The 42,907-nt window shown below is 43.5% G+C and carries 33 protein-coding genes; 14 read left to right on the top strand and 19 right to left on the bottom strand.

Going from position 1 to position 42,907, the window contains the following annotated elements:
* Positions 1-248: 248 nt before the first annotated feature.
* From MA_RS24305 to MA_RS24295, 3 genes are all read left to right on the top strand, one after another.
* Positions 249-809 carry a dephospho-CoA kinase gene (locus tag MA_RS24305; RefSeq protein WP_011024528.1) on the top strand — a complete coding sequence of 187 codons (561 nt, stop codon included), beginning with the start codon at positions 249-251 and terminating at the stop codon, positions 807-809.
* 178 nt (positions 810-987) lie between these two features.
* Complete coding sequence (locus MA_RS24300; protein WP_048066042.1) at positions 988-1,467, top strand: RNA-binding domain-containing protein; 480 nt, start codon at positions 988-990, stop codon at positions 1,465-1,467.
* A 261-nt stretch (positions 1,468-1,728) separates the two neighbouring features.
* A complete protein-coding gene (locus MA_RS24295; RefSeq protein WP_011024526.1) occupies positions 1,729-2,502 on the top strand; it encodes a sugar phosphate isomerase/epimerase family protein in 774 nt (257 codons plus the stop codon).
* Between the two features lie 4 nt (positions 2,503-2,506).
* Here the strand turns inward: MA_RS24295 and MA_RS27830 are convergent, their stop codons facing one another.
* The 5 genes from MA_RS27830 to MA_RS24270 all read right to left on the bottom strand — a co-directional run bounded on the left by MA_RS27830 (position 2,507) and on the right by MA_RS24270 (position 7,274).
* Complete coding sequence (locus MA_RS27830) at positions 2,507-2,770, bottom strand: hypothetical protein (protein WP_048066041.1); 264 nt, start codon at positions 2,768-2,770, stop codon at positions 2,507-2,509.
* Between the two features lie 32 nt (positions 2,771-2,802).
* Positions 2,803-3,642 (bottom strand): class I SAM-dependent methyltransferase, encoded by an 840-nt coding sequence (locus MA_RS24285; protein ID WP_052279230.1) that lies wholly within the window; start codon positions 3,640-3,642, stop codon positions 2,803-2,805.
* Positions 3,643-4,043: 401 nt separating this feature from the next.
* Positions 4,044-4,526 (bottom strand): gamma-glutamylcyclotransferase family protein, encoded by a 483-nt coding sequence (locus tag MA_RS24280; protein ID WP_048066618.1) that lies wholly within the window; start codon positions 4,524-4,526, stop codon positions 4,044-4,046.
* Positions 4,527-4,644: 118 nt separating this feature from the next.
* Positions 4,645-5,697, bottom strand: a complete 1,053-nt coding sequence (locus tag MA_RS24275; RefSeq protein WP_011024522.1) for a selenocysteine-specific translation elongation factor — start codon at positions 5,695-5,697, stop codon at positions 4,645-4,647.
* A gap of 404 nt (positions 5,698-6,101) precedes the next feature.
* Entirely contained in the window at positions 6,102-7,274 is a 1,173-nt protein-coding gene (locus MA_RS24270; protein ID WP_011024521.1) for an RNA ligase, read from the bottom strand.
* A 196-nt stretch (positions 7,275-7,470) separates the two neighbouring features.
* On the opposite strand from MA_RS24270, the gene MA_RS24265 reads away from it, so the two are divergent.
* Positions 7,471-8,262 (top strand): TIGR00266 family protein, encoded by a 792-nt coding sequence (locus MA_RS24265; protein WP_011024520.1) that lies wholly within the window; start codon positions 7,471-7,473, stop codon positions 8,260-8,262.
* Positions 8,263-8,475: 213 nt separating this feature from the next.
* Here MA_RS24265 and MA_RS24260 read toward each other — a convergent pair whose 3' ends face one another.
* The 6 genes from MA_RS24260 to MA_RS24230 form a co-directional block, all read right to left on the bottom strand.
* A complete protein-coding gene (locus MA_RS24260) occupies positions 8,476-9,252 on the bottom strand; it encodes a CBS domain-containing protein (RefSeq protein ID WP_193589511.1) in 777 nt (258 codons plus the stop codon).
* A 310-nt stretch (positions 9,253-9,562) separates the two neighbouring features.
* Complete coding sequence (locus tag MA_RS24255; protein ID WP_011024518.1) at positions 9,563-10,408, bottom strand: CBS domain-containing protein; 846 nt, start codon at positions 10,406-10,408, stop codon at positions 9,563-9,565.
* A 428-nt stretch (positions 10,409-10,836) separates the two neighbouring features.
* Positions 10,837-11,838, bottom strand: a complete 1,002-nt coding sequence (locus tag MA_RS24250) for a CBS domain-containing protein (RefSeq protein WP_011024517.1) — start codon at positions 11,836-11,838, stop codon at positions 10,837-10,839.
* 370 nt (positions 11,839-12,208) lie between these two features.
* Positions 12,209-13,003, bottom strand: coding sequence for a CBS domain-containing protein (locus tag MA_RS24245; RefSeq protein WP_011024516.1), 795 nt, complete (start codon positions 13,001-13,003; stop codon positions 12,209-12,211).
* A gap of 354 nt (positions 13,004-13,357) precedes the next feature.
* The gene (locus MA_RS24240) at positions 13,358-13,987 is read right to left on the bottom strand and encodes a CBS domain-containing protein (protein WP_011024515.1); all 630 of its coding nucleotides are present in this window, start codon (positions 13,985-13,987) and stop codon (positions 13,358-13,360) included.
* Between the two features lie 1,030 nt (positions 13,988-15,017).
* On the bottom strand, positions 15,018-16,472 hold the full coding sequence (locus tag MA_RS24230; RefSeq protein ID WP_011024513.1) for an OB-fold nucleic acid binding domain-containing protein: 1,455 nt from the start codon (positions 16,470-16,472) through the stop codon (positions 15,018-15,020).
* A 740-nt stretch (positions 16,473-17,212) separates the two neighbouring features.
* Between MA_RS24230 and MA_RS24225 the strand changes: the two genes are divergently transcribed.
* Positions 17,213-18,277: an MFS transporter gene (locus MA_RS24225; protein ID WP_048066039.1), complete on the top strand. Its 1,065-nt coding sequence runs from the start codon at positions 17,213-17,215 to the stop codon at positions 18,275-18,277.
* A 437-nt stretch (positions 18,278-18,714) separates the two neighbouring features.
* Here MA_RS24225 and MA_RS24220 read toward each other — a convergent pair whose 3' ends face one another.
* From MA_RS24220 to MA_RS24205, 4 genes are all read right to left on the bottom strand, one after another.
* Positions 18,715-22,959, bottom strand: coding sequence for a cobaltochelatase subunit CobN (locus tag MA_RS24220; protein WP_011024511.1), 4,245 nt, complete (start codon positions 22,957-22,959; stop codon positions 18,715-18,717).
* Between the two features lie 128 nt (positions 22,960-23,087).
* The gene (locus tag MA_RS24215) at positions 23,088-23,471 is read right to left on the bottom strand and encodes a DUF2149 domain-containing protein (RefSeq protein ID WP_011024510.1); all 384 of its coding nucleotides are present in this window, start codon (positions 23,469-23,471) and stop codon (positions 23,088-23,090) included.
* A gap of 25 nt (positions 23,472-23,496) precedes the next feature.
* On the bottom strand, positions 23,497-24,126 hold the full coding sequence (locus MA_RS24210) for a MotA/TolQ/ExbB proton channel family protein (RefSeq protein ID WP_011024509.1): 630 nt from the start codon (positions 24,124-24,126) through the stop codon (positions 23,497-23,499).
* Positions 24,123-24,812, bottom strand: coding sequence for a DUF2162 domain-containing protein (locus tag MA_RS24205; RefSeq protein ID WP_048066038.1), 690 nt, complete (start codon positions 24,810-24,812; stop codon positions 24,123-24,125). The genes MA_RS24210 and MA_RS24205 overlap by 4 nt, the downstream gene beginning before the upstream one ends.
* Positions 24,813-26,082: 1,270 nt before the next feature.
* Here MA_RS24205 and MA_RS24200 point away from each other — a divergent pair.
* Positions 26,083-26,706, top strand: coding sequence for an RNA 2'-phosphotransferase (locus tag MA_RS24200; protein WP_011024506.1), 624 nt, complete (start codon positions 26,083-26,085; stop codon positions 26,704-26,706).
* 151 nt (positions 26,707-26,857) lie between these two features.
* Here the strand turns inward: MA_RS24200 and rtcA are convergent, their stop codons facing one another.
* Both rtcA and MA_RS24190 read right to left on the bottom strand, forming a co-directional pair.
* A complete protein-coding gene (gene rtcA / locus MA_RS24195) occupies positions 26,858-27,925 on the bottom strand; it encodes an RNA 3'-terminal phosphate cyclase (protein WP_011024505.1) in 1,068 nt (355 codons plus the stop codon).
* Positions 27,926-28,019: 94 nt separating this feature from the next.
* On the bottom strand, positions 28,020-29,486 hold the full coding sequence (locus tag MA_RS24190; protein ID WP_011024504.1) for an FAD-dependent oxidoreductase: 1,467 nt from the start codon (positions 29,484-29,486) through the stop codon (positions 28,020-28,022).
* Between the two features lie 1,521 nt (positions 29,487-31,007).
* On the opposite strand from MA_RS24190, the gene dnaG reads away from it, so the two are divergent.
* Entirely contained in the window at positions 31,008-32,567 is a 1,560-nt protein-coding gene (dnaG, locus tag MA_RS24185) for a DNA primase DnaG (protein WP_011024503.1), read from the top strand.
* 413 nt (positions 32,568-32,980) lie between these two features.
* Positions 32,981-33,259 carry a UPF0058 family protein gene (locus MA_RS24180; protein ID WP_011024502.1) on the top strand — a complete coding sequence of 93 codons (279 nt, stop codon included), beginning with the start codon at positions 32,981-32,983 and terminating at the stop codon, positions 33,257-33,259.
* On the opposite strand, the gene rimI is transcribed toward MA_RS24180, so the two are convergent.
* Together rimI and arcS are read right to left on the bottom strand one after the other, a co-directional pair.
* On the bottom strand, positions 33,243-33,773 hold the full coding sequence (gene rimI / locus MA_RS24175) for a ribosomal protein S18-alanine N-acetyltransferase (RefSeq protein ID WP_048066037.1): 531 nt from the start codon (positions 33,771-33,773) through the stop codon (positions 33,243-33,245). The genes MA_RS24180 and rimI overlap by 17 nt on opposite strands.
* A 203-nt stretch (positions 33,774-33,976) precedes the next feature.
* The gene (gene arcS, locus MA_RS24170) at positions 33,977-35,854 is read right to left on the bottom strand and encodes an archaeosine synthase subunit alpha (RefSeq protein WP_011024500.1); all 1,878 of its coding nucleotides are present in this window, start codon (positions 35,852-35,854) and stop codon (positions 33,977-33,979) included.
* A 243-nt stretch (positions 35,855-36,097) separates the two neighbouring features.
* On the opposite strand from arcS, the gene MA_RS24165 reads away from it, so the two are divergent.
* The 6 genes from MA_RS24165 (at position 36,098) to MA_RS29605 (ending at position 42,708) form a co-directional block, all read left to right on the top strand.
* The gene (locus tag MA_RS24165) at positions 36,098-37,468 is read left to right on the top strand and encodes an FAD-binding oxidoreductase (protein ID WP_048066616.1); all 1,371 of its coding nucleotides are present in this window, start codon (positions 36,098-36,100) and stop codon (positions 37,466-37,468) included.
* A 5-nt stretch (positions 37,469-37,473) separates the two neighbouring features.
* Positions 37,474-38,625 (top strand): (Fe-S)-binding protein, encoded by a 1,152-nt coding sequence (locus MA_RS24160; protein ID WP_048066036.1) that lies wholly within the window; start codon positions 37,474-37,476, stop codon positions 38,623-38,625.
* Positions 38,626-39,043: 418 nt separating this feature from the next.
* Positions 39,044-39,601 (top strand): hypothetical protein, encoded by a 558-nt coding sequence (locus tag MA_RS24155; protein ID WP_011024497.1) that lies wholly within the window; start codon positions 39,044-39,046, stop codon positions 39,599-39,601.
* Between the two features lie 891 nt (positions 39,602-40,492).
* Positions 40,493-41,368 (top strand): reverse transcriptase N-terminal domain-containing protein, encoded by an 876-nt coding sequence (locus tag MA_RS24150; RefSeq protein ID WP_083755974.1) that lies wholly within the window; start codon positions 40,493-40,495, stop codon positions 41,366-41,368.
* A 429-nt stretch (positions 41,369-41,797) separates the two neighbouring features.
* Entirely contained in the window at positions 41,798-42,427 is a 630-nt protein-coding gene (locus MA_RS24145) for a reverse transcriptase N-terminal domain-containing protein (RefSeq protein ID WP_281085378.1), read from the top strand.
* Positions 42,424-42,708, top strand: coding sequence for a reverse transcriptase domain-containing protein (locus MA_RS29605; protein WP_282679333.1), 285 nt, complete (start codon positions 42,424-42,426; stop codon positions 42,706-42,708). Before MA_RS24145 ends, MA_RS29605 begins: the two co-directional genes overlap by 4 nt.
* Positions 42,709-42,907: the final 199 nt, after the last annotated feature.

Below are 42,907 nucleotides of genomic sequence, written 5' to 3'. Positions count from 1 at the left end.
ATTCAAGTTTCTACCAGAATTAATAATTCAAATTTACAATATTACAATATCGGGTTTCTACTGAGGTATTACCGAGATTTCTTGAGTTTTCTACTCAAATTTATATCTCAGATTTGTAATTCAAATAAACTCAGATTTGTAATTCAAATAAACTCAGATTTGTAATTCAAATAAACTCAGATTTGTAATTCAAATTAGTTCAGGTTATAATTCAAATCCAAGGACTCAGGTTTAAAAGGTAATTTTTGATGAAGATAATAGCTTTTGTAGGCATGCCAGCTTCGGGAAAATCCGAAGCTTCCAGGATTGCTGCTGAGATGGACATTCCTGTTATTATTATGGGTGATGTGATCCGGAAGGAAGTACTGAAGCGTGGGCTTGAGCCCAATGATTCCAATACCGGAATGGTTGCAACGGACCTTCGCAAATGTGAGGGCATGGATGCCGTTGCCAGACGCTGCGTCTCTCAGATCAGGGAAACAGGCTCGGAACTTGTAGTTGTTGACGGTGTGCGCGGGATTGCCGAAGTGGAGTGCTTCAGGCAGGAATTCGGAAAAGGCTTTATCCTGATTTCCATTTACGCTCCCCTTGAGGTTCGTTTTTCCAGGGTCCAAAAAAGAGGCAGAAGCGATGATATGAACAGTATAGACGGCCTCCGCCAGAGAGACGAACGAGAACTCAGCTGGGGCATGGGAGAAGCTATCGAAGCCTCTAACGTGGAAATTGAAAACAGCTTCACTCTTGAGACCTTCAGAAAAGATGTTAATGATGTTTTGAATAACTATTTGAAATCAAACTCGGAAAAATAACATCCCAGGATGAAATCTGATGGGTTAATTCTCAAAACAAATCTGATGGGTTAATTCTCAAAACAAATATGGCAGTATAATATTCAAACAAGTCTGACAGTTTAATGTTCAAAAGCAAACCCGAAAAAAAGCGACTTTCCGGAACAATCCCATTTGAGATTAATTGTGGAGTAGATTTATGATAAATGTAAAAGTTTCAGCAGCTGTTTATCCTACGGAAGACCCTGAAAAAGTCACCAAAGCAATTTCGGTTCTCTTCACGGGAATAGAACTCCAAAAAGAGCCTCTTGATGCGGCGGAATCTGAAAAAAGAGTTTCTCCTGCTTTTCGCCTTACAGGCGAGGGAGGACTGGATCTCCTGTTTACTCTGCATGGACTTATTCGCAGGGAAGCGATTATAGACAGTATTCGCAACAAGGTTTTCAGTAAAGGGTTATCCAGTGAAGGGCTTTTAGTTCGTTTTTTACTGAACAAGCAGGCAGCTTTTGTAGGAATTCCCAGCGTTCCCGCTGAAGAAGAACCCCTGGGCTCCATCGAAGTCGTAATCAGAACAGACTCTCCTGAGGAGATGGAAAAGCTCTTTGAGTGGCTTTTGCCTCTTACCGAAGAAGGGGTACCGGTTGTTGAAGTGGAAATGGACTATGTGGAAAGGGGCTGAACCCTTAAAGTCCAGTTAATTACGAAGTTTAGTTAAGTATAATTCAGTTCCCGTCCCAAATTTATGTCAATCAGGGATGGCTGAAAGGGACATCAAAATGGATGACTTAAACTGGATTAATAGAAATGGACGAGTTAAAAGGGACTAATTAACAGGGATGACTACGGGCTAATTAGCAAAGAAGAATTAACAAAAACGGATTCAAAGACGGATAGGAAAGAAAAATTAGCAAAGAAAAATTAACAGGGATGAATTGTCACCATGCAGCTGCATAGAATCAGTTTTTCGTCGCGTGCGGTCGTTGAAGATCCTTTTAAGTGGGCGTACAACCTCGAAGACCACGGGTATACGGGCTGGGAGATCGTACAGGAAGGGTCCCAGTGCCTGAGCAGCAAGACCGTTCAGAACCTGAAGAATATTTATGAAACCACCAATCTGGAACTGACTCTGCACTTGCCTTTTTCTGATATGAACCTCGCAGGCCTGAATGACTCAATCCGTGCAGAAGTCCTCAGGCAGATGAAGAATTATCTCACCCTTGCCTCGAATTATGTCAACCTTGCTGTGGTACATCCCGGATATCTCTCTCCTTATGGGGTGCAGGTGCCAGATCAAGCCTACATGACAAACCTTGCTTCCATCCGGGAATTATGCGACTTTGCTGCAGATTTCGGGATCATTGTAGCTGTTGAGAATATGCCCGATTTCCCGAAGATCTTTGGCAAATACCCTGACGAAATGCAGGAAATGCTCGATGCCGTCGGGAGCCACAACGTGGGTTTCACCTTCGATGTAGGGCATGCCAACACTGTTAGGCTTATAGACGAGTTTCTGGACCAGCTGAAAGACAGAATTTCCCATGTGCATATTCATGATAACATGGGCAAAAAAGATGAACATCTCCCCCTCGGGGAGGGTAATATAGATTGGAAGCACGTTATGGAGAAGCTCTCAAACTATAAGGGAATCTTTGTTACCGAAATGGCTTCCGTTGAAGGAGGGATCAAAAGCCTTGAATTCTTAAGAAAACTGTGAGTTTTCAAGGCTCTATTTTCCTTTTTGTTTCTGTTTTCCTTTTTGTTTCTGTTTTCCTTTTTGTTTCTGTTTTCCATTTTGTTTCTGTTTCCATTTTGTTTCTGTTTCCATTTTGTTTCTGTTTCCATTTTGTTTCTGTTTCCATTTTGTTTCTGTTTTCCATTTTGTTTCTGTTTTCGGTTTTTTCATTTTTTTCAAACCGTTCTTTTCCCGGCGTTTCCAAAATAATTGTATTTCCAAAATTATATTTCCAAAGTTGTATTTCCAAAATAATTGATTCACTCGGAGAACCTGTTGAAATTACTTTTTAGTTGTTTTGCAAAAGATAACGTTATTTCCATTCCAGATATCGATATCCGGTAAGACATTATCATAGCACTCGATTTTTTCAAAGCCTTCCTGTTTCAGCAGTTTCTTCAGGTCTTCAGACTTAAAAAAGTGAGTCCAAAAACGATATACATTGAAATTGTCAGAATTATCGATTACGATGTGCTGGTACAATATCACTTTGTGTTTCGGATAGTAAAAGGAGTCTGAAAGAATCAGGTGTGGTCTGTCTTTCCAGAAGCCATGGTCTACCACTTCCCAGGATTTCTCAGTAACTTTCATTTCAATGTCTTTATCGCTCAAAACATCAAAAATGAAAGTTCCGCCAGGTTTTAAAGCCCGGTAAACGTTATGCAACAACTTCTTTCTTGCCTCTGGTACTAGGACGCCAAAGTCAGTAAAAACCATCATTACGAGATCATATTTATTTTCTTCACGCAATTCGAGGTAATTCAGGTTTACGTATTTTATATCCAGATTTTTCTTTATGGCTTCGCTTCTGGCATATTCGATTGAATTCTTAGAGAAATCGACACCTGTTACTTTATGTCCCCTTTCTGCCAGGAGTTCAGCATACAATCCGGGTCCGCATCCCAGATCAAGAATGTTCATTCTTTCCAGATTGACTGAATTTAAAATCCAGTCCGCAGTGCTCTTTATACTCGTTCTTCTCCGGCTTGCAAGGTCGATATCCGGGTTCAGGTGAACATCCAACAATTTCTTTGAAATGTGGTCATCCGTCCACATAACAGCATTCCCTTCCGCATAGATTTGCGGTTTTTCTGCAAACTCAATAATATCTGTAAAATTCATTAACGAGCCCTCCTTTCCAACTTCACGGACTCTCATATCTGCGATTAACCGTTAGACCCGATATCTATGATTAACCGCCAAACTCTATATCTACAATCAGCCTTCAGACGCTATATTTGCGATTAACCGTGGCTCTATATCTGTGATTAACCGTGGCTCTATATCTATGATTAACCGTGGCTCTATATCTGTGATTAACCGTGGCTCTATATCTATGATTAACCGTGGCTCTATATCTGTGATTAACCGTTAACGTCTTTCAACAAAACAGAATGGTTTAGTTGTTGTTCATTACCGAACATTTTCAGGACTCTCTATTAATAAAGTTTCGGTATATTGGGAACTCCTTACGCGGACGGTATTTATCTACAGACATATTTATCTATTTATTTTTTCAGCTTTTACTCAGGCAGCTCTTTTTCTTTGAGGTATCTGGCCCAGTCCCCATGATCAATTACCTCAGTTTCAGGCTTTTCGTCATACACGTAGATGATACCCCTGAGTTTTTTCTCCGGGAGTTCCAGGTCCACATATTCCCTGTGGTACCCGCCAAAAAGTTCCATATAATCGATGGATTTTGCAACTTCAAGCTGTCTTTTTCCCGAAAATCTGCGCACTTCTGCAACCACGGAACCTTTTTCCGAAGGATAAACAGCAGGGTAGGGGCCAAGAGAATAGAGGGAGTATCCATCGATTTTTATAGTCCCAAGGAATTCGGACCGGTTTTGAAGATCGAAACGCCGGTTATTGTAAAGCCCGTTTCTTAAGCTGCCGTAAAGTGCCATTAAGAGTTCTTCCCCTTCCGCTCTTTCGTATGAACGCTGCCAGCAGACATTCCTGTGAAAGACTCTGCCATAGAGAGTCCTGTCTGTTTCCTGAGACATGTTTTTCCCTTCTTCACCCACCCTTTTTTGTCCGATCTTTTAATCCGGCTTTCAATCCGACTTTAGTTCGATCTCAATCTGTTTTTAATTCGATTTTTTAAACCGAGCTCTTTTTATCTTATTTCGAAAAACCGTAACCTGCAAAGCGCTGGGTCAGGTCAAGGTTTGCAAGCAGGAAACGGTCTTCTTTGCTGTAGGCGACCTTTTTGTTCCCTGAAAGTTCCAGCACGCAGGTGGTTCCCGGCTTTGCTTCTTTTACTTCGTTTCCGTCAACTAGGATTTTTTCAACACGCACAGGTTCGGACTGCAAACCGACAAAAAGATGAAGGACACTTGCAGGTTCTATTTTTTTCGTGAATTTTGAAATGGTACATTCCAGGGTATAGTCGGTTGTCACGATTTCCTTATCGGAAATGATGAAGCCTCTCTCTATGTCTTTTGCCTGGACATTTTTAAGGCGCATGCCTACTCTTGTACCTGTCGGGGCGCTGTCGATGTCCACATCATGGCTCTGGATAGAGCGGATTTCGATATCCCTGTCCAGCGGGAAAATTTTGGTCTTATCCTTGTCCTTTGAGATCCCCTGCTTGACAACTCCGAGCACGACACAACCTTTGCCTGTCACATTGAAAGCGTGGTCTATGAAGATCCTTGCAGGCAGGCTGTTAAGTTCTGCCTGTTCGGCTTCTATCTGCTCTGCCATCTCATTTATTCTGGCTTTAAGGTCATCCACGCCTTCAAAGGGGTTCTTTGCGCTTTTGTTTGTATTGAGGGAGATACATTCCCAGTCCTGGAGTGCGGTTCCTGCAGTGATTACCTTTATTTTTGCCTTCAGCTCATCAATTGCATACATATGGGTACTGTCCGACCTTGTCAGGGCAATAATTCCATGTTTAAACCCGAGCAAGTCCAGGGCAATGATGCATTCTCCTGTATGGGCGTCCAGACCCTGGGGAGGGATGCACAGGACTGCCAGGTCCGAAATATTAAGGGCCGTAATCAGGGATTTCAGGGTTTTCGGATAACTGTGAGCATCCACAAAAACCATTTTACGGCTTTCCTTATCGTTATTGTACATGGTTATGTCGGAAGACGTTCCTTTTCTCCCGAGGTTTGCGGCAAGGGAGGTCCTCCCGCTTTTTTCAGTTCCGATGATTGCAACGTTTGCCATTGTGAGTCCCCTTTTCTGAATTATGTTTTTGAATCAGTATTTTCTGAATCAATGATATGTATGGGAGTATTTCCAGATTTGTTGAAGTAGTTTTGAATTTAAGGGTTAATTTACAGGATTAATTTAAACCCTGTATTTCCAGGATAAGCCAGTTTTTTGAAATTTACAAATCATTTTAAACTGCATTTTTAGACTATGGCTTCAGTTAACTTTGTATCTGCCACTGGTATTAATATACTGTAATATATTTCTTTTCGCAATGCTCTCAAAATACAATCAAGAACAAAAAGTGATATAAGAAAGAAAAACAAGCAGAAAAAGAAAAGCGATTAAGAAAGAAAAAAGCAGAAAAAGAAGTAAATCAAAAATAGCCGGAAAAAAGTTCTATTGCCGGATAAACCTTGTCACCAGAGCTCTCCTTCCCAGATCGCCTGAGTTTTATCATTGGTGCTTTTATTGACTTTCTTGATGTTTACCAGGTACTCGTTTCCTGCAAGTTGAGGGGTTTCAAAGATTGTATCCACCCCAAGCCTTTTTAGGTAATTCTCAAATTCTGTCACGGTTTTCAGGTCTCTGACTCTGATTCTTACCTCTTCGTAGAGCCTTTCCCCGTCCTTTACGTTTCTGATGGATTCTCTCAGGGGGGTCAGGATGCTTTCTCCAAGCTGTATGCAGCGCTCCTTGAACTCGGTTTCGTCTTCGTTCCATTCCACGGTCTGAAAACCCTCCCTGACTATTCGGGAGAGCATGTAATCCCTTCCGGCTTCGTTGTAAAACTTGAAAGCGTGCCTGAGGTCGGAGCAGTTGCTCTGGGAGGAGGTGTACTTCAGAGAGGGAAGGACCATTTCCGGGTCTTTGATGACCACGCCTTCATGCTCGTTTTTTCCAAGTTCCCGGATGATTCCTGCGATTTCTTCGGGGGCTGTTTCCAGGGGAATTTCCCCAAAGGACCTCACCTGGAAAAAGCCGTATTTTTCCATCAGCTCGCGCCTTTTTGCTGTGGGCAGGGGTTTGCCTGTGTTTTTCTCCCGGATATCGAAGATGAAAAACTCTACGGACTCGATGTCATAGATTGTTTTCGGGACATATGGGTTGTCAGGGCCTACCATTTCCCCGTAGAGCACAAGCTCCGGAAAAGCGTCAAAGAATTCCAGGTTAAGTTTTACATTTGCCCTTTCTGTTGTGTAAGGGCAGATATACCCGCTCCGGGTGATCGCAAGGATCTCTCCGTCTACCTGCGCTACCCGGACGTTGTATCCGTTCATCTTTTCTTCTATAGCCAGTTTGCTGAGGCCGTTGAAGTGTTTTTTAAGTGTGGGGTCCAGAACCATGGCTCTCCGGATCTTCGGGAAGCCCATAATAATTTCAAAAGAGCTGCCTTTTTCATAAAGTACGGTTCCGTGCTCTATATGGGAAATTTCTTTGTCAAAACGGAGCATATGCTCATGTTTTCCCCAGTTCCGGGCAAGGTACTTCTTTTCAAAAAGGTGCCGGACTCTCTCTTCTTCAAAGCCCAGGAAACCCGCCAGCCGGTTTATAAAGTCAGGATCTATTTCCCCATTCTCCTCTTTATGCATATCTGTTTATCTGTGTTCAGGCATGAAATAAGTTAGCATTTCTTTCTTGGCTTCAGGACATACCCATTTACAAAATACCCATTCACAAAAATCGGTTTGTTTCTAAAGAATAAGCCAATCTATCAAATATCTTTTTAAGTATGTGGCTTCTAATTTCTTCTGTACTTGAATTTCAATTAAGTTACGAGGCTATAAAATGGCTGACGATATCGACTACGAGATTATTGGGAACGATATGCAAATCGTTGAAATTGAGCTTGATCCAGGCGAGGCTGTTCAGGCAGAAGCCGGAGCCATGGCATATATGGGACCCGGAATCCAGATGCAGACAAGTATGGGCAGTGAAGGGGGCGGACTCCTCGGAGGTCTGAAAAAGGGACTGAAAAGAGCCCTGACCGGGGAAAGTTTTTTTATTACAAACTTTATCCACAAAGGTTCCGGAAAAGGGCATGTGGCCTTTGCGGCTCCGTATCCGGGCAAGATTATCCCCCTTGACCTTTCAAAATTCGGAGGCAGTATCCTCTGCCAGAAAGACGCTTTTCTCTGTGCTGCCCGCGGCGTGGACGTGGAAGTTGCTTTTACTCGCAGAATCGGAACAGGGCTTTTCGGTGGTGAGGGTTTCATTCTTCAGAGGTTGCGGGGAAACGGCTTTGCCTTTGTCCATATCGGAGGCACGGTTGTAAGAAAGGATCTGGCTCCGGGTGAGACATACCATGTTGACACAGGCTGTGTGGCAGCTTTTACCGAAACTGTAAATTACGACATAACCTGGTCCAAGGACTTCAAAAATGCCCTCTTCGGGGGCGAAGGAATTGTCCTTGCAACCCTAACAGGTCCGGGAACCATTTATATGCAGAGCCTGCCTTTCTCACGCCTCGCTGACAGAATCTATGCAGCTTCAGCTTCCCATCAGAATAGAGGAGAACAGACCGGCATCGGGGGAAGTGATATCCTCGGCGGCCTTATTGGCGGAGACAAGTCTTTCTAAACAGAAATAACTGCTAAATATTAACTGTCAGAAACAACTTTCAGAAGCAAGTGCCAAGCAGTAACTACTAAGTAACTGCAGGCAAGTGAAAACTATAGCAAAGAATGAAATAACTACAGGTTAGTGAAAAACGGGTAAAACAGGAAAGATTAAAAGATCAGGAAGGTCTGTCCTTAAGAGGCAGACCTTTTTTCCCTCTCTTTTCTCTGAAGTTTATTCCTCGATTGTGTTTATGATATTCCTGCGTGCGAGGAAACCAACCAGTTCTTCTTCCAGATTGAGGACAGGAACACCTCCGACATCGTATTCCAGCATTGTATCAACCGTATCTGAAAGAGGAGTGTTGGTGTACACATTGACCACACTGCGGGTCATAATATCTCCAACAAGCAGGTTTTTGATTCTGGAGTCCTGCTGGTTGTCAGCTACGAGGTCCCTGAAGGAGCGCATTGCAAAAGCGATATCGTCTTCTGCAATGATTCCCACAAGCTTCCCGTTTTCAATTACCGGCAGCCTTCCCACATTCTTATCAAGGATAAGGCGTCTGGCGTGGCTTACACGGTCTGAGGGGCTAACAATGATCGGGTTTTTTTCCATTACTTCTCCGGCAAAGCCTGTGAAGTGATTTACTTTCATAAGCTCCTGCGGGGTCACCCAGCCCATTGCGTTTCCATTGTCAGTGACAATGATCACGCCTCCTTTCTTTTTCATCAGGGTGAGGGCGTCTTTAACGTCGGTATCTGGCAAAACTTTTACAAAGTTGTCGGATACGGCTGTTGCGACATGCAAAGAGGATGCGGGTTTGCTCTGTTTCCTGCGGGTTCCGAGCTGCTCTGTCAGACCTCTCATGGTAAGTACACCTAGAACCTGGTTGTCATGCACTACTAGCAGGCGCTTTGTATCCTTTTTTTCCATGAGATCAAGGGCGTGAGATATGGTGTCTGACTTGTCAATCTTGTGTGGTTGTACCATTATGTCTTTAACTTGCATGCATTTCACCTCATGCGTATCCAGAGTTTTAGTTTCAATTCTTTGCAACTTTCGTTTTTAAAGACCTTTAACATCCGTTTTTCTAAATTCCTGTTTCGCATCCTTCTTTTGCTTACAGCTATCCTTTTATGTTCCTTTTTTTGCCGTATATACCTCCGTACAATACGTGCTGTTGTGAACTTACTATTTGTGAACTTACTATTATATTTGATTATTTATTGCCTCTTTAAAGGCATATAGTTAATTACTTTTTACCTTTTTAAAGATATTTTCTTCCTCTTTTACTGGGTTTCATTTCTGAGTCCACATTTTAGAGCACGGATTTCATGATGTCGGTCCTGCTCAGGATTCCTACTATTTCTTCGCCATCGCTGACAGGCAGGGCCGTTATCTCTTCCTCGATCAATTTTTTTGCAGCGATGCTAATTTTCTCGTTTACATCAATAGATATTATTGGAGTAATCATTATGTCTTCCGCTGTCAAAGGCACTTCTTTTACGTATCTGTAAGTTTTCTGACCTCCAGGCGAAGATTTCCTAGCCATCTTGATGCTTTTTGTTGAAAGTTTGCCTTCATTGTCAGTTAAGAGGTTTAAGGCAAGGTTCCTCTTTGAAATAACTCCCACAGGTTTTCCCGCATCGTCTTTAACGATCACTCTTTCGATCTCGTTTTTGTTCATTTCTTCTATCACATGGTTGATTGTATGGTGCCTGTGAACAGAAACGATGTCGTCGGTCATCAGTGTGGAGATTTTTGTATCTATTTCATCCGCGTGTTCGGCTACATAGCGCACGATATCTGTCCTGGTGACAATACCTACAATATCGTTTTTTACCACCGGAATGTCATGCACTCCGTTCTCAAGCATTAAGGCGGCTGCCTGGGAAATGGAGGCTTCGGGATAAATGGTGATTACGGATTCTGTCATCAGCAACTTGATAGGGATCTGGTCGATCGGCCTTCTCCTCCAGAGAGGTTCGGCCTGAGCCAGGCGGTTGCTGATATCTGATTTCGTAACAATTCCCACCATTTTGCCCTCGTTAAGGACAAGCAACGTACTGATTCTGTGTCTTAACATCAGTTTTCTTGCACGTGACACGGGTTCATCTATGTTTATAGCGTACACAGGTGAGCTCATGATGTCCGCCACATTCATGGAATACCTCCTTCACTTCTACAATATATAAGTATTAACAATTATAGTTTTTGAATCAAACGTAAACTTTACAATTTAGCTGTAAATCTCGATATTTTGCATAACTTCGGCCTATTTCCTGCCAAGCCCTATAGAAGTACAGACTGATTGGGGAGTATAGGGCGTTAGAAAGCGGTTGGGCAGTTAGAAAGCGGCTTTCGGATAGTATTTTGAGATCAGCTACGCTCCGAGATCTCAGAAAAATCCAGAAAACGGGGTTTATTCTGGTTTGTCCAGCCAAGAAGTCTGCCTCCTTTCCCAAACTTTTTAAATCAAGCCCGAGATTTTTTCCAGATCTATTCCGGGCTTCAGTCTGGATTGTTTAGTTCTATTTAGGCTTAGCAGAAGCCTTATGCTCGTTTAAACTTATTCTCGTTTAAAACTCCTGTTTAAAGGTCAAACCCTCTCAGGAAATCGCTCTCTGTAATAATCCCGCGGAGCATCCCATCTTCCAGAACCGGAAGTGAACCAATTTTTTTCTCGAGCATGATTTCCATAGCTTTTCCCATATCTGTGCCAGGGCTGGTCCAGATCAGTTCTTGTGAAACAATGGAGCCTACAGGCTGATCCAGAGCCTCATGGATATTTCCTGTTGTGAGTTTGCTGAATGCATCCCCTCTTCCAAGGAAATGGACAATATCCGAGGCAGTGACTATTCCTGCAAAAATTCCGTCTTTTACTACAGGAAGTCTTCGGAACCTGTTCTGCACCATTACTTTTGCTGCCTGTCCGATGGGCGTATCTGTTGTTACCATTGTGACATTTTTGGTCATATATTCATCAACGGTTTTATTTGTCACAATCCCACCCATCAGTTCAACGGCATTTCTTTCGGTAAAGATTGCGATGACCTGCATTTCATCATTTACGATTGGCAGGCCTCCGGTCCTCCTTTCAAGCATTGTTGTAACGGCATCTTTGAAATCTGCCTGATCATTGAGGTACGCAACATCAGTTTGCATAATCTGGCGTACTTCTTCGTTTATTGCAGCTAGAAGGTTGCCTTTAAAGCGGTTTTCGACAAGGAGGTTCCTGCTGCCGCCTCCCAGGAAATCGATAATATCAACAGAAGTAACGACTCCTTCCAGTCTCCCCGTGCCTGCGTCTGTGATAGGGATACGCCTGAATCTCCTTTCAGTCATAATCCTGACCGCTTCCATGATGGCTGCAGTGGGAGGGAGGGTTACTACATCCCTTGTTGCCAGGGCAAGAATTTTTCCCTCATGTTCCGCAATGCGGGACTTGAAACTGGGGCCTATTCTCATTGTGCCCATGCTGCTGACCGAGTGTGGGTCTTTCTGTTGCGCCTTTTTACCTGATTTGTTCACTTGTGGCTGAACATTCATTTTTTCGACTGGTACAAATGTCGTATTTTTGTTCAATAGGATCACCGAATCGAGTTGCAGTTAATTGCTTTCTTCATCATCCGTTTTTCCTCTACTGCATTTTGCAGGGATTTTTTCCCGGGTCTGCAATTCATATTTTAGCAGATTTACGGTTGCTACTGGAAACAAACAAAACCTAAAGCAATCTTCTCTCGAATCTTTCTGAACACTTACTTTTGTTTGTTATTCTGTTATCGTTATTAATTATAATTTTTAATCGTTATAATCCTTTTGAGCGGGAATCTATCAATTGTCTTTAAGGTAATTTGTGATAAGTTCCTTGATCGGTTTTGCTTTTCCACTGGAAGAAACTTCTCTCTTAAAAGGGTTAAATGTCATCAGAGACATTTAGATACCCGGCTCTGCCTGTCGGGGCTTACTCCGACCACCCGTTGACGAAGGCGTTCATCAGGTCCTGCCTGTCAGCGATTCCGGAGATTTTCCCCTGCTCATTTACTATAGTAACTCTTCCGATATCATGCTGAATAATCATTTCAATCGCACTCTTAACGGAATCGTTCTCTGAAAGTGTGTATGCAGGAGTTGACATAATCTTTTCAACCTTGGGACTTTCGTTTGGCCTCGCGGCTCTCTCGTCTTCTATGGACATTCTCAAAATTCCTGCTTTGATTATATCCCTTCTTGTTATCATCCCGATGGGATCACCTTTCTTTGAAACGACTGGAATTCCGGTATAATCCGTCTCTGTCATGTAATTCCAGACCTTGGAGATCCTTTCATCCGGCGAACAGGTTTTGACTTTTTTTGTCATAACCATGTCTATCGTTTTTGAAGCACTTCTGGGAAGTTCCGCATTCCGGAGAATATCAACGTCACTCAGGACTCCTACAACCGTGTGGTCTGTTGTTGATTTGACAACCGGAACTCTGTTCTGTTTCGATTGCACCATCAGTTTTGCAGCTTTCACGACATCCATGTCCGGAGTGACTGTCGGAGACGGCCTTGCATATCCGCCCACCGTGACATTTGAGCGTGTGGATGTAACCCTCATAATATCCTGGTCGTTAAGCATTCCCACAAGCCGGTTTCCCTCATCAACAACAACAAGAGATCTGAACAAGTAATCACGCATCAGCTGGCGGGCGTGAGTTACGAAATCCCTCTCTTTGATACTTACAGGCCCCTCTGACATTATCTCGCTGACATTCATTGTTACTTTTCCTCTCTTTTTTGTTTACTTTATTCCAGTTACTGTTGTCCCGATGTTGAAGTCTCATTAATCAGAGTCCATTAATCACAGAATAATCAAAGTCTTATCAAAGTCTTTATTAATCACAATATAATCAAAGCCCTGAAATCACAGCTTCATTAGTCAAAGTTTGTTAGTCAAAGCCTGTTAAATCAGAGTCAATAACCATAATTTAGTCATAATTTAGTTTTTAGCCATGACTCAGTTTTTATTTTTCTTTGACAGACAATCAAATCTTCGAAGGCAACCTCAAATCTCTGGGTCTGGGGGCAAAAGACCTCAAAACCAGGCGGTTCTAAGCTGGATCTTAGCAATTCACTCGTAGTCTTCGCCTTCCTCATGCCGGCAGTTTTCGCATAAATACCTGCCGTTAACTAATTTGAGGTCTATTGAATGATAGAGACAGGACTCACATATTCCTGTAATGAAGTCTCCTTCGACTTCTTCAATTGCAGGAGTGGAGAGGAGAGCCTCCCGGTTCATATCAATAAGGTCTTTGAGAATGGTGCTGAGTCCAGGTGTAATCATCAGGATGTCTGTGTGAGATATAATTCCTATAATTGTGCTGTCTTCAAGGACTGGCAGCCTTTTAATATTGGCTTTTAACATGATTTCGGAAGCTTTTACTATACTTGTCCCGGGCTCCACAGTTAGCAGCGGGGTAGAAAGGATTTCGCTTGCATTCACTTCCCTTGGTTTTCTGTTCTCTGCAACAATACCCTTCACAAGGTCCCTTTCGGTAATAATCCCCATGGCTTTTTCGTTTTGTGTAATAATTACGCTTCCAACATTGTTTTGGGTCATTTCCCTTGCAATGGCAGGGATATCTGTGTTAATGTCCATTGTGATGACTGTTTTATTCATCACTTCAGCAACCGAGACCTCCCTCTCAATTTCCTTGTTGTGAATATCAGTACCTGCTTCCCTCTCAGGTTCATCAACCATTGACTGCAGTTCCCCCTTTATTCTTTCAGCATCCCAAAACCCGCCAAATTCACTATTAAAATCTCTTCGGGCTCTTAATTTCTTGTGGAAACATCTTCCAGATCCTTTTTAACTTTTCCTTTTCATACGGTTCTGGAATCAAACCCTGAAAAGCCGGCTTTCCGATAAGCTTTCCGTTTTAATATTTCTTCCGGCTCTTTTTCCTCTAAAGGTATTTCCCGCACTTCTAAGACCTTTTTATAACACATATATACGAGTCTATAGTACATAATGATAACGGCATTTCTTTTTTTTCGCAAGCATAATGGTTTACGCAAAACAGGCGCAAAAGACTTTTTTTGGAGTTAAAATTTTAGTTTTCTCTCAGATAGGTTTACGGAAGTCCGGCAGGAATTTTTTCACAACCCCCTTATTTCCACTGGAGATTTTTGCTCAGAATGAAAAACATCGAGAAATCTTAAAAAAATGTAAGGGAGACGGAGCAGAGAAGAAATTTCTCTTAGATAATAAATTAAAACAGAATAAAACATTCAAAATTATATTTATAATGATATTGATTTTTCTCACAGGAATTTTTTCAGACCCCTTTATTTCCACTGGAACCCACTCGCTAATTTTTTTACACAAAATTTTCCGAATTTAAAATTGCTAATAGTATATGTCAAAAGTAAAAAATATAGAAATTAGGTTGCAGGTGAAAATACAAAAACCGGATAAAAGGTAAAGATTAAGGTAAAATTCAGTAAAATCCAGACAAAAACCTAAAAGAAAAAAACAGATAGAAACCGGTAATCATTCAGCAAAAACAGATAAAACCAGTTGAAAGCTGATATTCATTCAGCAAAAAATTGATAAAATTGATAAAAACCAATAGTTGTTCAGCAAAAAATTGATAAAATTGATAAAAACCAATAGTCGTTCAGCAAAAAATGAATAAAATTGATAAAAACCGATAGAAACCGGTAAAAAACGGATAAAAATAGGCAAAAATGGATTTAAACAGGTAAAAATAGGGAGAAATAGGAAACGATCAGAGAATAATCACTCTACTCCTGTTCCCAACGCTAAGTTCTATTTCTTCATTCAGCCCGTATCTGGCGTAAGCGTCAATAATCTGGATTTCGGAGTCGATATCCAGGTCCTCTATCACATAAGCCTGTTCTCCCCAGAACGTCAGCCGGATACTGCCTGTTTCGTCCTCAAGCTGGAGGTTTGCGACCACGTTTTCGGTTCCGTCCTCCCTTTCAAACTCTCTCAGTTCTCCTATCTCGGAAACTTTTCCCTGGACGGAATAACTTTCTCCAGGGATAATATCTGCGATGTCAGTAAATTTCTCCCTGTATTCGACCTTTTTTTCACTTTTCTGAATTATCCCTCTGGCACCTAGGCTGAGTTCAACCTGCTGGCTGAATGTGTTTTCTCGGGAATAGGCGTTGAGGACTTCCACGGTATCATCGAAATCAATATCGTCAAGACTCTCGGTTTTTTCGTCCCAGACTGTAAGCCTGATTTTGCCTGTGGAATCGCCCAGAAGGATGTTTGCTACCCTGCCGGCAGTCCCATCCTTTTTCTCGAAAGTTCGAACTTCTGAGATGTCAAGCACCCTTCCTGAAATATTGATATTATTCATGTCAGCCTTTATATCTGCAACAGGGGTAAATGTTTCTTCATATTCTACTTTCTTTTCGCTTTTCCGGATTATGCTCCGGTTTCCGATCTGCAACTCAACTTTTTGCGTAAAGGCATTTTCCCGGGCGTAAGCATTGATCAGTTCAACAGTGTCTCCGTACTCAAGCTGGTTTAAAAAATCGGTTTTTTCGTCCCAGAGTGTTACCCTGAGCGTGCCTGTTTCGTCTCCAATCAGCAGGTTTCCAACTTTTCCACCGCTTCCGTCTTTGCGCTGGAAAGTTCTGATTTCAGAAATCTCAAGTACCTTGCCTGTAAGGTTGAGGTCTCCCATACCGTCCTTTATGTCCTTTATCTTCTGGCTGCTCGCAGCAACATCAACTTCCTCTTCACTTTCGGTCAGGACGCCGTTATTGCCGATGTTAACTTCCACTCCGGAATAGCCCTGCTTTGCATATCCGCTTATCTGGATGGTCTGGCCTACCTTTACCTTTCCGGCCTTAATCAGATCTGCCATGTTGTCCCACAGGGTTAACTTCAGTTTTCCGGTTTCGTCTCCGACGATCAGGTTTCCCACTCTACCTATAGTCCCATCATTCCGGGTAAACTCCTTGACATCAAAAACTGAAACAACTCTTGCTATAAAATTAACAGGCCCGGTCTCAGGGGTGATGTTTTCTATTTTTAAGTTTTCCCTGCCCGCGTCTGAGAATCCCAGCTCATTGGCGACCAGCATGGCAGCCATCGCCTCATCACAAAGCCCTCCCATGTTCTCGACCTTTTCCTCTATGCGCTTCAGGAAATCCTCTCTACTGATGACATGGCTGAGCTTTTTATAAATAGTCTCAATATCGGTCATGTTGCTCCCTTGCCTTAAATTGTTCCTTGAATTGTTGATACTTAGCCTTCAATGTTTGGTGATGCTGTTCTACAGTACGTATAATATGCCTTAAGTGTCAGGCGTAATATGCCTTAAGTGTCAGGCGTAATATGCCTTAAGTGTCAGGTGTCTTCTGAAAGACAGTTAATGTGAGTTTCATTTTAAGATGTGAAGTTTTTTGGAAATAATATAGTCTGATAAATTTGATTTTGGAAATTTATTTCGGAAGTTTGACATATTTCAGGTGAAAGTTGAGGTGAAAATTCAGACCTTATGTCAGCTAATGTCAGACCTGATGTTTCAAACTTAAGCTAAAATACCTTTTAATTTCATGTGAGAAATCATCAGGTTCTATAAGTCCTTTCATTAATGCATAATAAGAATATCCTTGAAAATTAAATATTATTTGGTAAGTCGTTCCTTTTTTGGTTATTTTTTAAAGAGCCCTTGATACGGTATGTAAAGTGTCTTACTAAAGGCTAATGTACGCAGGGTGAAAGTATTCAATAGTCGGGTTGAGTTCATTTTATCCGCTGAAGAAGTGCCCTAAGGGTGGGTGTCTTGGGTGTATATCTGAAAGTATCGTGAATGAATATTGTGAATGAATATCGTGAATGAATATCGTGAATGAATACCCTGAGTCAGCAGTTTTTATCGGACCTCACATCTGGGAAAACATAATAAGTTATGTAGGTGCTCTTATAGTGTGAATCCGCTTGATGAGAATAAATAACGTCCAGTTCCTTTCAAATATGGCTAATGTTCTCTCGTTGCTTTTTATTCCTGTTTTTGCCGCATCCTTCGGCGCCTCTTATATCGAAATCGGGCTTATAGTGGGTATTTATTCGGCCACAACCCTTCTTTCTTCCTTTATTTTTGGGAGGCTTGCTGACCTTCACCACCTGCGCACGGTGATTCTGGGAGGTTTTGGATTTGCTACAGCCGCTTTTTTTCTTCAGATCTTTGCCACTGATCCTTCTGCCCTCATGCTTGCAAGAGCTCTGGCCGGTTTCAGTGTTGGGATTCACCCGGGAGCCCTGATAGCCTACGTCCATTATCAGAAGCAGAGTCTCGGAAAGTTTATTTCGTTGGGCTCTCTCGGCTGGATGGCAGGTTTTCTTCTTGCAGGGGTGATAGGGGTAAGAATGGATTTGCTTTTTGGGCTTTCTGCCCTTGTTTATGCTTTCTGTTTCCTGCAGATTTTCAGGCTAGAGGATATTGAAAAGCCGCAGCTGAAAGTTTCTCACTTTTCCCTGAATACCCTGCTGAAGAATTCAGGGACCTATTTTTCTCTCTTCCTGCGGCATACCGGAGCCGTCGGGGTCTGGGCCATTTTTCCCCTTTATCTCCGGGAGCTCGGAGCAGGGGACTTCTGGATCGGGGTTATTTATGCAATAAACCCTGCAGTCCAGTTTCTTATAATGCGCAGGCTTGACCCGTTTGAAAACGAAAAGTTGATCCAAGCAGGTTATCTGCTCTCTGTTGTCGGCTTTATCAGTTATGTCCTTGCTTCCTCCTATCTTTACGTCATCCCCGGGATGTTTGTAGTTGCTTGTTCTTGGTCTTTTCTTTATGTGGGCTCAACTCGCAGGGTTGTGGAACTAAACCCTGATAAAGCTACAGCAGCCGGTCTGATCAACTCAATGATAGGAGCTGCGGGGGTTGCGGGATCTGTTCTCGGAGGAGTCCTCTCCCAGTTTTTCGGCTTCAAAGCTACAATGCTCGGAGCTGCCATTTTTTCTATTTCAGGCTTCCTGCTCTACAAAACCCTAGAAAAGACTTAAAAGACAAAGGAATAAATACCGCTATCAATTCAAAAAGTTTGTACTCATAGGTTAAACCCTCATAAATTAAACCCTCATAGATTAAACCCTCATAAATTAAACCCTCATAAATTAAACCCTCATAGATTAAAATCTAATTGGAATATTATTGGGAAAGTTGGAATATAATACCCGGGACTCGGGGAAGAGCCTTAGGATTCGTAAATAAAAGCTTAAGTAATGAATCAGGAAGCTGTTAACTCTTTAGATTTGGCAGGTAGTTTACTCTGTTCCATAATTGCATAAGTCCTGAAAAAAATTATGGAATTATAAGTTTTTTGGAAAGGTTTTTAATGGAAAAGCTGATAGAACAGCAGCTCCCTTATTCACTTGGTGGGAAAAAGGCACCTGAAGGTGCCTTTAATCCGAAAATTATTTGGTTGTTTTAAATGCAGAGCTTACTTTTTCCGGAAACCTATGTATACCGCTCCGCCAGTCAGCAAAACAAACAGGCTTACGACTATCAATGTGCCAGACGAGATTGAAGAGGAATTTTCATTTGCTGAAGGAGCTTCAGGCTGCATTTCATAGCCTTCAACATAATTGTCTGCGGAATGTGCTTCTGGCTGTGAAAAGTCTGTTCCGTAACCTCCGTTCTCGCTTGCCGTCTGGTTACTTCCGGTTTTACTGCTGCTATTGCCAGTGTTTGCTTGCACTACTTTTGCACTGCCGGTCCCTTCCCCTCCAGAAGAACTGCTACTGGAATCGGATTTGGTCTCGGGTACGGAAGCAAGTTTCTGGATATATTTGTCAAGGAGGGCATTATCACAGCAAAGAGCACAGCAAGAAGAGCCGTACTGGTCAACAGATTCCTGGTATTCATTTGCCAGGTTACTTATAATTTCATCCGGGGCATCCCAGTAGGGGTTGCCGCTGGCATCCAGTTTTCTTGTTGCTTCCAGCATCCGTCCGAGCATGGCCTGTCGGGCCCAGGGGTTGTTCTCATCAAGCCATTCATTGGTCCCGAGCTCATATTTGTCCAGGATATACACTTCATAAACTTCGTTCCAGTCATTGGAATCTACAAACCTCGGGTCCACGACGTTCCATCCCCAGAGATTCTCCAGGTGGTTGGCCAGTTTAGCGGCTCCTGAATAGCTGTTTTCCATCATACCTTTTATATAGTTCGGGTTGAGCATCTGTGTCCGCATCTCCAGGTTCATAAACTCTTCCAGGGTCTGCATTTGCGGATTGCCGGGATCCCTTACATTTGTTATCCACATCTCAGGGCGAGCCCCGTCACTGACGCTGGCTATTGCAAGGCTCAATCCTCCGAAATACTGGAACGGATCGTCACCGGTAAGCACGCCATAGAGGTTGCTGCTGCGTATGAACAATGACGCATCCGTATCCTTCAGAACTGCCTTGAACATATCCTCCCCGGAGATCAGCGAGCTTGTATACATTTCCCCATCGATGTATACATTTCCTGACCTTTGGATAAACTGGTCTGCAATCGCCTCTGTATCTTCCCAGGTATCGCTTGCAGACACAGCGTCTGCGATGCGTACTCCGTAGTCCCCTTCGGGAGGCCCGAATATTCTGGACATGGACAGCTTCTCAGCCTCTACTTCATCCACGGTCATATTCCCTTCCACCATCAGATTTATGTAGTACTCCTTCAACTCCAGCGAATGCTTCCTGACATAATTCACATCCTCCGTTTCGTCCAGCTGTGAGATGATCCTGACGGCATCATCAAGAAGGTCCATCTGCCAGGGGAACTGGTCCCTATGAAGGCCGGAACTGTGTCCTATAACATCAATTCTCGGACGGTTGATTACAGTTCCATTGCTCAGGCGTATTGTAAGTTCGGACTGGTTCATTATGTGCAGATTACTGGCGCTGGGAGTGGTATAATAGGTAACTCTTCCATTGGCATCCCACTCCGGTTCAACCCCCATAAGATAGAGCATCTGAGAGTGAGGGACTCCGTGATTGCGCATGGTTTCAATTCCCCAGAGTACCACAGCTACCTTTTCAGGGAATTCCCCATTTTTCTCATAGTAATCTACAAGGAAGGAGTCAATCGTTTCTTTTCCGATATTGTACGCTTCCTTTGTAGGAATCAGCCTTGGGTCAAAGGAATAGAAGTTTTTCCCGGTAGGCAGAACCTCAGGAGAACGCAGTATATCCCCGCCAACCGACGGTTCGATATATTTTGCATCCAGGGCATCCAGAAGACCCTTGATCTCGCTCTCGGATGAAAGCAAGATGTTCTGGTAGTATTCCTCAGCCAGAACAAGATCTTCGGAGACCTCTGCAGATGAGCTCCCGAGAACTTCCTCCTGAGCAAGTGTAATATCGATGCCGTCAACCAGTACAGTATAGAGCAACCGATAGGACTCTGTCTTATTATATTCCTCAGTTTCATGAGAATCGCATGAAGCATTCACTGCCTGGATGTGTTCGATGTAGCTGTCTCCAAGCATTCCCCGTACCAGGGCAACTGCGCTTTCATCGGAGATGGGCGTTGCAAATATCCGCAAGCCGTAAGGTATGTTCGCGTACATCATATCGTGCAGGTAGTCGTGCACTTCCCCGTATACGACCGTATCTTCAAATTCTTCATAGCTCATATTATATGAAAAATTGAGCCCTATGTCCTCATCGATATGAGTATCCTTTATGATGCGGATACTGGTGTTCTCGTACTGATCCATGAGGGCCGTGTTGTTATTTTCTTTTGATGTCAGGTAAAGGTGGATCGACTGATGCAAGTTCGAATAGTTGCCATAGAGTCCAGAAGGGACAAACGGAGGCGTCATGTGATCTATGATAACCGAATAACTTCTCCTTTTGGCCTGTGTCCCTTCCCCTACGTTATCCACAATATATATGTAAGGGTTCGGAAGATCCTGTATCAGGATCTCCGGCCAGGAGTGATTGCAGAGCCCCACCTCTTTACCCGGAAGCCATTCCAGTGTTCCATGAGTCCCCACATGAACCAGGGCAGATGCGTTGTACTCCTTCTTAAGCCAGAGATAGAAAGCGATATACTGGTGGTTCGGCGGCATACTTGTGTTGTGATAGAGCGTCTGCTCATTGTTCTGATACCCCTTGTAAGGCTGCGGGGCAAGCAATATGTTCCCGTACCGGATATTAGGTATCACCAGGTATCTCCTATTATCGGGCGCTGTGTAGACCATCTGGTCACCGGGAGCCTCTCCCCAGAGGTCGACTACATCCTGCTGCATGTCTTCTGGAAGTTCGCTGAACCACTGGAGGTATTTGCTCTCAGGGATAAGTTCGACTGCATCCAGTTCAGCAAGCCTGTCAACATCTTCCTGCGCCCAGGTGCCTATGTTTCTGCCCTGAGTAATTAGCTTTACAACAATGCTTTCATTGCTTGAAATAGAATTGTTGCTGTCACTGATATTATATATGGAAAAATCTTCGCCCAGATCATACCCGGCATTGTACATCTCATTCAGGAGTACTTCGAGGGTTTGCGGCACGTCCATATAGCTTGCCCCGATCTCGGATTTTCCCGGAGGATACGAATAATAGATCAGAGCTATTCTCTTCTGGCTATTGTCAAGGTACTTCAGTTCAGTCCACTTAAGAGCTCTATCTGCGACGTACTCTGCTCTCCCGGGAATTGGAACTTTTATTTGTGCATTTGTTATCTCATCGATAACAGTTCCCCCTATGACGATGGGTTCGATCAACCCTTCCATCTCCTGAAGTGCAACGGCCCAGCTGGTGTATGAGGAAGGAATTCCTGTTGTAGAGTTCTCCCATTCTTCAGGGGTCTGGCTGGTCGTTATGCAGTTGATCCAGGGAACACCAAGTTCTGAGATCATCGCTTTTCGTTCACTGATACTGCTTGTATTGAACGTTGCTTTGCTATGAAAGGTTCCCATATACGCAAGGACAAGGTCGACCCTTGACTCGTTCTTCACTTCATCAAAAAAAACCTGTCTGGCATCGGTCTTGTCCAGGATAGGGATCACATTTACCCCCCTTTCCTCAAGTTCCCGTATAATAGAAATCCAATCTGCCAGGTTGTAGCCGTTGGCATAGTAGTACCCTGAAAGGGTAAGGCCCACAGTTGGTTTATCCGGGTGGTATTTCCCGGAATCGTTGTACCACTCCATATACGCTGTAATGTTATTGAACAGGCCTTCATTACTGGGCTGGAACTCGGCTTTGTAATCCGGGTGGAATATGCCACTTTGCGAAAGCTGGATTCCAGGTTTGATCTCCTCCTCTGCGCCCATTAAAGTCACAGCCAGGTATGTGAGGAGATTGCGGTGGTTCTCTACCCCGCTTGACATCCAGTATTCGGAATATGCATATTGCCCTATGTTCTGGGGCACGTTCATCTCCCAGAGATAGGCTGTATCGGAAATATACACAGTCCTGCTCGTGCTGTTAGCTTCGTCCAGCCTTTCCTGTATATCAGGGCTGTAGGATACATGATGCAGTGCAATTATGTCAAAGGACGTTAGATTGTTTTCTGCAGCCTGATCCGGGTCATATATAGTGAGGTTTATTGTCGTGTTTTCTAACTCATAATCATTCATCGCTTCTTCAAGGTAATACCAGTGAATCGATGTATTGTCATGCAGGATAAACAGGACATCTACAGATGTTTTCTGTTCTTCTGCCGTCGCAACAGTTGTTAGTGAGGCTAACAACAATAGGTTTAATATCAATATCGATTTTATTCTCAATTGCATGTTATCCCTCGATAACGTGCCGGGCATTCCGGGTACATTGCTTGCAGGCGGTACCGGAATGCTCAACACTATTTGTGATTAATGTTTCAATCCAGCATTTGCTGATACGTAGAGCTACTGTTCTCTTCCTCAGGCACGTAAATCACTCTGCCGTCGGCCAGTCGGTATGCAGTACCTAGAGCTTCTCCTGTCCCTCCCCCGATATCGTCGGTCATGTTCAGGACTTCGATAGGCTGGCCTTCATCTTTGATAACGATTTTCATGTCCTGTTTTCCGGGATTTTTTACAATAGTAATATCTTCATTTGCGCTCAGAAGTTCGGGGAGGTGGTAAGACATCACAAGGGCTACGAGTAACGCAACAGAAAAGACCATTGCAACGTCAAAGAGGTTGGCAACCCCTGTCATGGGGTTTTGCTCATCCGGATCGTTTAAAAGCCTCATTCGCCTGCATCGTCTGGATTTTCGCATGATATTCCTCCTTACTAAAAAGCGGTCAATTTCCGTTCTTTTCCTCGATGATATCCAGGATGTAATCGATATCCGACATGTCCTCCCAGTACCAGCGCCTTCTGACCTGGGTAAGCACATAGGCTATTCCGGCAGAAAAGAGCCCTACAACGGTAGTCGCAAAAGCGATCATCAGGTTCTGTGCCAGGGTTTCGAGGTCTCCCTGTGAAAGCCCTATTAGAGCAGGCCCGAGAGGGATAAGGGTCCCCATAAGCCCGAGCATGGGAGCAACAGTTGAGATGATTTTCGTGTGCTCAAGGCGCTTTGCCATTCTTATCTCATATTCTTCGGAGAGCTTCCCGGTCGCAGGGAAATTCTGATCTTCAAGGTATTGTGCAGACTCTTTTGCAAAGGTCGTGACCATGTAATTTTGTTTTATATTCAGAAGAGCCTTCGATGCTTCCGAAAAAGCCGAAATATGAAGACTTTGCCTGATTTTTTTGCAACTAACTTCCAGGCTGTTCCGGTCCCTGGTTCTTTTTGAATATTCGGAAAGGAATTCTCCTAACTGAATAAGTGAAACAAAGACCAGTAGAGTCAAAAGTATCATTACCGGATACAGTAAAGCCGATGAAAATACGTATATAGTCCGGAATAACAGATCCATATTGCTCATTGGCTAGACCTCACACGGTCAAGGAAAAAACCTGCAAGGACCAATATCCCGAAAACCAGAAGGGGAAAAAGGCCTGATTCTCCGGTTTGCATAGGAGCCAGGTTCATCTGCTTTGATTTCATATAGGCCGGGATTAGCAGAGCTCCCAGAAGATAATAAATTCCGAGAAGCATCATGGCGCTTCCCATAGTTTCGGGGGTCTTTCCACACCGGACCTTCCCGAACCTGAAAAGAAAAGAAGAAGCTACTACTGCAATAAAAAAAGCAATTCCCACAAGGAACCCTATTTTTATCCCGGAAAGGCTGAGGCTTTGTGAGAGGAGCATACAGGAGACTGCAAGAGCCCCCAGGCAGACCGGACAGGGCATTGATATGGCCAGGAAAGTATGTCTGGAAACATCTTTTCCGGAATTCCATTTTTTCTGGGTATAGATGCCAGCCCCTATAAGGAGCAGGGAGACAAGAACATGGATTCCCATACCCATTGCAGAAAGACGCTCAAAAGCATCAAAGCTCAGGTGGTCAGCAACACTTCCGAATAAAAGAGCTAGAAAAAAATAACTGCCGCCAATTGTAAGAATCTCTCGCGTAGTGATATTTGAAAATCCACAACCTAATCCAGTTTTAATCCCGAAGATAAGAATACCTATCAAAATACCGATAACAGTCAATGTCGAAGAATCCATGTTAAACAACTACCATTTCCATTTACTGCTATTTCCAGCCATATTCAAAATACAATTAGTTAGGACATTTGGTAGAACATATTTTGGCAAACTAATTTCTTGTGGTAAACGAATTTATTACTGATAAACTAGTTTGTTACTGAGAAACTAATTTATCACATTAAGTTGAAAAATACTTGTAAATATTTATAATTTTTGGATATCCGAATATATGACGGGATATAAAAATTAATTTTACATTCAGCATAAGTATTCTTTAAAACTTATAAATGAGAATCAGGAAGTCGGATAAATCTGAAAATTTAGCATGAAATTGTGGAAAGAAATTGGTTCTTCATACCCTTTTTTCCTCTCCACTCATAATCATATTTAACCTAAGTTTGACAGTACCCACTAATTGGTACTGAATATTCTCCTTCTTTTTTGATCCAACTGGACTTGACAGGTTCTATAAATTTATAAAAATTTATGATATATATTCTATGTGTTGTATCCTGAAATGATTTCGCAGATCCGAAACCATTTGAAAGTTCAATATACGATACAAGAGCAGGCGGCTCAAAAGGTTAAATGTTGAGTAAATTCAAATTCTGTTCAGGTACTGTGAGATGATCATGTAAAATGAAACAAATTCGAAGTTGAAGTAAAATAGCGGGTCACTTGTCTACGAATATATATCTTTAATAAAAGAAATTAAAAAAGTGAACTAATTTTGGGATAAAACAGTAGAACCAGAAATGTACTTACTATAGTAGATAATTATACCTACTAAGTAGTATAGACTTATCCAAATACTATAGGTATACAGGATATAAAACTTATGGTATTGATTTCAATATCAAAATGCATAATATTCTGGTTTTGATTGAATTGAAGCATTCTTAGTCGGCAGACTATTAAATTACGGAGAAAAGAATGCTTAATAATACCATAGCGATATTGACAGTGGCATCGCTGGCTGTTGGAGTTATAGGTAAGCTCGTAGACATTTACATAAAGCTTAAAAATCAAAAAAAGTGACCTTAATCCAAGGTCTTTAATTTTTGGCTTTACAGAATATTTTTTGAAGTCCACAAAAATTATCGAGACAAAGCGAGGACTTTGAAAGTGTTCAACGAACCTGTTTTTGGCTTCACAGTCAAAGCTATTATAGGCATTTCCCGGTTTTTGAGGTGACCAGGTTAAAACTGGCAACCCTATAAACTAGTTAAGGAGAATAAGGATTCTAAAAACAAAACCTTATTTATGGTAAAGTTTCATTATGTGATATATGATTCGAAAATGCACTGAGCACGGCTATTTTAGAGGAGGCAGCTGTCAGCAGTGTAAACGCCCAGGCAGATACGTGCTGGATGACAGCAGGGAAGAAAAGCTCGGCAGGTTTGTATCAGGTACTCTTCGGCACTTCCCGGCATCCGCAGGGGTTAAAATGGATGAATACGGCTGGGTGGACCTTAACGCCTTCTGTGACGTTATGAAGAAACGTTATAACTGGATGAGAAAAGAGTACCTTTATGCCCTTGTGGAATCCGATGAAAAAGGACGATACCAGATCAGAGGGTTCATGATAAGGGCACGTTACGGACATTCTGTTAACATTGAGCTTGACTACGAGGAGAGCGATGCTCCGTACGTATACTACGGGGCAAGTCCGGAAGAAGTTGATGTCCTGCTCGAGAACGGAATTTTCCCTATCAAACAACGCTATGTTCATCTCAGTACTTCCTATGAAAAGGCAGCTGAAGTTGCCCTTATCCACACTGAAAGTCCTGTGATCCTGCAGGTTGACGCCTTTAGAGCTCAGGAAGACGGAATTTCTCTAAAGCTTGCAACGGATTACATCGTACTTGCAGAAAAGATACCTCCCGAGTACCTGTATGTAATCGAGGAATGATTTCATCTTACTGGTTTTTCGCAGTCTTTTTTTCGGTATCTTTTTCTTATCGTTTTTTCTTTAACCTTTTCTTACTTTTTATTTTCCCGCTTTTTCCCATTTTTCCTGCAATCTTATTCTCGCTCGTTTTTCTATATTTTTTGTTCTTTAATCAGTCTACCGAGACTTCAAAAAGTCCCTCTTTTTCCTCGATCCTGAATTTCACGTCCAGAAACTGTTCCGTAACCCAGATGTTTGTTGCCGCATGCAGGGTCAGCTCCCGGACCGTATAAGAACTGTTTCCTGCAAGTGCCATATACGGAATCAGCTGGTCTGCAAGATGCACATCCACAGGGGCTTTTGAGCTTAGTTCCAAGATGATTTCTTCTGCAGCTCGTCTGCCCACCTTTTCGGCAGGTAGTCCTTTTTTTCCAAGGGCACTTCCCCCGCAATAACCAGACCAGAGGGTTATCCCGCTTCCTGTGGAAAGCAATTCGAAGGACTGGATCTTGGTTCGTGAACCGTATCCGGCTTCAAGAAGCAGGGATTCGGCAGCTTCGGCCTGGCGGGCTGGTACATGTGCCGGTAGATTCGATGCATGGGAAATTCCCTGAATTTCTATCCTCTGGTTTTGGTTCCTTCCCTCATTTCGGGTTTCTTCTTCTCTTCGGGCTTCTCCGGTTCTTCTGTTTTCTTTTACCCTTCGGAAATGAAAACTCCGAAGCTTGCAGGGTTCAAAAACAGCTGAAACCTCACCTCCTCCCCTGGGATAGTAACCACGCTTTTTCAGGGTTACGATGCCTGCATATCCGAGTTGTTCAAGTGCCCTGAGGGTTACATGCTGCAGGTAATCGATTGTAGGGGACCAGGCAACATCGGTTCCTCCCTTTATCGTCAGCTTGACCTTTTCTTTTGCAAAAGGCAGGGCTGGCATAAGGCTCTGCAGAAGCAGGGTTATGCTACCTGCAGTCCCTATATCAACCTCATATTTCCCCCCCTTTATTTCCACTGGAGAAAAAAATAACTCTGAAGAACCAGGAAAAAGCCCTGAAACCCGTGCCTCACATATCCTGGCTGCAGTTTCGAGAGCTTTCAGGTGCTGCTGTTTCAGGCCGGGATTCGGTCTGTTTTTCCTTATGTTCGTAACCTTTACATCTTTTCCGGTAACTGCAGAAAGGGCAACAGCTGTCCTGACTACCTGTCCTCCTCCTTCTCCATATGAACCATCAATTTCTATCATTTCCCTCTCCCTATCATTTCACTTTCCCTGTATTTCATCCGTTTTTTCCCGAGATTTAACCATATCTTCCATCCAATCTCTTATCCGGTCCTTATTACTCGGTTTTCGCCTTCCTTATATTTCTGACTGCGGCTTTTACAGCCGGAGTGAGGGGGTCCACGAGCATAGAAACCGGAGGAGCATAGCAGGTTTCAAGGTTTAGAAGGTCTTTGATTGTTGTTTTCTTTCTTATCGCAAGGGAAAGGGCATCGATCCTTTCCTTTATTCCTTCCCCTCCTGCGAGCTGCGCTCCTGCAAGGCAGCCGTCTTTAAAAAAGAGTTTTATATAAATATCCTTTCGACCCGGATAGTAGGAAGCTCTCGTGCGCCCGCGGGAAAATCCGCTTACAACTTTTATCCCCTGTCTTTTCACCTGTTCGGGGGTAAGCCCCACTCCTCCGAACTGCAGGTCTCCGGCAACAGCTACCCAGGGGTCGGCAAGGGGCCCGAAAGTAGAGTATTTGTCTGTAATGTTATTTCCGATCACGTCTGCCATACGACGTGCGGTTGTGCCCAGTGGGCTGAGCCTGCTTTCCCCGGTTAGAAGGTCAGTAACCTCCGCACATTCGCCCCCTGCGTATACATTAGGGAGGAATTCCCCTCCTGCTTTTACCTGAAGCATTTCATTTACGACTATTCCCCCTGCCTTTCCGGTATCTATCCCTGCCTCGCTGGCAAGGCAAACTTCAGGTTTTACCCCGGTTGCCAGGAGCATAAGGTCTGCAGGAAAATGTCTGTCCTTTATGTATACGGTTTTTTCTTTCCAGAAATTTTCAGGTAAAAATAGAGGTTCCCCGGTAATAACCCGCACACCGAGGGCTTCAAGGTGTGCCCTGACAATCGCAGCCATATCAGAATCAAACTGGCTGGAAAGCAGGTCTTTACTCCTGGTAATAAGAATAGTTTTAATCCCTCGCTTTGTAAGGGCTGAGGCACATTCAATTCCTATTATACCTCCCCCTATGATGCATACTGTTTGCGCGGTTTCAAGGGCTTTTCCAAAGAGTTTGCCGTCAGCAAGGCTTCTGAGCGTGAAGATTCCGTAAGGTAGAATATTTGCCTTGCTTTTGCGAGGTATAAAGGGCAGGCTCCCTGTGGCAATCACCAGTTTGTCATAAGGATAGGTTCCCTTTCCGGTCAGGACGACTCGCTTTGCCAGGTTTATCGACATTACCTTCTCGTTCAGTTTCACATCTATGTTTTTTTCTCTGAAAAAACCTGGGGGTTTTACGATCAATTTTTCAAAATTTTCAATTTCCCTGCCCAGGACAAAAGGAATTCCGCAGTGGCTGTAAGCTGTGTGGGAGTCAGATGAGAGTACAGTTATTTTGAAGTCACTCTGCCTCCTGATCTTGGTAGCAGCCGCCATCCCACAGGCTCCCCCTCCTATAATCACCACCCTTGTGATCTCTTTTTCTGTCCGGACATGTATGGGGCCTTTCCCCGGGACCTCTTCCTGAACCTCAGCTGCGGGTTGCATGATTTTACCTGCAGCATCCTTTACACTGAAATCGCTTCCCATGCTTTTTATAATGGTGTTTCGCGCCTATTATAGGTTTTTAAGAGAGGAAAGACTTCAGCGCCCGAAGCAATTTCAGATGATACGGGAAAACGTCCAGTGTTCCGTACATTAAGTTTAATCGAACTGGTTTAATTGAACTGATTAATTGAATTGATTAACAGGAGAAGCAGATAATGATTTCATGTGAAGGGTGAACGAGCGAGTTGGGAGTGGGGGGGTTAATACATAAAACAGTGTATTTACCTCGCTCGTTCAAATTTTTAGACGTTCTTTGTTTTATATATACTTTTCTAAATTTTTCCAATTAGTTTTTCATTTAAAATTTGAAAATCTTTCCAGAAGGTCGCTATCCTTAAATTTATTGATACTGGGTTAAAATAATTCAGGTTTAGCGAACCTTTTAAATAACCAAAAAGTTCTTAAAGCCTGCAACCATTAAACATATGAATTTAAGACGTATGACGTGCGGGATTCCGGTTTCGCCAAAGTCGCTTTAAGGCGGGCGGGAGCTGTTTCGTCAGGTCATATCATAAACTAATAACTTCATCAATTCATCACTACCGGATTCGTAAAGAATTTCATGTAACTAAACATATGCAAACTTAATAGAAATCTCAGATTATACATATTACCAATTCAGGGCTAATACTATCAGTCCAGAAATAAACCTTATACATTATATCACCCATGATGCAAAAGTCAAAAAATGTTTTCAATAAACCTGATGCATTCAATTCACTGCTTTACCACTTATCATTAGGGATACTTGTTCAATTAAAAAGGCGTCAGGCCCTCTCTAGCCACTCACGCCTCAGGTTAATCCCCTCCTCTGGAACATCTCTGAAAATCTTCAGTTATCGGGCATATTGAATGGTAAACACATTATTTGACTTGGGACTCTGAGATTTATTTCAGACCCGACAGTAAGCTTATGTTAAGGCAAAGATTTTCGGGCAGGTACAGAAAATCCTCCATGGATTTTATGGAGATATGATGTTTACTCCGATCGAAAATCAGGAATCGCTCTATCCATGAGAGCTTTAAAATAGGTAGGGGCTTATCCTGCTTTTGCCGGTAAAAGCTTTCATTGAAAAATGGTCCGGGAAGTATTCCGCCGGTTTAATTCTCCTGACATAAGCACAAAAGACAGTTATAGGCAGCTTCGGAACCCTGTTTTCCGGTTCATAGTAATCTTCAATTATGAACTCTGCCCTCAAGGGTGTATTATCCCTGATCTGGTTTTAAATCTGATTTTACTACTATTTTTGCATTTTCTGGTGCCTTTTATGGTTTCCAGCGCGTTTCCAGAATAAATAGAGGATAGATTTGTACTGCCGGAAAAGTACTATGAGCCTGTAGCCGGAAAAAGAATTGTACATCGGAATTGTCCGATTGTATAAGAGCTATTTTCCGTCAACAAATAGGAAAAGTCATCCAATAGAATAGATCATCCAAAGAAAAACGTCCATAATCAATAGTTCATGATAAATCATTATAATTTTAGTTCAGGGAGAATTTCACATGCAAAATACTGATACCACGAAATATATCATTCATTCTAAAATAAATGCTGATGGGGTAATCGAGCGTCCCGATATAGTAGGCGCAATATTTGGTCAGACTGAAGGGCTGCTAGGAGCCGATCTTGATCTGCGTGATCTGCAGAAAACCGGAAGGATCGGCAGGATCGAGGTAATGGTTACCGCTAAAGGAGGAAAAACCAAAGGTAACATCTTCGTTCCTTCGAGCCTTGATAAGGTTGAGACCTCGATCCTTGCAGCATCTCTGGAAACCATTGACAGAGTAGGCCCCTGCAGTGCCAAGATTGAGGTTTTCCAGGTAGAAGACGTAAGGGCTGTTAAACGCAAAAAAATTATTGAGAGGGCAAAACTCATCTTCACGAAGATGTTCGATGAGACCGTGCCCGAATCTCAGGAACTTGCCGACGAGGTCCGGCAGTCCGTAAGGGTCGACGAACTGACTCATTATGGTAAGTCAAGGATACCCTGCGGGCCGAACGTGCTTAATTCGGATGCTATCATTATTGTTGAAGGCAGGGCTGATATCCTGAACCTGCTTCGCTACGGTATAAAAAACACCATCTGTGTGGGTGGAACAAACATCCCCCCTGAGGTCGCTGAACTTACTAAAAAGAAAACAGTAACTGCTTTTACGGACGGAGACCGGGGTGGAGAACTCATCATCCGCGAACTCCTCCAGGTAGCAGATATCGATTATGTTGCCCGTGCTCCCGATGGGAAGTGTGTGGAAGACCTTGTACAGAAAGAAATAATCAGGTCTTTGCGCCGGAAAGTTCCGGTGGAACAGATTATTGAGAAGTACGGAATCCAGGAAAAGGAAAGTGAAGATAGTGCCTGCAGGCTGGAACGCGTTTCCAAGAGAAAGATGAGAGCGCCGGAAGTCGTTCCTAGAATCGCGGAAAAGAAGCTGCACAAACGTGTGAAGGTTCACAGGGTGTCTCCAAAGACGGAAGCTTACGAAGAGGAGTCTCCTGAAGAAATGGAAGAGGCAGTTACTGAAAAAATCCCTGAGAAAGCTCCTGAAAAAGTTTCGGAAAAATCCCTGGAAAAAACTCCTGCAGCGGCAGAAAAAGTTGAAGCAAGAAAGGCTGTTCCAAAATCTCCGGTTATGGCAAGGCCAGTTCCAGCTGCCAGAGTTCCCAGGGGAAAGCCCTCGGCTGAAAAGGTCTCAGCTGTGAAGGTCCCTGGAGGGGAGGCGGTAAGAGTTTCACCTGCTCCTGCCAGACAAGTTCCGATAGCTCCGGTTTCTCCGGAAGCTGCGAGGTTCAGGCCGCACGTAGACGCCCTTAAGGGGACGTTGACGGCAAGGATTCTGGATTCTGACGACAAAGTCATAGAGGAAATCGCAGTCCGAGACCTTGCAAGCAGGTTAAAAACCTACAGGGATAATGTGAAAAGCGTGGTTTTTGATGGTGTAATTACTCAGAGGCTTGTTGATATTGCTTCGAGCAATGCAATCAAAAATCTTATAGGAGTGAAAATCGGAAACATCGCTAAAGTTCCTGCAGATATGGAAGTTTTGACCTCCGCAATGCTCTGAGCAGGTCTTTTACTTCTTTTCTTTACCTTTTTGTATTTCTTTTCGTTTTTGTTGATAAAAAAAATCGTTATTTATGCCTGATTTTTGTTTTAAAGTAATTATTCTACTTATCAGGATCTAATTATCACATAGTCAGGATCCAATTATCACATAGTCAGGATCTAATTATTACATTGTTATTATTTTATGTGTGATATTCCTGTATAGCTCCGGTGAGATCACTACGATTTGACATGGTTTCACACTGTAGTACTAAAATTCACACTCTCGTCCATAATCCTTCATTATTTTTCATATACATTATATAGAAAAATTTATTAACAAAAACTAGGAAGCCAGCTTCCTCGGGTAATTCTTTTATTCGGTTCAAGATAATATTAAATTGATCTTGTAAAATTGTAGGTCTGTTCGCTATGCACAAGGAAGAACTAATACAACTGCACACATATATGGCTCAGATGAAGAGATACTTCGAGAGGCACGGTGTAACGCACGAGTTTGACGACTACAAAGCTTTATCGATAAGTCCTGTCCATATCCACAGGAGCAAGGCGGATCACAAGCGCGCAATTTTTATTTTGGGAGGCGAGCTTGCTACTCTCATGTCAAGAGATGACCCTATCTTTGAGGAAGCATCTACCCATATGAGAGATTCCCTCAATTCCGTCATAAAGCTCATCGGTAATAACTGATAGGGCCCCTTATTGTGGTCAAGAATTCGTTGTCCGATAATACAGGTTCAAGGTATTTTTGTTTTGAGACCAAAAGGCGGTATGGGTGCAGGTGCATTTTCATAACCATACCGTCTTCTCCATCTGAATAATACTTTTTTTCAGTCCAGCACTGTACGAATCCTATCGATCTGTATAATTTTTGTGCGCTAGTGTTACTGTTTCTTACTTCCAGTCTCGCGTATTTAAGGCCGTTTGCAACAAAAATGTCGCATATGGCATAAATCAGTTCCGTGCCTATTCCCCTTCCCCTATACTCTTTTTTTACGCCAACGGAAAAAATATGCCCTTCGTTTTCTGCGGAACGGTAGCCAACCACATACCCTACCACTTTTCCTTCCTTTTCCGCAACAAGGAAGCCGTCTCCAACCATTTCGTAAAAATTCATATACACCAGGGAATTATGCTCCGAAAAAGCCTCTTCTTCAATTTCGACTATTTCCTGAAAGTCCTCAGGTGCGAAACGTCTTATCATAATATCTTATATGTCCCTGCCATTTTATTACTTCTTCGAGGAGAGAACAACCCTCCCGAAGAAGCCTGTGCGGCTTTCTGTTCTATATATTTTCTATTCAGGCACACATTTTCTGGGCATGTTCTGCGCTGTTGTACGCCTGCGCGGGCTGAAAATCAGGCTAAATAATCAGCCTTAAAGTTTTCAGCTTCAAGGCTTCAAGGTTAAAGTTTTTTTACATGCCGGACGTCTACTGCGACACCTCTGCCTGATTCTTTCATTTCTCTCCCGCTCATCATAGCTCTTCCCACACAAAGAGCTTTTTTCCCGAGAACTATTACCTCGTCATTTGGTCTTATTTCGGGACCCGCATCAAGCACGCCGGGAGCGAGAATGGAACCGCGTGGGACAAAGTCGTCAATCTTTACCACGTATTTCTCACTTTTTAGCACCAGTTCGGCTCCCTCGGGAGAGAGGGCAAGCATCCCGTACTGCGGGATTAAAGTTGCAAGCTGTTTTTTCCCGGCAAAGAGCTGGTACTTCGGAAAACGGCCTTTAACCAGAGGGTCTCCGACTTCTTCTGAAAAGAGATGTCCTGCACCCTCTCCGAACTGGTAGCCTGCAACTGCCTTTATGAAATTCTTCTTCTCTTTTTCGGCATTCTGGCTTTTCCTGCTGAAATCCTTGGAGGTGCAGATAGCTTCAACAGTGTTTTTCAGGTTCGTAAGAGACTCGTAGGACGCTAAGCTTTCTCCTGCAGTATAGACTACGTCAATTCCCAGCTTTTCAGCTACTCTTTCACAAATCTCCCTATATGCCCCTTCCACATGGGCAACCACTGCCTTATACATGTGTTTTGAGAGATAGCTTTCAAGGCAGCCGGAAACCCAGGCTTTTTCTTCTTCGTCCCAGTGCCCCGTAACCGCAGTATCGTAATGAGCTGCCGGATAGGTCAGTTCGAGTTCTCTGGGCACAATCCCCAGGGGGGAGGTTATGATCACCTCATGGACAAACTTCCGGTACTTGCCAAGGGCAAGGATGAACTTCTGGTGGGACTGGGAAGTCGAATAGGGCTTTCTGGCTGCACAGGGCAGGAGCAGGAGGACATCAAGGTCAGGAGGTGCATACCTTTCCTGTATACGTCGTGCAAACCTGACCACTTCGATCCTTGAAAGGGCTTCGGAGGTATCTGCAAGGAGCTGGCTTTGCCGGAAAGCAGGCACTTTTTCTTCAATATAGGAATATTCAAAGTCTCCAAGACGCAGCAAGGCTGTAAGCCAGGGTCTGACCCTGCACTGCCCTTCCACATACTCCCGTAGATTGCCTGTCCTGATTTTTTCCCGGACAAGAGCAAGTTCGGCATCAAGGGCGTCTCTGTTATGGGCTGAAAGAAGCTCTACCCTATCGGCTTTAGGGAGAGCTCGAAGCTCTGCGGGTGTGGTGGCGGCACATACCCTGCACCTGCAGGGAAACTCTACAAGGGAGTCAAGATAAAAACTGCCTGCAGCTGTAAGGTAGATGTCAGAATAGGCTGCAATTTCTGCCCTTGTATCGTCCATAACATCGATCCCGACATAGGCAAGCATTGCTGCATTTTCAGGAAGGGCAAGCTTTGGGGCATAGAGAGCAGTATCCGGAGGAATGCGGTTTTTCAGGTCAATCAAGGTTTCCAGAAACCTCCGGGCGTTATTTTCCAGAGTCCCCGCCCCTTCCATTATGTAAAGGTCGCTCTTCCGAACCTCGCCTTCTGCCCTGAGAAGAGAACCTGTGGGCCCTTCAGCTTCTGCATTTTCATCACCGGTTGCAGTAAATGCTTCTACTTTCCCGGTTGATTCGGCTGGAACGGCAGGGGGGTAAGTCTGATGAGGAAGAATAATGAGAGTTCCCTTTCCGGTTTTTTCACGGATTTCCTTTATGCGTGCTTCGAGTTCTTTCTGGTCAGCAATCCAGAGGCTGCCTGCATCAACAATGGGTCCCGGGTTTTCAAGGTCTCCGAGTGCTGCCGTATGCAGGGCACAGGGAGTGCGAATTTCGGGAAAGAGCAGGAGTTTTCCTATACGTGCTGCTCCATCTCTGTTTTCTATTTCAAAGTATTGTGTCATGTTTGTCCTCTTATGTCTATCAGGATGTAAAGGTTTGCCCTGCGCTTTTTCTGAAAAGCCTGTATTTTCTGAAAAGCCTGTAAGTTCTCTTCTGGTTTTTAAATGGATCTCAGGAGGAAGGAGGATGGTATATTCTTATATATTATTAATATTGATTATCTGCTGCAAATTATCTCTCACCTCTGTCCAGCCCGGACAGAACTTTCTATTTTTCACATCCTAATCCCAGATTTGAGGTCTATAATGGATATAACTGAAGAGCTTCGAAAAATCGTTGGCGGACGGCTCTCGGTCTCGCCTTCAGAACTTTATTGTTATTCTTCTGACGCATCCCAGGTCAAAGGGATGCCTGATTACGTGGTACGCCCTAAAAGCACCGATGAGGTCAGCCGTATTGTCAGGCTTGCTTACGAAAATGAAATACCTTTGACTGCAAGGGGCGCAGGCACCGGCCTTGCCGGGGGTGCTGTCCCTGTTAGCGGGGGTATTGTGCTTGACATGTCGGGAATGAACAGGATTCTTGAAGTTGACATTGACAATATCCAGGTAGTCGTGGAGCCCGGGATAATCCAGGACGCCCTTAACGAAGCTTTAAAGCCTTACGGCTTTTTCTTCCCTCCTAACCCTGGCAGTTCTGCCATGTGCACTATCGGAGGCATGATTGCTTATAATGCCAGCGGGATGCGCTGTGTTAAATACGGTACAACCAGAAATTATGTCCGCGATCTGGAAGTGGTGCTTGCGGACGGAACTGTCATCCATACAGGCTCGAAAATGTTGAAATCAGCTGCAGGCTACGACCTGACCCAGCTTATCATAGGCTCCGAAGGCACGCTCGGAATCGTCACCAGAGCCAGCCTGAAGATTGTCCCTCTCCCGAAAACCAGAAAACTTGTGCTCGCTTCCTTTAAAAGTGCAGAGATTGCGGGGCAGGCAGTTGTAAAAACCTTCTCAAACGGGGTCATCCCTTCAGCCTGCGAGATCCTTGACCGGGTCTCCCTGCAGGTGCTTAAACGCTACGATCCGAAACTTGTGTTCCCCTCTGAAGGTGATGTAATCCTTTTCGAGGTCGACGGGACTGAAAATTCCGCGCATGAGGCTGCAGAGCAGATAATAGAGGTCTGTTCTCCCCTTTCTCTCTCCATAAAGCTTGCAGAAAGTGAAAAAGAAATGGCAGATATCTGGGCAGCCAGAAAGCTTGTAGGAGCTGCTGTTTCCCGCCTTGATCCCACTAAAACCAGGATTTATGTGGGTGAAGATGTGGGAGTCCCTATAAAGAAAATCCCAGAACTCCTCAGGAAGGCACAGGAAATTTCTGAAAAATTCAATCTCCCTGCCATGAAGTACGGGCACATCGGAGACGGAAACCTGCATCTTGCTCTTTTCATTGACGTCCTGAACAAGGACGAGTGGGACCGCCTGAAACAGGCTGCCGATCTGGTCCACAGGACTGCAATCGAGCTTGGAGGCACGGTCAGTTCCGAACACGGCGTGGGCGCAGCCAGGGCTGAGTACATGGAAGCCCAGTGGGGTCCTGCTCTTGAAGTAATGCGTGCGATCAAAAAAGCCCTTGACCCGAAGGGTATCCTGAACCCGGGCAAGTTGGGGCTGTGAGAATCATGAAAAACGAAGGGAAAAAGGGAACCGGAAGACCAGAAGAATTGAATGGAAAGGAAATAGGCGAGAAAAACAGCAAAAAGTACTCCTTTGAAGTTGACAGCCGTTCAGTTTATAAATGCGTGCAGTGCGGAACCTGCCGCTCAGTCTGCCCGGTCTTTGATGTGGTCGGCTGGGAGTCTGCAAATACACGCGGAAGAATGCTTATCATTAAGAGCCTGCTTGAAGGAAGACCCCCCTCCGAAGATGTCCTCCCAAGCCTTGCTTCCTGCACAACCTGCGGGATCTGCGCTGCCAAATGCCCTGCCGGAGCAAATCCTCCTGAAGTGGTGGAAGCTGCCCGCGCCCAGCTGGTAAAATGCGGGGTGACAACCGAAGCCCAGGAAAAGCTGAAAGCTGCAGTTATGACCAGTGGCAACTCCTTCGGGGAAACAAGAAGCCGATTACACTGGCTTTCCGATTCGGAACGTGCAGAACTCCCGGCGAAATCCGATTATGTCTACTTTGTAGGTTGTTTTGACTCTTATCGCTATCCGGAATTTGCAAAAAAGACATTCGGGGTTCTGCAGCGCTTTGGGGTAACCCTCCTGCCGGACGAGCAGTGCTGTGCTTCTCCCCTCCTTCGTACGGGTTTCCGGGAAGATGCGGAAAAGATCATGGAGCACAACCTTGAGCAGATCCGGAAAATGGGAGCCCACACCGTCATCACGGGCTGTGCCGGCTGTTACACTACCCTCAAAAACAACTACCCCAAAGAGCTCAGGGTCATCAGCCTCCCCGAGTTTCTTGCCGAGCACCTTGAAGAGTTAAACCTCAAGCACCTTGACCTGACGGTCACCTACCATGACCCCTGTCATCTGGGCAGGCACAACAAGGTCTATGACGCCCCAAGAAAAGTTATTCAGGCTATCTGCACCCTCAAAGAGATGAAAAATATCAAAGAAAACTCCCGTTGCTGCGGCGGTGGGGGCGGAGTCAGGATCGGATACCCCGACATCTCCCTTGAACTTGCCCGAAACAGACTCGAAGACGTACCCGAAGGCGTGGACTATATCGTAACCTCCTGCCCCCTCTGCGTGAGGAACCTCAGGGATGCAGGCGGAAACATCGAGATAATCGATATTGTAGAGCTTGTGGCAATGGCAATGGAATGAGTTTTAAGATAAGCTTTTTATGAGGCGACTTATATGTAGCCTTAAGACTTTTATCTCTATTTTAGATCATTACTTAAACTCTAATTTTTATTTCTCGCATCTTTTACTTTGTGTCAATATTGATGAAAACTTTCTCGACTCTTTATATCGTTTCCGATGTTCACATTTGCCAGATGTTTTAAGCTTTCTGCTTAGTTTTTCCTGAAAGTATTTCGGAATAGTCAAATTGATCTTTCGACGCTATTCCGAGGAATTTGAATGGCTTTTTACTGCTACATTTTTGAGAAGCTTTTGCTTCCTTAAACTCTTTAATGAGTAATATGCTCATCTTCTTATAAAAAGAAAAAGAATATATTCCAAAAATTTAATAAGGCTCATGAGCATTAATTTCAAACTCTCGAAATAGGGCGTCTGATTTTTGTTCTTTTCGTTTAAGGAGGTAGAGACTATAAAAGGAGTTAAATTATTTCTAGCATTATTATGTGGGCTAATTTTTTTATTTGCTTGTGCACCGACTGCTTTGGGTTGTATGGATATTAAGCCTTATTCCTGTCCTAATTCGATAAACGTGGATAATAACGGAATAGTGACGATAGGTATTGGAACCAATGAACATACTTATGACGAGGATGATGTTGAAGGCTATCCTGTCGATTATGTGTTTGGCTCTGTTATTCTTTTGCTGGAAACTAGTGATGGTTCAGTAGTTGAAGGGCCAATTACAGTTTCTCCTAAAAGGTATGAATATGTTGCCGATGGTTTGGTCTTAAATTCCTGCCCAAGCGGTGACAGCTTCACAGGAGCAGGCTATTTATTGAAAATCAGGACTAAGGATCTTTTGCCGCTTTTTGGGAATCATGTCGATGAAGAAGGCTTATACCTTAGGATTGAAGCTGGAGATCTTCTGGAAAACCCTCCAAGCTATCTATTTAATACAAGGGACTCTGTTCGTTTGATATCGAACAATAAAAAATAAAGATTTATCGCAAATCCTATTCTTTCTTTTTTAAGCATTATATGAAATCAAACAAGTTCAAGCTTCTTTTTTCTTCAGCGCCTTGTAAAAAGGTTTATGCTTGAAAGGCTTTTACACACAAGTTTCCTATGAATCATTTATGCTACTGACTTTCCGCAGGTGCGACAAGAAGCTATACTATGAATTGCGCCACTACGTTACCTTTTCCATTTGAGGTAATCCTATTGTGACGTGCATAAATGGTAACGTTTGTGTGTGAAGCTTACAAGACAATATCAAGAAATCAAGGAGCCTGACTTTGATAATTGGTTAGGATAAGAATGCTATGAAGAACGTAAAGTGAACCATCGTAAAAATCGTGAAGTCGAATAAGCGAAAGCAGGTTGACACGCTTAAACCAAAAGGTGCAGAATCAGACTATAACGGGTCTGCGGACATTATAGCAAATGGACAAATGATTCTCGGTTTATAGATGGCTTCTAAGGTACTCACATTATTCGTGGTATAGAACTTGGTAAACTCTATATGCTCCTCTCCAAAAAAAAAGGTAGAAACCCTGTGAAGGGAATTAATTGCATAGAGGGCAGAGGATCTAGGCAAAAAGCGAAAGCCATTCTTCAATGGAATGGATAGGGGTTCCATTGGTCATCGGTTAAGGAATTTTCTTGCCTGAAGGATATCGATTTTGCACCAAAAGTCGCCTTAAATTTTGTCCTTTTTACATGAAATCGATACCTAGTTCCAACTCTCAATGGGATACAGTTTTTGAGAACTGTTACGAAAATGGAGGCAATTTATCATGATTCCTCACTTAACCGAAGACGCATGATAGGGGTTCTAACTTTGCCCTGACTTTAAAGGGTGCAGACTTGCCTATTGGTGTTCTATTGTATGAAAGGAGGCAAACTTCTGAATGTAAGTAATTCAACGATATCCTCTCAGGATAAGAAACTTACAGACTTTCAACTCTACCAAAACTGGAAAACCATCAACTGGAACCATGTAGAGAAAAGTGTTAATAAGCTGCAAACCCGGATTACAAAAGCAGTCTTACAAAACAAATGGAACCTCGTCAAGAGATTACAGTACTTGCTGACTCATTCTTATTCCGCCAAACTTTTAGTAGTAAGAAGGGTCACTCAAAACAAGGGAAAAAGGACCCCTGGAATTGACGGTGAGAGATGGTTAACCCCTACCTCCAAAATAAAGGCTGTCCTTAGTCTCACTGGTAAAAGATACAAAGCAAAACCCCTCAAAAGAGTCTTCATTAATAAACCTGGTAAGAAGAAGAAACGCCCTTTAGGTATCCCAACAATGTATGACAGAGCTGTACAGTCCTTATACTCCTTAGCTCTTGAACCCATAGCTGAAAATATGTCTGATATGAGGTCTTTTGGATTCGGAAGACATCGAAGCACTAAGGATGCTTGTCAGCAAATATTTCTATGTCTAAGCAGGAAAAATTCAGCTCAACGGATCTTGGAAGGCGATATTAATGGATGTTTCGATAATATAAATCATCAGTGGTTGCTGACTAACGTTCCGATGGAAAAGTCAATACTAACTCAATTTCTCAAAGCAGGTTTTATCTACAAACGTCATCTGAATCCAACCAAAGCAGGTACGCCACAAGATGGGATCGTGCGACGAGAAAGTTATACTCTGGATTGCGGTACAATCGCCATTCTATCCATTCAGAATGTCCCTACTCTGATGTGCATCCCCGGCAACGGATTTGTGCAAAGCTCAGAGGACAATGAGGTGTAAAACTGAACCTGACAGTTTCAAACCACTAGGAAAATGGACATATGGAGAACCGAAAGGTGAAGATTCACAGGGGTCGTGACTTGTAACATGCGAAAGCAGGTTGAATCACGCATGAGCCAAATGGCATCGAAACCCGGTTATGACAATCCGATTCCGTGTCATAACGAATGGACGAATGGGTTTCCGGCCTATAGGATCCTCCTAAGTGTTCAGCAATTATCCAGTGTGTAGAACTCGGTAAACCATTTGTGGTCCTCAATGAGGTAGGAACTTCGTGAGAAGAACCGACACTACAGGTGGCAGAGGAAATGGCAAAAAGCTAAAGATTCCCTGTAATGGGGAATATAGAGGGGGGAAAAAAACTCTTACCTCAATGCGAAAGCATGCCCACTTGCCATTGGTCACGAAAGCAATAGGGATTGTTTAATTATGAATGTAAGAGAACCAGAGATAACTTCGGTTACGGACCTTACAGACAAAGAACTCACCCAACAATGGAAAAGCATTGATTGGAAAAGAGTTAAAGAAGTTGTTAATAACCTTCAGTCTCGAATTGCAAGTGCAGCAAATAACGGAAAATGGAAAACTGTGAACAAACTCTCCCGTCTTCTGACCCGGTCCTTTTATGCCAAATTACTTTCAATTCGTAAAGTAACCACTAACAAGGGAAGTCGCACTCCCGGAATTGATGGAATTATATGGTCATCGTCAGCAGATAAGATGCGTTCTGCCCTACAACTAACGAACAAAGGCTACCGTGCGAAACCATTAACACGGAAGTACATTCGAAAGAAGAACGGCAAACTACGGCCTCTTAGCATACCAACTATGTATGACAGAGCAATACAAACTCTACATTCTCTGATGTTAGGACCAATCGAATCTGCTACAGGCGACAAGACCTCATTTGGGATTAAACCTTATCGCTCAACGAAAGATGCTTACGCTTACCTTCACATCTGTTTAAGCAAGAAAATTGCTCCAGAATGGATTGTCGAAGGTGATATTAAAGCTTGTTTTGATGAAATCAACCATAACTGGATACTTGAATCCCTATGAATAAACGAATCCTTAAAGAGTTCCTAAAAGCCGGATATATTGAGAATTATCATCTGTTTCCTACCGAGAAAGGCACACCGCAAGGAGGGCCTATATCACCAATAATTGGAAATATGGTCTTAAACGGCTTAGAAAACGCCTTGTCGATGAGATTTTACTCCAGATCAGACGGAACAATCGACAAATCTCATCAAAACAAGCACAAGGTCAATTATGTCCGTTTTGCTGATGATTGTGCGCCACGAAAGCGAATCCGTGTGACAGAATGTCGCATAGTGTAACTATGCTGCATAGAAGATGAGGGTGGGCCCCTCGGAATCGCTATACAGGTAGAGATTCCAAACCACCATAAGCTGCTGTGGTCAAAAGCCATGGTAGTGAGCGTTATGGAAAAGGCGAGACTTGACCTCGTCAGGTATGTGCTATGGAGACGAACGCAATGAACCACTGATAAAGTGTCGAAAGCGTAGGGATGTCATC

Origin of the sequence: Methanosarcina acetivorans C2A (genome assembly GCF_000007345.1) — an archaeon.
Classification (GTDB): domain Archaea; phylum Halobacteriota; class Methanosarcinia; order Methanosarcinales; family Methanosarcinaceae; genus Methanosarcina; species Methanosarcina acetivorans.
The sequence above is the reverse complement of the archived record's forward strand: the minus strand, read 5'-3'. Positions and strand labels throughout refer to the sequence as shown.

Bases quoted from the DNA above. Each gene is read 5' to 3' on its own strand.
- MA_RS24305 (WP_011024528.1), top strand. From the start codon at position 249: ATGAAGATAATAGCTTTTGTAGGCATGCCAGCTTCGGGAAAATCCGAA.
- MA_RS24300 (WP_048066042.1), top strand. From the start codon at position 988: ATGATAAATGTAAAAGTTTCAGCAGCTGTTTATCCTACGGAAGACCCT.
- MA_RS24295 (WP_011024526.1), top strand. From the start codon at position 1,729: ATGCAGCTGCATAGAATCAGTTTTTCGTCGCGTGCGGTCGTTGAAGAT.
- MA_RS24285 (WP_052279230.1), bottom strand. From the start codon at position 3,642: ATGAATTTTACAGATATTATTGAGTTTGCAGAAAAACCGCAAATCTAT.
- MA_RS24280 (WP_048066618.1), bottom strand. From the start codon at position 4,526: ATGTCTCAGGAAACAGACAGGACTCTCTATGGCAGAGTCTTTCACAGG.
- MA_RS24275 (WP_011024522.1), bottom strand. From the start codon at position 5,697: ATGGCAAACGTTGCAATCATCGGAACTGAAAAAAGCGGGAGGACCTCC.
- MA_RS24270 (WP_011024521.1), bottom strand. From the start codon at position 7,274: ATGCATAAAGAGGAGAATGGGGAAATAGATCCTGACTTTATAAACCGG.
- MA_RS24265 (WP_011024520.1), top strand. From the start codon at position 7,471: ATGGCTGACGATATCGACTACGAGATTATTGGGAACGATATGCAAATC.
- MA_RS24260 (WP_193589511.1), bottom strand. From the start codon at position 9,252: ATGCAAGTTAAAGACATAATGGTACAACCACACAAGATTGACAAGTCA.
- MA_RS24255 (WP_011024518.1), bottom strand. From the start codon at position 10,408: ATGAATGTGGCGGACATCATGAGCTCACCTGTGTACGCTATAAACATA.
- MA_RS24245 (WP_011024516.1), bottom strand. From the start codon at position 13,003: ATGAATGTCAGCGAGATAATGTCAGAGGGGCCTGTAAGTATCAAAGAG.
- MA_RS24240 (WP_011024515.1), bottom strand. From the start codon at position 13,987: ATGGTTGATGAACCTGAGAGGGAAGCAGGTACTGATATTCACAACAAG.
- MA_RS24230 (WP_011024513.1), bottom strand. From the start codon at position 16,472: ATGACCGATATTGAGACTATTTATAAAAAGCTCAGCCATGTCATCAGT.
- MA_RS24225 (WP_048066039.1), top strand. From the start codon at position 17,213: ATGAGAATAAATAACGTCCAGTTCCTTTCAAATATGGCTAATGTTCTC.
- MA_RS24215 (WP_011024510.1), bottom strand. From the start codon at position 23,471: ATGCGAAAATCCAGACGATGCAGGCGAATGAGGCTTTTAAACGATCCG.
- MA_RS24210 (WP_011024509.1), bottom strand. From the start codon at position 24,126: ATGAGCAATATGGATCTGTTATTCCGGACTATATACGTATTTTCATCG.
- MA_RS24205 (WP_048066038.1), bottom strand. From the start codon at position 24,812: ATGGATTCTTCGACATTGACTGTTATCGGTATTTTGATAGGTATTCTT.
- MA_RS24200 (WP_011024506.1), top strand. From the start codon at position 26,083: ATGATTCGAAAATGCACTGAGCACGGCTATTTTAGAGGAGGCAGCTGT.
- rtcA (WP_011024505.1), bottom strand. From the start codon at position 27,925: ATGATAGAAATTGATGGTTCATATGGAGAAGGAGGAGGACAGGTAGTC.
- MA_RS24190 (WP_011024504.1), bottom strand. From the start codon at position 29,486: ATGGGAAGCGATTTCAGTGTAAAGGATGCTGCAGGTAAAATCATGCAA.
- dnaG (WP_011024503.1), top strand. From the start codon at position 31,008: ATGCAAAATACTGATACCACGAAATATATCATTCATTCTAAAATAAAT.
- MA_RS24180 (WP_011024502.1), top strand. From the start codon at position 32,981: ATGCACAAGGAAGAACTAATACAACTGCACACATATATGGCTCAGATG.
- rimI (WP_048066037.1), bottom strand. From the start codon at position 33,773: ATGATAAGACGTTTCGCACCTGAGGACTTTCAGGAAATAGTCGAAATT.
- arcS (WP_011024500.1), bottom strand. From the start codon at position 35,854: ATGACACAATACTTTGAAATAGAAAACAGAGATGGAGCAGCACGTATA.
- MA_RS24165 (WP_048066616.1), top strand. From the start codon at position 36,098: ATGGATATAACTGAAGAGCTTCGAAAAATCGTTGGCGGACGGCTCTCG.
- MA_RS24160 (WP_048066036.1), top strand. From the start codon at position 37,474: ATGAAAAACGAAGGGAAAAAGGGAACCGGAAGACCAGAAGAATTGAAT.
- MA_RS24150 (WP_083755974.1), top strand. From the start codon at position 40,493: ATGAAAGGAGGCAAACTTCTGAATGTAAGTAATTCAACGATATCCTCT.
- MA_RS24145 (WP_281085378.1), top strand. From the start codon at position 41,798: ATGAATGTAAGAGAACCAGAGATAACTTCGGTTACGGACCTTACAGAC.
- MA_RS29605 (WP_282679333.1), top strand. From the start codon at position 42,424: ATGAATAAACGAATCCTTAAAGAGTTCCTAAAAGCCGGATATATTGAG.